The sequence below is a fragment of the uncultured Thioclava sp. genome (assembly GCF_913064665.1).
GTDB classification, from domain to species: Bacteria; Pseudomonadota; Alphaproteobacteria; order Rhodobacterales; family Rhodobacteraceae; genus Thioclava; species Thioclava arctica.
Genome location: NZ_CAJYBT010000019.1, coordinates 1 through 55,549 on the forward strand (window position 1 = coordinate 1; position 55,549 = coordinate 55,549).

The 55,549-nt window shown below is 59.8% G+C and carries 58 protein-coding genes and 3 tRNA genes; 22 read left to right on the forward strand and 39 right to left on the reverse strand.

Going from position 1 to position 55,549, the window contains the following annotated elements; all coding sequences use genetic code 11:
* Positions 1-264 precede the first annotated feature (264 nt).
* A complete protein-coding gene (locus QZ571_RS09745; protein WP_295533923.1) occupies positions 265-1,563 on the forward strand; it encodes a surface lipoprotein assembly modifier in 1,299 nt (432 codons plus the stop codon).
* 121 nt (positions 1,564-1,684) lie between these two features.
* Here QZ571_RS09745 and QZ571_RS09750 read toward each other — a convergent pair whose 3' ends face one another.
* The 4 genes from QZ571_RS09750 to QZ571_RS09765 all read right to left on the reverse strand — a co-directional run bounded on the left by QZ571_RS09750 (position 1,685) and on the right by QZ571_RS09765 (position 5,137).
* Positions 1,685-1,948 carry a hypothetical protein gene (locus QZ571_RS09750; RefSeq protein ID WP_295533925.1) on the reverse strand — a complete coding sequence of 88 codons (264 nt, stop codon included), beginning with the start codon at positions 1,946-1,948 and terminating at the stop codon, positions 1,685-1,687.
* Between the two features lie 1,386 nt (positions 1,949-3,334).
* Positions 3,335-3,411, reverse strand: a tRNA-Arg gene (locus QZ571_RS09755).
* Between the two features lie 41 nt (positions 3,412-3,452).
* On the reverse strand, positions 3,453-3,911 hold the full coding sequence (locus tag QZ571_RS09760) for a GNAT family N-acetyltransferase (RefSeq protein WP_295533928.1): 459 nt from the start codon (positions 3,909-3,911) through the stop codon (positions 3,453-3,455).
* A 26-nt stretch (positions 3,912-3,937) separates the two neighbouring features.
* The gene (locus tag QZ571_RS09765) at positions 3,938-5,137 is read right to left on the reverse strand and encodes an NAD(P)/FAD-dependent oxidoreductase (RefSeq protein WP_295534046.1); all 1,200 of its coding nucleotides are present in this window, start codon (positions 5,135-5,137) and stop codon (positions 3,938-3,940) included.
* A gap of 89 nt (positions 5,138-5,226) precedes the next feature.
* On the opposite strand from QZ571_RS09765, the gene QZ571_RS09770 reads away from it, so the two are divergent.
* Positions 5,227-5,301, forward strand: a tRNA-Gln gene (locus QZ571_RS09770).
* A 152-nt stretch (positions 5,302-5,453) separates the two neighbouring features.
* Entirely contained in the window at positions 5,454-5,705 is a 252-nt protein-coding gene (locus tag QZ571_RS09775) for a hypothetical protein (RefSeq protein WP_295533929.1), read from the forward strand.
* Here the strand turns inward: QZ571_RS09775 and QZ571_RS09780 are convergent.
* Together QZ571_RS09780 and QZ571_RS09785 are read right to left on the reverse strand one after the other, a co-directional pair.
* Positions 5,685-6,410: an NAD(P)-binding domain-containing protein gene (locus tag QZ571_RS09780; RefSeq protein ID WP_295533930.1), complete on the reverse strand. Its 726-nt coding sequence runs from the start codon at positions 6,408-6,410 to the stop codon at positions 5,685-5,687. The genes QZ571_RS09775 and QZ571_RS09780 overlap by 21 nt on opposite strands.
* Positions 6,407-7,342, reverse strand: a complete 936-nt coding sequence (locus QZ571_RS09785; RefSeq protein ID WP_295533932.1) for a LysR substrate-binding domain-containing protein — start codon at positions 7,340-7,342, stop codon at positions 6,407-6,409. Before QZ571_RS09785 ends, QZ571_RS09780 begins: the two co-directional genes overlap by 4 nt.
* A gap of 173 nt (positions 7,343-7,515) precedes the next feature.
* On the opposite strand from QZ571_RS09785, the gene katG reads away from it, so the two are divergent.
* Positions 7,516-9,693, forward strand: coding sequence for a catalase/peroxidase HPI (katG, locus tag QZ571_RS09790; protein WP_295533934.1), 2,178 nt, complete (start codon positions 7,516-7,518; stop codon positions 9,691-9,693).
* A gap of 67 nt (positions 9,694-9,760) precedes the next feature.
* On the opposite strand, the gene QZ571_RS09795 is transcribed toward katG, so the two are convergent.
* The 6 genes from QZ571_RS09795 to QZ571_RS09820 form a co-directional block, all read right to left on the reverse strand.
* Entirely contained in the window at positions 9,761-10,681 is a 921-nt protein-coding gene (locus tag QZ571_RS09795; protein ID WP_295533936.1) for an alpha/beta fold hydrolase, read from the reverse strand.
* A 111-nt stretch (positions 10,682-10,792) separates the two neighbouring features.
* A complete protein-coding gene (locus QZ571_RS09800) occupies positions 10,793-12,145 on the reverse strand; it encodes an FAD-binding oxidoreductase (RefSeq protein WP_295533937.1) in 1,353 nt (450 codons plus the stop codon).
* A complete protein-coding gene (locus QZ571_RS09805) occupies positions 12,142-12,960 on the reverse strand; it encodes an ABC transporter permease (RefSeq protein WP_295533939.1) in 819 nt (272 codons plus the stop codon). Before QZ571_RS09805 ends, QZ571_RS09800 begins: the two co-directional genes overlap by 4 nt.
* Entirely contained in the window at positions 12,957-13,847 is an 891-nt protein-coding gene (locus QZ571_RS09810; RefSeq protein WP_295534047.1) for an ABC transporter permease subunit, read from the reverse strand. Before QZ571_RS09810 ends, QZ571_RS09805 begins: the two co-directional genes overlap by 4 nt.
* A 19-nt stretch (positions 13,848-13,866) precedes the next feature.
* A complete protein-coding gene (locus tag QZ571_RS09815) occupies positions 13,867-15,015 on the reverse strand; it encodes an ABC transporter ATP-binding protein (protein WP_295533941.1) in 1,149 nt (382 codons plus the stop codon).
* Between the two features lie 75 nt (positions 15,016-15,090).
* Complete coding sequence (locus tag QZ571_RS09820; RefSeq protein ID WP_295533943.1) at positions 15,091-16,173, reverse strand: polyamine ABC transporter substrate-binding protein; 1,083 nt, start codon at positions 16,171-16,173, stop codon at positions 15,091-15,093.
* A gap of 160 nt (positions 16,174-16,333) precedes the next feature.
* Here QZ571_RS09820 and QZ571_RS09825 point away from each other — a divergent pair, with 160 nt between their 5' ends.
* Both QZ571_RS09825 and QZ571_RS09830 read left to right on the forward strand, forming a co-directional pair.
* Entirely contained in the window at positions 16,334-17,026 is a 693-nt protein-coding gene (locus tag QZ571_RS09825) for a GntR family transcriptional regulator (RefSeq protein ID WP_295533945.1), read from the forward strand.
* Positions 17,027-17,127: 101 nt separating this feature from the next.
* A complete protein-coding gene (locus QZ571_RS09830) occupies positions 17,128-18,522 on the forward strand; it encodes an aspartate aminotransferase family protein (protein WP_295533946.1) in 1,395 nt (464 codons plus the stop codon).
* Between the two features lie 67 nt (positions 18,523-18,589).
* On the opposite strand, the gene QZ571_RS09835 is transcribed toward QZ571_RS09830, so the two are convergent.
* Positions 18,590-19,669, reverse strand: a complete 1,080-nt coding sequence (locus QZ571_RS09835; protein ID WP_295533949.1) for a putative sulfate exporter family transporter — start codon at positions 19,667-19,669, stop codon at positions 18,590-18,592.
* Positions 19,670-19,792: 123 nt separating this feature from the next.
* On the opposite strand from QZ571_RS09835, the gene QZ571_RS09840 reads away from it, so the two are divergent.
* Entirely contained in the window at positions 19,793-20,671 is an 879-nt protein-coding gene (locus QZ571_RS09840) for a LysR family transcriptional regulator (RefSeq protein WP_295533951.1), read from the forward strand.
* Here QZ571_RS09840 and QZ571_RS09845 read toward each other — a convergent pair.
* On the reverse strand, positions 20,668-21,099 hold the full coding sequence (locus QZ571_RS09845) for a response regulator (RefSeq protein WP_295534049.1): 432 nt from the start codon (positions 21,097-21,099) through the stop codon (positions 20,668-20,670). The genes QZ571_RS09840 and QZ571_RS09845 overlap by 4 nt on opposite strands.
* A gap of 303 nt (positions 21,100-21,402) precedes the next feature.
* Positions 21,403-21,479: transfer RNA gene (locus QZ571_RS09850), tRNA-His, on the reverse strand.
* A 131-nt stretch (positions 21,480-21,610) separates the two neighbouring features.
* Here QZ571_RS09850 and QZ571_RS09855 point away from each other — a divergent pair.
* A complete protein-coding gene (locus tag QZ571_RS09855; RefSeq protein WP_295533953.1) occupies positions 21,611-21,820 on the forward strand; it encodes a DUF6324 family protein in 210 nt (69 codons plus the stop codon).
* On the opposite strand, the gene QZ571_RS09860 is transcribed toward QZ571_RS09855, so the two are convergent.
* The 7 genes from QZ571_RS09860 to QZ571_RS09890 form a co-directional block, all read right to left on the reverse strand.
* Positions 21,817-22,269, reverse strand: coding sequence for an MmcB family DNA repair protein (locus tag QZ571_RS09860; RefSeq protein WP_295533955.1), 453 nt, complete (start codon positions 22,267-22,269; stop codon positions 21,817-21,819). The two genes, QZ571_RS09855 and QZ571_RS09860, sit on opposite strands and share 4 nt — an antisense overlap.
* 59 nt (positions 22,270-22,328) lie before the next feature.
* Positions 22,329-22,679, reverse strand: a complete 351-nt coding sequence (locus tag QZ571_RS09865) for a diacylglycerol kinase (RefSeq protein WP_295533957.1) — start codon at positions 22,677-22,679, stop codon at positions 22,329-22,331.
* 394 nt (positions 22,680-23,073) lie between these two features.
* Entirely contained in the window at positions 23,074-23,430 is a 357-nt protein-coding gene (locus QZ571_RS09870; protein WP_295533959.1) for a hypothetical protein, read from the reverse strand.
* 129 nt (positions 23,431-23,559) lie between these two features.
* The gene (nusB, locus tag QZ571_RS09875; protein ID WP_295533961.1) at positions 23,560-24,066 is read right to left on the reverse strand and encodes a transcription antitermination factor NusB; all 507 of its coding nucleotides are present in this window, start codon (positions 24,064-24,066) and stop codon (positions 23,560-23,562) included.
* Positions 24,063-24,611 (reverse strand): 6,7-dimethyl-8-ribityllumazine synthase, encoded by a 549-nt coding sequence (locus tag QZ571_RS09880; RefSeq protein WP_295533963.1) that lies wholly within the window; start codon positions 24,609-24,611, stop codon positions 24,063-24,065. The genes nusB and QZ571_RS09880 overlap by 4 nt, the downstream gene beginning before the upstream one ends.
* Positions 24,612-24,614: 3 nt before the next feature.
* The gene (ribB, locus tag QZ571_RS09885) at positions 24,615-25,763 is read right to left on the reverse strand and encodes a 3,4-dihydroxy-2-butanone-4-phosphate synthase (protein ID WP_295533965.1); all 1,149 of its coding nucleotides are present in this window, start codon (positions 25,761-25,763) and stop codon (positions 24,615-24,617) included.
* Positions 25,760-26,383 (reverse strand): riboflavin synthase, encoded by a 624-nt coding sequence (locus tag QZ571_RS09890; RefSeq protein ID WP_295533967.1) that lies wholly within the window; start codon positions 26,381-26,383, stop codon positions 25,760-25,762. The genes ribB and QZ571_RS09890 overlap by 4 nt, the downstream gene beginning before the upstream one ends.
* 209 nt (positions 26,384-26,592) lie before the next feature.
* Here QZ571_RS09890 and QZ571_RS09895 point away from each other — a divergent pair, with 209 nt between their 5' ends.
* The 3 genes from QZ571_RS09895 to QZ571_RS09905 all read left to right on the forward strand — a co-directional run bounded on the left by QZ571_RS09895 (position 26,593) and on the right by QZ571_RS09905 (position 31,104).
* Complete coding sequence (locus QZ571_RS09895; protein ID WP_295533969.1) at positions 26,593-27,879, forward strand: capsule biosynthesis protein CapA; 1,287 nt, start codon at positions 26,593-26,595, stop codon at positions 27,877-27,879.
* A gap of 199 nt (positions 27,880-28,078) precedes the next feature.
* Positions 28,079-29,092: a polysaccharide biosynthesis/export family protein gene (locus QZ571_RS09900; protein WP_295533971.1), complete on the forward strand. Its 1,014-nt coding sequence runs from the start codon at positions 28,079-28,081 to the stop codon at positions 29,090-29,092.
* Positions 29,089-31,104, forward strand: a complete 2,016-nt coding sequence (locus QZ571_RS09905; RefSeq protein WP_295533973.1) for a capsular polysaccharide biosynthesis protein — start codon at positions 29,089-29,091, stop codon at positions 31,102-31,104. The genes QZ571_RS09900 and QZ571_RS09905 overlap by 4 nt, the downstream gene beginning before the upstream one ends.
* On the opposite strand, the gene ribD is transcribed toward QZ571_RS09905, so the two are convergent.
* The 7 genes from ribD to dnaG form a co-directional block, all read right to left on the reverse strand.
* Positions 31,074-32,174 carry a bifunctional diaminohydroxyphosphoribosylaminopyrimidine deaminase/5-amino-6-(5-phosphoribosylamino)uracil reductase RibD gene (gene ribD, locus QZ571_RS09910; RefSeq protein ID WP_295533974.1) on the reverse strand — a complete coding sequence of 367 codons (1,101 nt, stop codon included), beginning with the start codon at positions 32,172-32,174 and terminating at the stop codon, positions 31,074-31,076. The genes QZ571_RS09905 and ribD overlap by 31 nt on opposite strands.
* On the reverse strand, positions 32,171-32,641 hold the full coding sequence (gene nrdR / locus QZ571_RS09915; protein ID WP_295533976.1) for a transcriptional regulator NrdR: 471 nt from the start codon (positions 32,639-32,641) through the stop codon (positions 32,171-32,173). Before nrdR ends, ribD begins: the two co-directional genes overlap by 4 nt.
* Before the next feature lie 142 nt (positions 32,642-32,783).
* Entirely contained in the window at positions 32,784-33,200 is a 417-nt protein-coding gene (locus QZ571_RS09920; RefSeq protein ID WP_295533978.1) for a secondary thiamine-phosphate synthase enzyme YjbQ, read from the reverse strand.
* Positions 33,200-33,538 (reverse strand): hypothetical protein, encoded by a 339-nt coding sequence (locus QZ571_RS09925; protein ID WP_295533980.1) that lies wholly within the window; start codon positions 33,536-33,538, stop codon positions 33,200-33,202. The genes QZ571_RS09920 and QZ571_RS09925 overlap by 1 nt, the downstream gene beginning before the upstream one ends.
* Positions 33,539-33,614: 76 nt before the next feature.
* Positions 33,615-33,986, reverse strand: a complete 372-nt coding sequence (locus tag QZ571_RS09930) for a hypothetical protein (RefSeq protein ID WP_295533982.1) — start codon at positions 33,984-33,986, stop codon at positions 33,615-33,617.
* Positions 33,987-34,031: 45 nt separating this feature from the next.
* A complete protein-coding gene (rpoD, locus tag QZ571_RS09935) occupies positions 34,032-36,029 on the reverse strand; it encodes an RNA polymerase sigma factor RpoD (RefSeq protein ID WP_295533983.1) in 1,998 nt (665 codons plus the stop codon).
* 182 nt (positions 36,030-36,211) lie between these two features.
* Positions 36,212-38,164 carry a DNA primase gene (gene dnaG / locus QZ571_RS09940; protein ID WP_295533985.1) on the reverse strand — a complete coding sequence of 651 codons (1,953 nt, stop codon included), beginning with the start codon at positions 38,162-38,164 and terminating at the stop codon, positions 36,212-36,214.
* A gap of 345 nt (positions 38,165-38,509) precedes the next feature.
* Between dnaG and QZ571_RS09945 the strand changes: the two genes are divergently transcribed.
* The 4 genes from QZ571_RS09945 (at position 38,510) to QZ571_RS09960 (ending at position 42,680) form a co-directional block, all read left to right on the forward strand.
* Positions 38,510-40,264, forward strand: a complete 1,755-nt coding sequence (locus QZ571_RS09945; protein ID WP_295533987.1) for a TadE/TadG family type IV pilus assembly protein — start codon at positions 38,510-38,512, stop codon at positions 40,262-40,264.
* A 63-nt stretch (positions 40,265-40,327) separates the two neighbouring features.
* Positions 40,328-40,912 (forward strand): hypothetical protein, encoded by a 585-nt coding sequence (locus QZ571_RS09950; protein WP_295533989.1) that lies wholly within the window; start codon positions 40,328-40,330, stop codon positions 40,910-40,912.
* A gap of 2 nt (positions 40,913-40,914) precedes the next feature.
* A complete protein-coding gene (locus QZ571_RS09955; protein WP_295533991.1) occupies positions 40,915-41,625 on the forward strand; it encodes a hypothetical protein in 711 nt (236 codons plus the stop codon).
* Positions 41,626-41,768: 143 nt separating this feature from the next.
* The gene (locus QZ571_RS09960) at positions 41,769-42,680 is read left to right on the forward strand and encodes a pirin family protein (protein ID WP_295533992.1); all 912 of its coding nucleotides are present in this window, start codon (positions 41,769-41,771) and stop codon (positions 42,678-42,680) included.
* Positions 42,681-42,703: 23 nt separating this feature from the next.
* Here the strand turns inward: QZ571_RS09960 and QZ571_RS09965 are convergent, their stop codons facing one another.
* The 5 genes from QZ571_RS09965 to QZ571_RS09985 form a co-directional block, all read right to left on the reverse strand.
* Positions 42,704-43,888: an aminotransferase class I/II-fold pyridoxal phosphate-dependent enzyme gene (locus tag QZ571_RS09965; protein ID WP_295533994.1), complete on the reverse strand. Its 1,185-nt coding sequence runs from the start codon at positions 43,886-43,888 to the stop codon at positions 42,704-42,706.
* A gap of 131 nt (positions 43,889-44,019) precedes the next feature.
* Positions 44,020-44,280: a DUF6455 family protein gene (locus tag QZ571_RS09970; protein WP_295533996.1), complete on the reverse strand. Its 261-nt coding sequence runs from the start codon at positions 44,278-44,280 to the stop codon at positions 44,020-44,022.
* Positions 44,280-44,594 (reverse strand): DUF6455 family protein, encoded by a 315-nt coding sequence (locus QZ571_RS09975; RefSeq protein ID WP_295533998.1) that lies wholly within the window; start codon positions 44,592-44,594, stop codon positions 44,280-44,282. Before QZ571_RS09975 ends, QZ571_RS09970 begins: the two co-directional genes overlap by 1 nt.
* Before the next feature lie 93 nt (positions 44,595-44,687).
* Positions 44,688-45,980 carry a DUF2254 domain-containing protein gene (locus QZ571_RS09980; RefSeq protein ID WP_295534000.1) on the reverse strand — a complete coding sequence of 431 codons (1,293 nt, stop codon included), beginning with the start codon at positions 45,978-45,980 and terminating at the stop codon, positions 44,688-44,690.
* 37 nt (positions 45,981-46,017) lie between these two features.
* Positions 46,018-46,779 (reverse strand): M48 family metallopeptidase, encoded by a 762-nt coding sequence (locus QZ571_RS09985; protein WP_295534002.1) that lies wholly within the window; start codon positions 46,777-46,779, stop codon positions 46,018-46,020.
* Between the two features lie 130 nt (positions 46,780-46,909).
* Between QZ571_RS09985 and QZ571_RS09990 the strand changes: the two genes are divergently transcribed.
* Positions 46,910-47,182, forward strand: coding sequence for a hypothetical protein (locus tag QZ571_RS09990; protein ID WP_295534004.1), 273 nt, complete (start codon positions 46,910-46,912; stop codon positions 47,180-47,182).
* Positions 47,183-47,185: 3 nt separating this feature from the next.
* Here QZ571_RS09990 and QZ571_RS09995 read toward each other — a convergent pair whose 3' ends face one another.
* Complete coding sequence (locus QZ571_RS09995; RefSeq protein ID WP_295534006.1) at positions 47,186-47,434, reverse strand: DUF167 domain-containing protein; 249 nt, start codon at positions 47,432-47,434, stop codon at positions 47,186-47,188.
* A 129-nt stretch (positions 47,435-47,563) separates the two neighbouring features.
* On the opposite strand from QZ571_RS09995, the gene QZ571_RS10000 reads away from it, so the two are divergent.
* Complete coding sequence (locus QZ571_RS10000) at positions 47,564-48,166, forward strand: nitroreductase (protein WP_295534008.1); 603 nt, start codon at positions 47,564-47,566, stop codon at positions 48,164-48,166.
* The gene (locus QZ571_RS10005; RefSeq protein WP_295534010.1) at positions 48,163-48,858 is read left to right on the forward strand and encodes an EI24 domain-containing protein; all 696 of its coding nucleotides are present in this window, start codon (positions 48,163-48,165) and stop codon (positions 48,856-48,858) included. The genes QZ571_RS10000 and QZ571_RS10005 overlap by 4 nt, the downstream gene beginning before the upstream one ends.
* Before the next feature lie 82 nt (positions 48,859-48,940).
* Here QZ571_RS10005 and QZ571_RS10010 read toward each other — a convergent pair whose 3' ends face one another.
* Both QZ571_RS10010 and mce read right to left on the reverse strand, forming a co-directional pair.
* The gene (locus tag QZ571_RS10010; RefSeq protein WP_295534012.1) at positions 48,941-49,210 is read right to left on the reverse strand and encodes a DUF1467 family protein; all 270 of its coding nucleotides are present in this window, start codon (positions 49,208-49,210) and stop codon (positions 48,941-48,943) included.
* The gene (gene mce / locus QZ571_RS10015) at positions 49,210-49,614 is read right to left on the reverse strand and encodes a methylmalonyl-CoA epimerase (RefSeq protein ID WP_295534014.1); all 405 of its coding nucleotides are present in this window, start codon (positions 49,612-49,614) and stop codon (positions 49,210-49,212) included. The genes QZ571_RS10010 and mce overlap by 1 nt, the downstream gene beginning before the upstream one ends.
* Before the next feature lie 142 nt (positions 49,615-49,756).
* On the opposite strand from mce, the gene QZ571_RS10020 reads away from it, so the two are divergent.
* Positions 49,757-50,467: a response regulator gene (locus tag QZ571_RS10020; protein ID WP_295534016.1), complete on the forward strand. Its 711-nt coding sequence runs from the start codon at positions 49,757-49,759 to the stop codon at positions 50,465-50,467.
* 27 nt (positions 50,468-50,494) lie between these two features.
* Here the strand turns inward: QZ571_RS10020 and QZ571_RS10025 are convergent, their stop codons facing one another.
* Complete coding sequence (locus QZ571_RS10025) at positions 50,495-51,238, reverse strand: GNAT family protein (RefSeq protein WP_366929948.1); 744 nt, start codon at positions 51,236-51,238, stop codon at positions 50,495-50,497.
* Positions 51,239-51,360: 122 nt separating this feature from the next.
* Between QZ571_RS10025 and QZ571_RS10030 the strand changes: the two genes are divergently transcribed.
* Together QZ571_RS10030 and QZ571_RS10035 are read left to right on the forward strand one after the other, a co-directional pair.
* A complete protein-coding gene (locus tag QZ571_RS10030; RefSeq protein ID WP_295534018.1) occupies positions 51,361-51,495 on the forward strand; it encodes a hypothetical protein in 135 nt (44 codons plus the stop codon).
* Between the two features lie 101 nt (positions 51,496-51,596).
* Complete coding sequence (locus QZ571_RS10035; RefSeq protein ID WP_295534020.1) at positions 51,597-52,073, forward strand: hemerythrin domain-containing protein; 477 nt, start codon at positions 51,597-51,599, stop codon at positions 52,071-52,073.
* A gap of 144 nt (positions 52,074-52,217) precedes the next feature.
* Here the strand turns inward: QZ571_RS10035 and aspS are convergent, their stop codons facing one another.
* On the reverse strand, positions 52,218-53,996 hold the full coding sequence (gene aspS, locus QZ571_RS10040) for an aspartate--tRNA ligase (protein WP_295534022.1): 1,779 nt from the start codon (positions 53,994-53,996) through the stop codon (positions 52,218-52,220).
* A gap of 242 nt (positions 53,997-54,238) precedes the next feature.
* On the opposite strand from aspS, the gene QZ571_RS10045 reads away from it, so the two are divergent.
* Positions 54,239-55,477: a cyclopropane-fatty-acyl-phospholipid synthase family protein gene (locus QZ571_RS10045; protein WP_295534023.1), complete on the forward strand. Its 1,239-nt coding sequence runs from the start codon at positions 54,239-54,241 to the stop codon at positions 55,475-55,477.
* Positions 55,478-55,549: the final 72 nt, after the last annotated feature.

Genomic DNA, 55,549 nt, shown 5'->3' on the forward strand with positions numbered 1-55,549 from the left:
GGCCGAAACGTCAGGGAATGGTTTGCAGCCCGTAACCAGTTCGCCATAATGTTCGGCGAGCGCTTCGACGCTTGAGTATCCCAAACCGCATGGGCCGGGACAGATACACAGAGTTCAGGACACTCCCAGAAGATGATTTTCCGTAGATGTCTCCTGCATGGTGCGACCATTGCCTCTCTGTGTCTGTGCCAGACGGCAGTTGCAGCAGAGAGTAACGAAGACAGCGCGGGAGCCGCGCCTGAAGTTAGGTCTGTGACTCGATCCATGACCTTAGCCGAGGCAAGTGAGCTTGCTCTTCAGACTCTACAGCATGGAGATGTCGAAACGGCGGTCGGTCTGGGGCGACAAGTGCTTCAATTTAACCCCAACGACACGGATGCGTTGTTCGTAGTGGCCACAGCCGAACTCCAGCTTGGCAACTATCATGCCTCGCGTATTGCAGCAGCACGGGCCTATCGCACCAGCGATGATCCCCGCGAGCGTTTAAGGGCGGCCCAGCTTGCTGCAACCGCTGCAATTCAAAACAACCACCCAACCTTGTCGCAGCTTTGGCTGCGCCGTGCGGCAACCAACACCTCCAATGCAGGTGACATCCAACGGATCGCCGCCGACTATGCACGGCTGCGTAAAATGAACCCCCTCAGCTTTCGCCTAACTGGCAGCGTGACGCCCTCAAACAACGTCAACAACGGTGCAAACAGCTCGGAATTGCATATAGACGGCGTGCCAACTGTCGGTGATTTGAGCAGCAGCGCCCAAGCACTGCCTGGCACCCTCGCCACCACGGACGTCGAAATTGGATATCGTATCGCAGAGTCCGAAACCGGCATCACCACAATCGGCGCTCGGATGTATGTCAAACGGGTTTCACTATCATCCAGATCCAAAGAGATCGCCAAAGACCTGAGTGACGCAGATTTGGACACGACCTATTTAAACCTCTCGATGGATAGGAAATTTCTTTGGGGAAGACCGGGTAACACCGCTTCGGTGGGGGCCTCTTTGGGCCGAGTATGGGCTGGTAATGACCATTATTATGATTTGCTAAATGTGCGCGGGACACGGTCTTTCAAACTTGGCGATCGCGCGCGTCTGAACTTCGGTGCTTCTCTAGAGGGACGCCAATTAAACCGCAGCTTCGGTCATAACCAGACACTTGCATCGCTGACCATGCAATTGAACCGCGAATTGTCGTGGGGAGATTCTCTGGGACTGTCGTTTTCTTTTGCCGATGTGCGGACACAAGACGTCAACCAGCGGCGATTGTCGTCAGGTGTATATGCATCATATCAGTTTGCTAAGGCTTGGGGGCCGGCTCAAGTCACTGCGTCACTTGCCGTCGAAAAAACCGCTTATCGCGATTATCAGATCGGATGGATCGCGGTACCTGGCGGACGCCAAGACCTATTGCTCTCTGGTGATCTCTCTTTCTTCTTCAAGGACTACACTTATGCGGGCTTCGCCCCTGCAGTACGACTACACGCGGGGCGACGCCAAAGTAATGTCAGCCGCTTCGATAGTGACGAAATTTCTGTGAGCTTCGAAATCAGATCAATTTTTTAGGGGGTGTCTGCAAAAGGTGTTGGTCTGCGGTGTGGCACATTGCTCCCATCTCGACGAACCGGTTGGAACGGTCGCTTCCCAGCAAATCTGATCTGGACAGGTGCTGCGATAGCACCCGCAGTCATGCCCAGATCGACGTAACGACTATGATCCAGCCCAAAAACACTCCGATTTTCAGGGCATAGACCTTCCAAGGATCATCGGTGGCTGTTTTTCCGGTGACGTATCGGAAAAAGTACCCAGAAACGGTGCTGTCAGCGCCATAGTGACGCTTCCACTTCTGGAAGCCAAGAACTCCAAACCCCATCAGAGGCAGTAGGAGTACAGCAATCCATCCAATAAAAACAATGACTTTCAACTCAAGCCCCCACTCTTTCAAATCCATTCAAACGCCTGCTTCAAACGTAGCAGGCAATTGCTTAGCAGTTCTTCATGATACGTGCAGCATCAGTCCAAATGGGCCCCAAGCCGACCAACACGATTTGCGGACACTCCCATTTTTTAACCTCTAAGACCAATCCATATTGACGACCGGATCCAGCTCTTTCCATACGGGACGCGCCAAGGTGCACGGCAGGTTGCTGAAGGGCAATTGTTCGAGTTGTTATGCTCTGACACAAGACGAAATTATGGCGTGTCTGTTTCCTTTGGATCAAGAACGCGCAGCAACTCAAACTTCCAAAAATGGGAAATAAAATGAAAATCCTTCAATTGACTCTTTTTTTTGATCGCAATGATTAGCCCCGCCACCGCCTTTAGTTATGTGTCATCCGAGGGGCACGAATACAGCCGTTCGTGCAACGCTGATGGCTATGTCTTGGCGTCTCGCTATCCGGTAACGTGGATGGTCGGCAGTGGTGCAAACGCCTTGCCAAAGTCGGGTATTGAGACGCTATATTTGGGCAAAAGCTGTGACGCCTACAGCAAGCTGTTTGGGGCAGGAAAATGGTGCTGGGCCAATGGCGGCTTTCTGGTGGAATTTGGTACTGCGAGCCTCGGATTTCCCCGCCAAGAGCTTTACTGCGCATCAAACGAAACTCTTGGGCAGCAATGCGTTTGCCAATAATATTCAGCACTGCTTGTGGTGGTGCCGCCGTGACCGCCGCGCCTTGCACATCGCCCTGACGCGGCCCGCAAGTTGATCAGACTCGTATGGCCCTCATACTGCTGACGTGGCGCTTAATGTCGCGCCCGTCAAATTCAAACGCGCAGTACAAATCCGTTTTCGTGATTACAGCGGAATTCATCGCGCGAAGCGTCCGATTCGCTTGGTGCGGAATCGCAACAAAAGGTTCGGCTCTCTTGTGCTCCCAAAGTGCTTTCACAGGGTTTATGCGAGCAAAATGCGCCAATCAAGAAGCTTGATCGTGCCTTTAATTTTTAAGGGATTTCATTGGTTGCGGGGGTAGGATTGGAACCTACGACCTTCAGGTTATGAGATTTAGTCAACGCACATTCGTTGCATCCCTTGCGATGGTATTGATCGAACTCAAGAAAAGCTATCGCATAGATAAGGCCACACCGATTGAGCCTTCTGGTTGCATGTTCGCTCCCGCGACTTGGCGCGGCAAAAAAGGCCATGCGGCTCTGGCTCTTTATGAGGAGAGATTGCCGCCCACTTAATTCATATCAACAGGCAGCTCTTGCGACCGTTGCGGCTTGGCAACAAATGATTCCATGCATGTTGCTTCCGCCATGCTTCCGGCGAGCAGAAGCAGCAATAGATTTCGAAGGGGCACGGTCTTTAATTTATTGTTTTAAAACAATAAAATGGCGATCCCTGAAGGACTCGAACCCTCAACCTGCTGATTAGAAGTCAGCTGCTCTATCCAGTTGAGCTAAGGGACCGCAGAGTGCCTAGATGCGACAGATTGCGCGGGCGTGCAAGTTTAGATCGCGCGGGTCAGGTAGACTGAATTCGGATCTTCGCGATAGCTGCCAAACGGCGGGCAGTCCTGAAAGCCTGCGCGCAGATACAGGATGCGGGCGGCCTCAAACGAAGGTTGCGTGCCGGTTTCTAGGCTGAGGCGGGTGATCCCGTCAGCACGGGCCTGCGCGATCAGATGGTCAAGCATCTGCCGCGCAAGACCGCGCCCGCGCGTCTCGGCCAGAACATGCATCGACTTGATCTCGCCGTGATCGGGAGCAAAGCGTTTATAGGCGCCCATCCCGATCACCGCCGATCCTTCGCGCATCACGAAAAACGCAATGTCGGGGGCGGCCAGCGCCTCGGGTGGCATCATATGGATCGATTCAGGGGGCGTATCGGCATGCATCGCTGCGTGGTGGCGCGCATGTAGCGTGGCCAAATCCGGGTGCAGCGGCGACTCGCGGGTGATCGTGATCATGACGTCTCTTTCCTTCCAACGCGCCGTTAGGCCCCCTGCCCCGCCGCCCAACCCGAGGCCCAAGCCCATTGGAAATTATACCCGCCAAGCCAGCCCGTAACATCCACAACTTCGCCGATGAAATACAGCCCCGGAACGCTGCGCGATTGCAGGGTTTTTGCATCCAGATCGGTGGTATCAACGCCGCCCAGCGTGACTTCGGCGGTGCGGTAGCCTTCCGACCCCACAGGGCGCACCTGCCAGCGATGCACCCGCTCGGCGATCTTGGCCAGCGCGGTGTTGGGCTGATCGGCAAGACGCCCCGTCAGCCCGGTATCGGCGACGATATACTGCGCCAGCTTGTCTGGCATGTGACGCGCCAGCGCGTTGTGCAGCGCTTGTTTCCCGGTGCTGGCGCGCTGCTCGGCCAGATCGGCGGCAATATCGCGCCCCGGCATCAGGTCGACTTCGATCGCATCGCCTTCGCGCCAATAGCTGGAGATTTGCAGGATCGCAGGCCCAGACAGCCCGCGATGGGTGAACAAAAGCGCCTCGTCAAAGCCGATCTTGCCATGCCCGACGCGCGCCTCCAGCGCGATGCCCGACAGCGGCGCTGAACGTGCCAAATCCTGTTCGGCAAAGGTCAGGGGCACCAGCGCGGGGCGGGTCTCGATCAGGCCCAGTCCGAAATCGCGCGCGATCTGATAGCCGATGCCGGTCGCGCCCATTTTGGGAATCGACTTGCCGCCCGTCGCGACGATCACCGATTGCGCCGCAATCGGCCCCGCGCTGGTAGCGACGCTGAACCCATCGGCAGTGCGACTCACGCCCTCGACGCTCACTTGCAAGCGCAACTCTGCGCCCGCCGCGCGCAGATCGCGCACCAGCAGATCGACCACCTGCGTCGCCTTACCATCACAAAACAGCTGACCAAGATGCTTTTCATGCCAAGCGATTCCCGCCGCGTCGATCCGGGCAATAAAATCATCGGGCGTGTAGCGCGACAGCGCCGAGAGCGCGAAGCGCGGATTGGCCGACAAAAACCGCTGCATAGCATTTTGCCGCGTCAAAGCGCGATTGGTGAAATTGCACCGCCCGCCCCCCGAGATGCGAATCTTCTCGCCCGGCGCGCGCGCATGATCGAGCACGATAACACGGCGCCCACGCCGCCCCGCCTCGATCGCTGCCATAAGGCCTGCGGCCCCTGCACCCAGAATGACAACATCAGTGGTTTCCATGCCAGCCACTTGCCCGAGCCCGCGATCACACGCAATCGAAATTTGCACGATTTTTCCCTTGCAGCGCCGCAACTCCTTAGCTAGAAACCGCGCCAAGTTGGGATGTAGCCAAGTGGTAAGGCAACTGTTTTTGGTACAGTGTACCGTAGGTTCGAATCCTACCATCCCAGCCAACTTCCTTCAGAACGGCCAGACCTTTTCCTGACTTCGCGATCTCGGGACGCGTAGCTAGGGGCGCTGACTACGGATTTTGAATCGCCGGACGCTGGAGCGTTTCTAGGGGCAGAGCACGCTCCCAGCGGGCTTGAATTTGCAGCCCGAGCCGATGAAACCGACCGTCGCAACCCCCAAGACACCACCGATCCACGCGAAAAACCACCACCATCCTCAGCAGAAAATGGCGCGTGAACGCCTGATTGCGCTGCGCTTCGGCTTTAGGTGCACGCGGGACAAAAGTGCTGATGTCGTTAGGGCCGGGGATTTCGATAGAAAAGCGATCGATTTGCATATCGGCCTGAGACAACGGATTTGGGCCGAGGAGCGGACGCGGCCCTTCCTATTTGCGCAGCGCGTCTAAGCCTTGGCGCAGCGATTCCTCTAGCCCGGCCTGTTCCAAGGATTGGCGCAGCCGCAGATTATACCCTCCTGGAGTGGAAAGCGCTTCAAGCGTCTCGCGGCAGGGGCCCGCCTGCAAGTTCGCGCCAATCAGCGCGCGCAAAAAGGATTCGCCCTGCGCGCGTTCAACCCCCTGACGTTCCAGCCAATCTGCAGTCGATGCGATCATCAAGAGCGCGGGGGACAGCACGGCTTGGGCGCAAAGATAGGCATTCAGTTCACCGACGCTTTGCAGCGCAAAGACGTGGTTGGCGGGGCTGAATATCTCGCGCACGAGGGCGACATCGCCCAAGGTCAAAATCGGCGATCCTCCCTGTGCGATGGCTGGAAAGGGCAGCATGATCGCTGCGGCCTTTGCCGGGGCAACCCGCGTGGCGATCTCGTCCAAAGGCATCTCGGCAATGAACGAAATCACCCGCTGGCCTTTGCGAAACCGCAGACTCGCCAGAACGGCGGGGGCGTGGGCGGCAAGAAGGCCCAGAAACACGATATCGCTGCGATCTATGACGTCTTGATTGGCCGCAACGCTAACGCAATCGAACGCCTGCGACAGGCGGGCCGCATGCGTTCGGCTGCGTTCGGACACGGTGATTTGATGGCGCTCTGGGGCGAGGCCGGTGACGATCGCCGCTGCAATCGTTCCAGTGCCGATAAAACCGAGTTTCATGTCAGATCGTCCTCCAATGAGCGCGCCGCCCATGCCCGGTCAGGCACGGGGAGGTCTTGGCGCAGGTGATGCGCGATTTGGGCGTATTGCGAGGCCATCGGGCTCGATTTGCGCCAAACAAGGCCAATCGTGCGCTTTGGACGGGGCGCGGGCAGACGCGCGACGGAAACCTCTGCCGCGCGCATCTCGTTGCGCACCGCCATCTCGGGGATCAAGGTAATCCCGATTCCCGCACCGACCATCTGCACCAGCGTGCTGAGCGAGCTGCCCTCCATCAAGTCCTGCGGACCCAGCCGCGAGGGTTTGCAAAAGGACAGGGCCTGATCGCGAAAACAATGGCCCTCTTCAAGCAAAAGCAACCGCATCTCCAGCAGGCCCTCGCGGCTGGGCACCGGTTTGTCGGCATCTGCGCGCGCGCGCACCAGCGCGAATTCCTCGTCAAACAAGGGTTCTTCGTGCAAGGTGATCTCGGAGACCGGCAAGGCGACGATAGCAATATCCATGCGCCCCTCGCTGAGGTCGCGGATCAAGGTCTGCGTGATCGCCTCGCGCGGGTGGATATCAAGATCGCGATAGCGCGCGCCCAAGGCGCGGATCACATCGGGCAACAGATAGGGCGCGATGGTGGGAATCACGCCGATGCGCAGCCGCCCGCTGAGCGGGCCATGCGCCACGCGCGCCAATTCGGCCAATTCATCGACCGAGCGCAAAATCGCGCGGGCCCGATCCGCCAGCGCCGCGCCAAGGCTCGTCAGCCGGATCTGGCGCGCCCCACGTTCCACAAGGGGGGCTCCAAGAATCTCCTCCAACTCCTTGATCTGCACCGAAAGCGCGGGCTGCGAGATGGCGCAGGACTCTGCCGCGCGACCGAAATGGCCATGGCACGCGAGCGCCTCGAAATAGCGCAAATGCTTCATCGTCAGGGGCGCCATAAGCTCACGTTATCTCAACAATTAGTAAATCTAAATTTTCTTAATGACAAACACTGCTACATTCCAAGCAGAATCTTGGCACGCCCCAGCGGTTTTGGCCGCCCCCGTCAGAGTTTCAGAGGGGGCAAAAGGACCGCCAGCATGCCCGGCATCTTTGCAAATGGAGCGCGATTATGGACGGAAATGATGTGAACACGGCGGGCAAATGTCCTGTGATGCATGGCTCGAACACCGAAACGGGCACGGGCGTGATGGATTGGTGGCCCAAGTCGCTCAACCTCGACATTTTGCACCAGCATGACACCAAGACCGACCCGCTGGGGCGCGAATTCAACTATGCCGAGTCGGTGGAAACGCTTGATTACGACGCGCTCAAGAAAGACATGCACGCGCTTTTCACCGACAGTCAGGAGTGGTGGCCCGCGGATTGGGGCCATTACGGCGGGTTGATGATCCGTCTGGCGTGGCACGCGGCGGGGTCGTATCGACTGGCCGACGGGCGTGGTGGCGCGGGTACTGGCAACCAGCGATTTGCGCCGCTCAATTCGTGGCCCGATAACGCAAGCCTTGATAAGGCGCGCCGCTTGCTCTGGCCGCTCAAAAAGAAATACGGTCACAAGATCAGCTGGGCCGATCTGATCATCTTCGCGGGCAATGAGGCCTATGAAAGCCTCGGGCTCAAGACCTTTGGCTTTGGCTTTGGTCGCCAAGACATCTGGCATCCCGAGACCGACACCTATTGGGGTGCCGAAAAGGAATGGCTCGCGCCCTCAGACGAACGCTATGAGGATGTGGATGCGCCTGCGACGATGGAAAACCCCTTGGCCGCGGTGCAGATGGGTCTGATCTATGTGAACCCCGAAGGCGTGAACGGCGTGCCCGACCCGATGAAGACGGCCGCGCAAGTGCGCGAGACCTTCTTGCGCATGGCGATGAATGATGAGGAAACCGTGGCGCTGACAGCGGGCGGGCATACGGTCGGCAAATGCCACGGCAATGGCGATGCGAGCAAGCTGGGGCCAGAACCCGAGGCGGCGGATGTCGCCCAGCAAGGTCTGGGCTGGTTCAACCCCGAGATGGGGGGCAAAGCGAGCAACGCCATCACCGGCGGCCCGGAAGGGGCGTGGACCACCAACCCGCTGGAATTCGACATGGGCTATTTCGACATGCTGTTCGGGCATGACTGGGAACTCACGCAAAGCCCCGCAGGTGCCAAGCAGTGGAAGCCCGTCAACATCGCCGAAGCCGACATGCCGGTCGACGCCACGGACCCGACTCAGCGCCGGATGCCGATGATGTCCGATGCCGATATGGCGATGAAAGTGGACCCGATCTACAACGCGATTTGCCAAAAATTCATGGCCGATCCCGCGTATTTCAAGGACACGTTCGCGCGCGCTTGGTTCAAGCTCACACACCGCGACATGGGCCCGAAGGCGCGCTACATCGGGCCATGGGTGCCCTCGGAAGATCTGATCTGGCAAGATCCGGTCCCGGCAGGTGCGACCGATTGGGACGTCGCCGCGGTCAAGGCAAAGATCGCGGCCAGCGGTTTGGGCGGGGCCGATCTGATCGCGACCGCATGGGATAGCGCACGCACCTATCGCGGCTCGGATATGCGGGGCGGTGCCAATGGCGCGCGCATCCGCCTGGCACCGCAAAAGGACTGGGAGGGCAATGAGCCCGCGCGTCTGGCCAAGGTTCTGGCCGTACTGGAGCCGATTGCGGTGCAGGCCGGGGCCTCGCTGGCGGATGTGATCGTACTGGCAGGCAATGTCGGGCTGGAGCAAGCGATCAAGGCCGCAGGCTTTGACATCGCCGTGCCCTTCACGCCCGGTCGCGGTGACGCCAGCGATGAGATGACCGACGCTGACAGCTTCGACGCGCTCGAACCGCTGGCCGATGGGTTCCGCAACTGGCTCAAGAAGGACTACATCGTCAGCCCCGAAGAGATGATGCTGGATCGCGCGCAACTCATGGGCCTCACCGCGCCGGAAATGACGGTGCTGGTGGGCGGCATGCGGGTGCTGGGCACCAATCACGGCAGCAGCGATCACGGCGTGTTTACGGATCGCAAAGGCCAACTGACGACCGATTTCTTCGTCAACCTGACCGATATGGACAATAGCTGGCATCCGGTTTCGGACGGCAGCTATGAGATCCGCGATCGCAAGACCGACGCGGTGAAGTGGACCGCAAGCCGCATTGATCTGGTCTTCGGGTCGAACGCGATCCTGCGCGCCTATGCCGAGGTCTATGCCCAAGACGACAGCGCCGAGAAATTCGTGCGCGACTTTGTGGCGGCGTGGAACAAGGTGATGATGGCGGATCGTTTCGATCTGGCGGCCTAAGCCCCCTCACCCGCACAGGTGAGTGAAACTCAAAGCGGCGCGCGGCACCCCTGCCCCGCGCCGTTTCTTATCGCGAGCGACCTAAGCCCAAGCGTTTGTTCCGCGCGGCTTTGCAGGCGCGGTCGAGAAACGCCACCAACTCGCCCGAATAGGGACGCAGAGTTTCGCGCAGATCATGATCGCCCGGAATGGCCAAAAGCTGCGCGGCAGGCTGGGCCGCTTGCAGGCGTAGTGCGTCGGCAAACGCCACGGTGGTGTCGTCACGCCCATGCACCAAAAGCAACGGGCAGCGGACTTGGGTCACGGTGTTGATCGGCGCGATCTCATCAAAGCGCGCGCCGATCACGCGCTCAACATGGCGCAGGACGTATTGGCCGATCACCGCAAACGGGATGTGATATTGCGCCATCCAAGCGCGCATCACCTCGCGCGGATGGGCAAAGGCGGACAGGCTGATCACCGCGCAGACATCATCCTTGCGCGCGGCATGCAGCAACACCGCCCCCGCCCCCACCGAATGCCCCAGCAAGGCGATGGCATCGGGGGCAATCTCGGGGCGGGTGCGCAGATAGGCCAGCCCTGCGGCGATATCCTCGGCAAAGCGCGGCATCGAGGTAAAGCGATCATCATCGCTTTGCCCATGACAGCGCGCATCGACAAACAGCACCGCATAGCCCGCCGCGTGCAGCGGCGGCGCGATCTGCAGCATCATCGACGCATTCGCCCCCCAGCCATGCATCACCAGCACCGCCGGATGAGGCCCGGGCGTGGCGGGCATCACCAGCCACGCGAACAGGGATTTCCCTCTCGGTCCGGGCAGACGAATCTCTTGCACAGTCTCGCGCGGCAAATCCAGATCGGCGGGGGTGATATCATGGGCAAGCCGGGGCGCTTCCAACCCGCGCAGAAGCGCCAGATGCACCAGCCAACGCGCGCCCAAAGCGACGACAAGCGCAAGCGCCAGATAGGTCAGGATCGCTACTGTCACGGGTATCACCAATCGCGAAGGGGGGACGGTGGCCTTGATCTATGGGGCGTGCGTGTGCCGAGCAAGGCAGCAAGGCGCATGGGTGACAACAGGACGCGGGCAGGCGCTATGTCAGCTGAGCGCATCCTTGATGCGATAATGCAGCAGCGCCAGTGGCAGCGACAGGCGGCGCAAGGGGCCAAGTTCAAACCGCTGCGGGCTGCGCTGAAAGAAGTTCGGCAGATCGGTCGGCTGACCCAGCGCAAGCCGCGCCATCTGATCGCCGCTCCACGAGCCCATCGCCACGCCATTGCCGTGATAGGCGAAGGCGCCGTAAACGCGTTCGCCCTGCCCCAGCGCCCCCACAAACGGCACCAGATCGCGCGCCAGACAAACAAGGCCCGACCAGAAATGCGACGTCTCAACGCCCTGCCATGCGGGAAACATCGCATCAAAATGGGCGCGCGTGGCGGTGCGATGGGCACGCTGGCTGGCATCGCTCCAGCGCACCGCACCGCGCATCCCGAACAGCATTCGCCGATCTGGCATCAAGCGGAAATAATGCAGCAGGTTGCGGGAATCATAAGCCATCAGATCGCTCGACCAGCCCTGCGCGGCGATCTCATTCTCGCTGAGCGGGCGCGTCACGATCACCGAGGATTGCAGCGGCAGGTACCGCGACCGCATCCAGCGCGGCAACGTATCCGAGGAATAGCCGTTGGTCGCCATCAGCAGATGACGCGCGCGCAAGCGGCCATGCGCGGTGTGCAGCACATGAAACTCACCCTCGCGCGTGATCGAGTGCACCGCACTGTCAGCATGGATGCGCCCGCCGCGATCTTGCACCGCCCGCGCCAGCCCCAACGCATATTTGCGCGGGTTGAGCGCGAAACCCAGATCAAGACGCAAGCCGCCATGCATTCCTTGCGCGTTCAGCCCCATACTCGCCAGATCGCCGGGCCCGATCAGATCGGCTTGAACGCCGTAAGTCGCGCTGATTTGCGCGGCCTCGGCGCGCATCTGCGCAAACACCTTCGGGCTATGGGCGAGTTGCAATTCGCCTTCGGAATGGCGATCCACCGATAGGCCAAGCGTCGCGATGCGATCTGAGACCTGCTCAATCGCGGCGCGTTCGGCGGCATGAAACTTGGCGGCCTCAGCCGCGCCGTAGCGGGTTCGGATCTGCGCGCTGCTGGCCTTGGCCCCGCCGATACAGCAAAACCCGCCATTGCGCCCCGACGCGCCCCAGCCCGGCGGGTGGGCATCGAGAACGGCGACCTCTGCGCCCGCCTCAGACAGCCGCAGCGCCGCGGACAGCCCGGTAAAGCCTGCGCCGATCACGGCGAACTCGACGCTGCTTTCCCCTTCAAAACGCGGATATTGCGCGGGGTCTGGCGCGGTCTGCACCCAAAAGCAGCCCTCAAGCGACTTGGCCGCATAGGCTGCGGGTTCATAGATCCGCCCCGCGATTGACGGCTCGCTCACACCCGTTCGCCCTCTTGCTCTTCGCGTTGCTGCTTGAGAATCGCGCGTTTGGACACCAGCGACGCCCCGACCACACCGACCGCCACCACCGTGATCATCAGCGTCGAAAGCGCGTTGATCTCGGGCGAGACGCCAAGGCGCACCGCTGAGAATATCTTGATTGGCAAGGTGGTCGAGGACGGGCCGGTGGTGAAGGACGCGATCACCAGATCATCAAGCGACAGCGTGAAGGCCAGCAACCAACCCGACACCACGGCGGGCAGAATGATGGGCAGCGTCACCAGCCGGAACGTGGTGAAGGACGAAGCCCCCAGATCCATCGAGGCCTCTTCAAGCGAGCGATCAAAGGTTAGCAGCCGCGACGACACCACGACAGAAACATAGCACATCGAGAACGTAGTATGCGCCAGCATGATCGTGAAAATACCGCGATCCAACCCGATAGCGATAAACAGCAACAGCAGCGACAGACCGGTGATCACATCGGGCATCACGAGGGGCGCATAGATCATGCCCGAAAACAGCGTGCGCCCCGGAAACCGCCCCGCGCGCACCAGCGTGATCGCCGCCATCGTGCCCAGCACCGTGGCCAGCGTCGAGGAACTGACCGCCACCTTGAGCGTCACCCAAGCCGCATCAAGGAAGGGCTGATCATGCATCAGCGCGACATACCATTTCGTCGAAAATCCGGCCCAGACCGTCACCAGTTTCGAGGCGTTGAAACTGTAGAAAATCAAGATCAGCATCGGCAAATAGAGGAACGCAAAGCCAAGCGATAGCGAGGTGACGTTGAACCAACTCAGGCGTTTGTTCATGACTCTGCCTCCTGCTGCTTTTGCTGATTGCGCTGGAACAGGACGATGGGCACGATCAAGATCACCAGCAGCACCACCGCCACCGCCGAGGCCACGGGCCAGTCGCGGTTCGAGAAGAACTCATCCCACAGCACCTTGCCGATCATCAGCGTTTTCGACCCGCCCAGAAGCTGTGGGATCACATATTCGCCAAGCGCCGGGATGAAGACGAGAAAGCAGCCCGCAATCACGCCGGGGCGCGACATCGGAAGCGTCACCAGCCAAAAGGCCGACAGCCGCGAGGCCCCCAGATCGATCGCCGCCTCATTGAGCGATTCATCCATTTTATCCAGCGCGGCATAGATCGGCAGGATCATGAAGGGCAGATAAGTATAAACGATGCCGATATAGACCGCCTTGGGCGTGTTCATGATGTGCAGGGGTTTGGAAATCACCCCGAGCCACATCAGAAACTGGTTGAGCAGCCCCTCATCGGCCAAAATTCCCATCCACGCATAAACGCGGATCAAGAACGAGGTCCAGAACGGCAGAATGATCAGCATCAGCAGCGTCGGGCGCCATTCATCGGGCACGCGCGCCATGCCATAGGCGATTGGATAGGCGACGATCAGGGTGAACAGCGTCGAAAGCGCCGCGATTTGCAGGCTCGACAGATAGGCTTTCCAATACAGATCGTCCTGCGTGAGGAACGTGAAATTATCAAAGCTGAGCTGGCTGAGGAAATCTTTGAACCCCGCCCAGCCCTGCGCCAGATCAAATGTCGGCGAGTAAGGCGGGATCGCGATCGCCGTGGTCGAAAGCGAGATTTTCACCACGATCAGGAAGGGCACCAGAAACAGCGCCACCAGCCACAGATAGGGCACGGCGATCAGCATGATGCGACGCAGATTCATCCCGTTCCCTCCCTTAATTCGTCAACACGATGCCAGCGGTGCGCGTCCAGCTTAGCCAGACCTCGTCCTCCCAGGTGAAGGCGCGCCGCTCAAGTCTGCGCGCATTGGTCATCGTCGCCGAGATCACCTTGCCGCTGGCCAGTTCCACCCGATAGGTCGAGATATTGCCCAGATAGGCGATGTCGATGATCTTGCCGAAGGCGTGGTTGGCGCGGTCGGGATCTGGCTTATGACTGACGGTGATCTTCTCGGGGCGGATTGCGTAAAACACTCGCGCGCCCTCGGTCACCGGGGTGGTGGCAACCGCATGCACCGGGTCTTGGCCCTCGGCATAGGCGATACTCACCGCGCCTTCGGGACCGCTTTTATCGACCGAGGCATTGCCCTCGATAATATTCACATCGCCAATGAAATCAGCGACATAGACCGAATTTGGCTGTTCATAAATATCGGCAGGGGTCGCGATTTGCATGATCACGCCCGCATTCATCACCGCGACGCGCGAGGCGACGGTCATCGCCTCTTCCTGATCATGGGTGACAATCACAAAGGTCGTGCCGGTGCGTTCCTGAATATCCATCAGTTCAAACTGAGTGTCCTGACGCAGCTTTTTGTCCAGCGCGCCCAGCGGCTCATCCAGAAGCAACAGCTTGGGGGCCTTGGCCAAGGATCGCGCCAGCGCCACGCGCTGACGTTGCCCGCCCGAAATCTGGTGCGGCTTGCGGCGCGCGAATTTCTCGAGCCGGGTGAGGCGCAGCATCTCGGCGACACGTTCCTCGATACGCTCTTTGGAGGCCCCTTCGCGTTTCAGACCGAAGGCGATATTTTCCCAGACCGAGAGATGGGGAAACAGCGCGTAGCTTTGGAACATCATGTTCACGGCGCGCTTGTTGGGCGGCACTTGCGCCACATCCTGCCCGTCGATGGTGATCTTGCCCTCGGTAGGCGTTTCGAACCCGGCCAGCATGCGCATCAGGGTCGTCTTGCCACAGCCTGAAGGGCCAAGCAGCGCGAAGAATTCTTTCTCGTAGATATTGAGATCGATATTATCGATGGCGGTGAAATCGCCGAACCGTTTGGTGATCGAGCGACATTGGATCAGCGGCTTGGCCTTTGGGTCGTTCCAAGGGTCAAAAACGATTTGCGGCTTTGCCTGCGCCATGCGTGCCTCGAAGTCTTAAAGGGAAACGAAAACCGCGCCGGGAGTTGCCCCGGCGCGGATGGTCATCACATCAAATCAGGTGCCCGATTTGATCTTGGTCCACAGGCGCGTCACGATCCGCTGCACTTTCGGCGGATAGGCCGTGACCGTGTAGAGATTGTCCATTGTCGCCGCGTCCGGGTAGATCGCCTGATCGTCCAGAACGGATTTATCCAGATATTTCTGCGATTCCAGATTGCCGTTGGCGTAGTTCACGTAGTTCGACGCGGCGGCAACGTTTTTCGGGTCCATGATGAAGTTGAGGAACTTCAGCGCGCCTTCCGGATTGGGCGCATCGGCCGGGATCGCCATCTGGTCAAACCACATCAGCGCCCCCTCTTTGGGGATGTGATAGGCGATGTGAACACCGTTATCAGCCTCATCAGCGCGATCACGCGCCTGTAGAATGTCACCCGACCAGCCGAAGGCCACGCAGATATCGCCATTGGCGAGCGAGTTGATATATTCCGAGCTGTTGAATTTCTGCACATAGGGGCGGACAGCCTCTAGCACGGGCTCGGCCTTGGCGATCACCGCCGGATCTTTGGAGTTCGGATCTTCGCCCAGATAACGCAGCGCGGCCGGGATCATCTCGGTCGGAGCATCCAGCATCATCACACCGCATTTCTGCAGCTTTTCGATGTTCTTGGGATCGAAAATCAATGCAAGGCTGTCAACCGGCGCATCGTCGCCCAGCGCGGCTTTGACCTTGTCGACATTGATGCCAAGCCCGGTCGTGCCCCACATATAGTTGATCGAATAGGCGTTGCCGGGGTCATATTGTGCGGTGCGATCTTTGATCTTGTCCCAAAGGTATTTCGCATTGGGCAGCTTGGAATAGTCGAGCTTTTGGAACACGCCCGCCTGAATCTGGCGCTCGATAAACGAGCCGGTGGGCACAACCACATCATAGCCCGAATTGCCCGACAGCAGTTTGGTTTCCAGCACCTCGTTGGAATCAAACACGTCATAGATCAGCTTGATGCCGGTCTCGTCTTCGAACTTCTTCAGCAGCGACTCGTCGATATAGTCGGACCAGTTGTAAACGTGCACTTCTTCAGCGCTGACAGCAGTGGCGCAAACTGCAAGAAGAGCGGCCGGTAGGAGCGATTTGAACATTTTCATTCCCTGTTGGTTGTTCTTTACATGACAGCCTTGCGGTATTATTTGATCAAATCAAGTATCTTTCTACGTCATGTTCCATTCTTGCCCGGTGGTGTCCCGTTTTTTCAAGGAACATGATGCGAATTCGGGCAATCGGAAAAGGCGAGGATGACAGGTGACCAGTATCGAGGTGGAAAAGCGTCCTGCTCATCTGAACATCTACAGCGCATTGCGCAATATGATTCTGTGCGGCGATCTTGCGCCCGGTCAGCCAGTCACCATTCAAGGTCTCGCGGAAGTTCTGGGCGGTTCCACCACCCCGGTGCGTGAGGCGATCCGGCGGCTGACTTCGGAAGGGGCGTTGCACTTTCAGGGCAATCGACGGGTCTCGGTGCCCGTGCTGACCCTGCCCCAGATCGACGAGCTACGCTTTGCGCGCGTCGCGCTGGAGCCGGAATTGGTCCGAATGGCATCGAAAAACGTAACAGCTTCGTTGATTTCCGAGCTTTGCACGATCGACACGACGTTGGATGTCGCGATCGAGCGGGGCGATGTGAAAAGCTATCTGCAAATGAACTACCGCTTTCACATGACCCTCTATCGCGCCGCGCAATCGGATATCTTGCTATCGGCGGTGAACAGTTTCTGGCTGCGCTCTTCGCCCTCGCTGCGCGTGATTTGCGGCCGCTTTGGCACCCAGCATCTACCCGACAAGCATCAGGAAACGATCGCCGCGCTGCGTGCAGGCGATAGCGATGCAGCGGCACAAGCGATCGCGCAGGATATCGCGCAGGGCATGGATAATATCCGCGCCGTTTTACTCAATCCCAATGGCACTATCGCACCCGGCGCGCTCAAGGTTTCTTGACCTCGCAAATTTGATCATATTATGTGAAAGCAGATTGCAGGCAAGCGCGGTGGCGAGTCGCCCGCGCCCGCCTGCCCCCACCCCTATCAAAGGATGCCCTCATGTCGGAAAATCATCTGCCCACCGCCGAACTGCAAGCGCTAGACGCCGCCCACCACATGCATCCTTTCACCGATGGCGATGAGTTGAACGCCAAGGGCGCGCGCATCATCACGCGTGCGCAAGGGGTCTATCTGACCGATAGCGACGGCATCGAAATCCTCGACGGGATGGCCGGGCTGTGGTGCGTCAATATCGGCTACGGACGCGAAGAAATGGCCGAGGTGGCCGCGCGCCAGATGCGCCAACTGTCGTTCTACAATACATTCTTCCAAACCAGCCACCCGCCCGCGATTCATCTGGCCGCCAAGCTGGCCGAAATCGTGCCGGGCGATCTGAACCATGTGTTCTTCAACGGTTCGGGGTCCGATTCCAACGACACCAACCTGCGCATGGTGCGGGTCTATTGGGCGCTCAAGGGCAAGCCGGAAAAGACCGTCGTGATTTCGCGCTGGAACGGCTATCACGGCTCGACGATGGGGGCGGCCAGCCTTGGTGGCATGAAGGGGATGCACAAGCAGGGTGGCCTGCCGATTCCGGGCATCGTGCATATCAACCAGCCCGACTGGTGGTCTGAGGGCGGCGATATGACTCCCGAAGAGTTCGGTCTGATGCGCGCCCGCGAGCTTGAGGAAAAGATTCTCGAAATCGGCGAAGATAAGGTCGCCGCCTTTATCGCCGAACCCGTGCAGGGCGCGGGCGGCGTGATCATTCCCCCCGACAGCTACTGGCCCGAAATCCGCCGCATCCTTGATAAATATGGCATCCTGTTCATCGCCGACGAGGTGATCTGCGGCTTTGGGCGCACCGGGAATTGGTTTGGCAGCCAGACCTTTGATCTGCGCCCTGACATAATGACCATCGCCAAGGGCCTCTCCTCGGGCTATCTCCCGATTGGCGGCTCGATGGTCTCTGATGAGGTCGCCAGCGTGATCAATAGCGACGAGTTCGCCCATGGCTACACCTATTCCGCCCATCCGGTTGCCGCAGCCGTTGCGCTGGAAAACCTGCGCATTCTGGAAGACGAGAAGATCATCGACACGGTGCGCGCCGATACCGGCCCTTATTTGAAGGCGAAATGGGAGGCGCTGACCAATCATCCGATGGTGGGCGAGGCCAAGATCGTGGGCATGATGGCCTCTATCGCGCTGACGCCAGACAAGGCGAGCCGCGCGAAATTTGCCGCCAAAGAGGGCACCGTCGGGTTGATCTGCCGCGAGCGCTGTTTTGCCAATAACCTGGTGATGCGCCATGTCGGGGATCGCATGATCATCTCGCCGCCGCTGGTGATCTCGCGCGGCGAAATCGACCTTCTGATCGAGCGCGCGCGCAAGGCGCTGGATGAGACCTATGAGAAGGTGAAAGCGCAAGGCATGTGGGAGGTCGCGCAGGCCTGAGCTTTGGAGCTCTCTTGAAACAGGAACCGCGCGCCCGTCATTTTCGGCGCGCGGTTTTCATTTGGCCTCAGCCACCGATCAGCAGCAGCAGACCCAGCCCGAGCACCACCAACAGCACCAGCGACAGCGTCACCGTCGCAATCACCCGCGGCCCCGCCGCTGCCACCGCACGCGCATCCACCCCCAGCCCCAGCGCCGCCATCGCAATCACCGTAAAGACCGAGGCGGCGTGATCCATCGGCGCGAGTGCAGCCTGCGGGATCGCCCCGAACGAGCGCAGCGCAATCATCGCCAGAAAGCCCAAGATAAAGAGCGGCGGCATAAAGCCTTTGCGCGCAGGCGCTTGCTCCACATCCGAGGCATCACGCACCCGGCGTCCTTCAGCCGGCAGGCCCGCCGCAAGCAGCGACAGCACCACCGTGATCGGCCCCAGCATCAGCACGCGCACCAGCTTTACCAGCGTGCCGATCTGAATGGCCGCAGTTCCCATCGGCGCGGCTGCCGCCAGCACCTGAGGCACGGCATAGACCGTCAGACCCGAAAGAATCCCGTAGTGAAAAGCGGGCATGTGCAGCGCCGCCCCCAAAAACGGCAGGCCCAGCACGACCGCTACCCCCAACACTGCGGTAAACGCGATGGAGGCGCTGACATCATCGCTATCGGCCTCAATCACCGGGGCGACAGCGGCAATCGCGGAATTGCCGCAAATCCCGTTGCCACAGGCAATCAGCAGCGCCATCCGCGCAGGCAACCCAAAGGCGCGCCCCAGCAGGTAAGACCCCGGCACCACAAGCGCCACCACCGCGACAATCCCAATCAGCAATTCGGGCCCGACCGCCAGCAACGTCTGCGCGCTCACCGAGGCCCCGAGCAGCACGATCGCGATTTCCAGCACCGTCTTGGCGGAAAAGCGGATGCCGGCGCTGAACTGCGTACCCGGCGCCCAAAGCGTGCGCAGCACTGCACCAAACAGGATCGCCAGCACCAGCGGCTCCAGCCACTGCGCGCGAAAGAGCACGCTCTCAACCTGCCCCCCGAGCACCGCCAAGGCCCCAACGCCCGCGCTCAGCACAACACCGGGCGCCAGCTTGCGCATCTGCGCATTGGGGTGGCGCAGGGCTTGGGGCATGCAAAGTTCGAGAGCCATCGGAGCGGTCCTTTGTCAAAACAGGTGTCTTGCTTGGTGAGACCTTAATTGCGCCGCGCCAATCATTGTTCAAACAAAATGTTTTTGTTATTATGATCGTATTTCTCGATCAATGAGGTCGCGATGACCCCCGAACAGCTCCGAGTCTTTGTCACCGTCGCCGAGATGGAGCACATGACCCGCGCCGCGCAGGTCTTAAACATGACGCAATCGACAGCGTCGGCAGCGATTGCCGCGCTTGAAAATCGCCATGAGGTCAAGCTGTTTGACCGGGTCGGGCGTGGGATTGCCTTGACCCAAGAGGGGCGCGCCTTCCTGCCCGAAGCGCGCGCGGTGTTGGCTCAGATTGCCGAGGCCGAGGCCGCGTTGGCCGAAACACGGGGGCTGGCACGCGGCCATATCCGGATGATCGCAAGCCAGACGATTGCTGGCTATTGGCTGCCCCCCCATCTTGCGGCGTTTCGCGTGCGCTTTCCCGGCATCACCTTTACGCTTGATATCGGCAATAGCGAGGAGGCGGGCGCGCAGCTGCGCGCGGGCGGCTATGATCTGGCCTTCGTCGAGGGGCATATCGACGAGGCGCAATTGGTGCGCCGTCAGGTCGGGGCGGATCGGATGCGGCTTGTGAGCGCGCACCCGCCGCCCGAACAGCCGGTGCGCCAAACGAGCCTTGCCGCGCAGCCTTGGGTGCTGCGCGAAGCGGGCTCGGGCACGCGCTCAAACGCACAGGCCGCGATGACGGGGTTGGGGGTGCCGCCCGACGTGGTCGAGGCGGCGCTGGTCCTGCCCTCAAACGAGGCGGTGATGAGTGCGGTGGAGGCTGGTGCGGGGCTCACGATTCTATCGGCCCATGTCATCGCGCGCTCACTCGCGACGGGGGCGCTGCATGACTGGGGTGTGACGTTGCCGCCGCGCGCCTTTTACGCGCTGCGCCATCGCGATCACCATGTCAGCCGGGCGATGCGCGCCTTTATCGATCACCTTGAGGCGAATCCCCCCTAGGCCTGCAGGCGCGACCCATCGACGTGAGACTGAGAGAGCGCAGGTGCCTGCATCAGAGCTTTCAGCTTGGCCTCGATCTCGGCGGGATGTGCGGGTTTGGGGCAAATCACAGCCCCCGGGTAGCGTTCGAGCAATTCGTCCGGATTGGCATGACCGGAATGAAACACCAGCCTCACCCCCGCATCGCGCAGCCGATCGGCCAAAGCATAAACCTCCCCATCTGCGAGCATCACATCAAGCACCGCCGCGTCGGGCAGCTCTTGGGCGATCTGGGACATAGCCGCGCGCAAGGTGGCACAGGGGCCAAGAACGAGCGCTCCAAAATCTTCAAACATCAATTGCAGATCAAGGGCCACGACCGCCTCATCCTCGGCGATCAGCACTTTGCAGCGCCCGCAGTCATTCGCGGTATCTTTTTGGCACGTCACTGTCAAAGCCTGTCCTGTTTTTACCACCCCGGAAGCCTATTGTTGAACTTTTGCGCCCTCAATGTGCACGCAAATCGTTAACAAACGGTGTCCCAGACAAGTATCTATTCTGAATGCTCTGTTCGTCGAACGCCGATGTATAGAACGCGTTCCCTCAAATCGTCACTTTTTTGTCATCTGTGACATTAGGTCCCACATAGCCCGGCCTGTTTGGCGTGCGCATCCCGGCTTGGCGCAGACGCAAACCAGCCAGCCGCCGCCCGATTACAAGCGCGCGGGGGAACATATCAGGTAAGAGAGAGATGGTACCGCCTCCCCGGCTTGAACGGGGGACCTCTGGATCCACAATCCAGCGCTCTAACCAACTGAGCTAAGGCGGCACTGGCGGCGGGGATAGACCGGGCGCGCGCGGAATGCAAGCCCGCTTTGACAGGAAATTGGACGCAGGGCTTGCGGGACGGCGCACACAGCGTTACCTGAGCTTTCCGTTCCGCAGACGAGGAGAATCCGCATGGGCATCGACAAAGAAAGCGACATCGCCGCCAATATTCAGATCGGGCCGACCTCATTGGGGATGGTACGGCTGTATGTTGAGGCGGATGGCATTGAATTGCCACTGGATTTCGACCCCGACGAGGCCGATGAAATCGCCGAAGAACTGCAAGCCGCCGCGCAAGCCGCGCGCGAGATGAACAGCAAGGGCAAACCCGGCAAGCGCTAAAGCATGCCGATCCCCGGATCGCACAAACGCTGCAATCGCCTTGCGCTGGCACGGGCAAAATCCAGCGTGATGACGCGACGCCGAGCGGGGGCGAGTTTGTGAAACGGCGCCTCGCGGATCATCTCGCCGCCATAGCCATCGGCGATGAACAGCCCTGTGCCCTCGGGCAACAGATCGGTCGGGAAATCGCCATCGACCGCCCAGAAATAGCGATCACACCACTCAAGATAGCCCTGCCATTTCTTGTCGGCGCGAAAATCTGCGCGGCTTGATTTGCACTCGACGATCCAGATTTCGCCCTTATGGCCCAGCGCCATCAGATCGGCGCGCAGGCGGGGGCGCAGCTTCATCTCGGGCAGGCTGTCATAGCGCAGATCGGCCAAAGCGCGCGCCATCCCCCGGGCCAGAACCTGACCCGGCGCAAGATCGGAAAGGGGTGTCTGCAGCATCATCCCACCAAGATGAACGAAACGCGAACATCTGTCTAGCCCCCGCTACGCTGGCGCTTTCAGCCAAGCAACACCCAGCCCAAAAGCACAACGATACAGGCGCGCAAAATCGTTGTGCCAAGGCTTGCGCCGCGCGCAATCAGGGCGGCCTGTGCCAGACCCTCTGGCGGAATCAAACGCAGCAAATCCTCGGCAAGCGTGCGAAACATCTCGGCGACAAAAAGCGCCGCAACCAGCAGGAAATACAGGACATAATCAATCGCGCGCGCATGGCCTGCGACCAGAACCGGCAGCAACAAGAACGCCGCCAAGACCTCGTATCGCAGCGCCTCGACGCGCCAGATCCGCTCCAATACCGGGCCAATTCCGGCGCGCGCAGGAGGGGCCTGCGCTGTCTCTGTCTCGCTCATGGCATCATCCTGTTCGCGCGTCTTGATCGCGCTAGGATACGGGACGCGCGCGCCGTGCCTAAGTGCCAAGATGTCGCAGTGGCGACGCTTTGCTGAAGCTGCTTGCGTCCCCCTTGTCGGCGCGTGTTTGTGCGCCTATCTGTGGGGCGACGGTTACTGCTCGATGCGTGTGAGGCCCTTTTCCAGTGGCCTATACCTTTCCTGAGGGGGCTGGCTCTGTCGTGGCCCTGGCCTTGTTATCTGGCGCCCACCTGATCTTTCAGGTCTCCCGGGAACTCTCGCCTTCCACGGTTGCTGCGGTTTCCGTCACCCAAGCGCGTTCTGCGCAGCACAAAGCCCCGCCGGATCGGACGGGGCTTTTGCAATATCACGATAACGTCGGCAGTCGCGGGTATCAGCGACGGCGTTTGAGTTGCTGATCAATCTGGCGCCGCGTGCGCCCCTCTTCCACGGGGATGCGAATCGCCAAGCGTTCAGCGGCGTGCATCGTGGGAATCGCGTCGCGCTTGCCCCCCGAAGCCCCGTCATCTTCCGAGGCCATGCGCATCACCGCGATGGCAAATTGCACGCCGGAAAACACCACCGTGTTGAACACAACCAGCAGCGCGACCGCGATATAGCCGATGTCGGAGGTCGAGATCAGGTGCCACAGATTGCCAATATTGAACCACAGCAGCAGGCCGACAAAGGCCAGTGCAATGAAAAAGCCAAAGATAACGTTCTTGATATAGAGGTGGACGAGTTCAGGCATGATGAAACCCCTTTGCTTACCCTGAGAGTAACGCAGATTTGCCCGAATTCTAGTGGGGATTCGTTGAAACACCCTTAATCGGCGGCAATTGGCCCGTGGCAAGTGGTCGCAAACGCGCAAAAGGGCGGTTCAGAACGCGTCGGGGCGCAATGCATGCGCCATATGATCCAGCACGGCATTCACGAATTTCGGCTCTTTTCCCTCGGGAAAGAAGGCGCGCGCCACATCAACGAATTCGGTAATCACAACCTTGGGCGGGGTCGCGGGGGTCGACAGTTCTGCGCCAGCCGCACGAAACAGCGCGCGCAGCACCGGGTCGATCCGGTCGATCGGCCATTTCGCCACCAAGGCTTGATCCGTCGCTTGGTCAATCCTGGCCTGCCAGGTTACCGCATCATCAATCAGACGGCGAAACAGGTTGGTATCGCCCTCGGCCATCTCGCCCTGATCTTCGTAGCTTGCGCCAAAGCGATGGGTCTCAAATTCAGCGCGCACGCGATCTGCGCCCTGCCCTGCGGCCTCCATCTGAAACAGCGCCTGCACGGCATAAAGCCGCGAGGCAGATTTCATCTGGCGCTTTTCTTCCAGCGTGGGTTTGGGGCGCTTGGGCGCGTCTTCGGCGCTGTGCTCAGTCATGCGTTGCTCGATCCGTCTGGCTCGCCGGCGATGCGAAAGGACTCGGTAGGTTTGAACCCGATACCCTTCGTCCGGCGAGCCCATTTGCGCGACAATGAGATCAGATGCAAGGCCGCAGCCGCCGCACCGCCACCTTTGTTTTGATCTGCAGGGTCGGCGCGCACCGCCGCCTGATCATAGGTCTCGACCGTCAGGATGCCATTGCCGATGCAAATTCCCTCAAGTCCGAGCAGCGTCAAGCCGCGCGAACTATCGTTGCAAACGGTGTCGTAATGCGTGGTCTCCCCCCGGATCACGCAGCCCAGCGCGACGAAGCCATCGTAATCGGCCATGCGCGCGGCCATTGCGATCGCCGTGGGAATTTCCAGCGCGCCGGGCACCTCGATCAGATCGACATGCGCACCTGCCTGCTTGGCCGTGGCGCGCGCGCCCGCAACCAGATTGTCGGCGATGTCCTTGTAATAGGGCGCGACGACGATCAGCAGGCGGGGCGCACCGTCGAAGCTGGGCAGATCAAGGATGTGATGGGTCTCGTTTGACGCCATGGGTCAGCCCTCCGTAATCGGTTGTGTGCCGACGATGCGCAGCCCGTAAGCCTCAAGGCCGACATATTTCGTCTGCGGGTTATCGGTCAGCAAAATCAGGTCATGCAGCCCCATCGAGGACAGGATCTGCGAACCAAGCCCGATCTGTTTGATCGTGCGCGGGCCTTGCTCTTCCTCGCGCAGCAGCTTGGCGGAGGGGTCACGGAACAGGCAGACCGCACCGCGCCCCTCGCGCGCGACGATCTCCATCGCGCGACGCACCTCGTCCGAAGGGCCCGGACCGATGCCCAGCACATCATCCAGCACATTGAGCGAATGAGTGCGCACCAGCACCGGGTCAGGCGTGGTGATATCGCCCTTCACCAGCACGATATGATCCACACCCTCGGCCTGATCGGTAAAGACGCGCATTTCCCAATCCCCGCCATGGCTGGAGGTGACGGGCTGACGCGCGACCTCGCGCACGAGATTGTCGTGACGGCGCCGATAAGCGATCAGGTCGGAAATCGTGCCAATTTTGAGGCCGTGTTTCTGGCCGAATGCGATCAGCTCGGGCAGGCGCGACATGTGGCCGTCATCGCCCATGATCTCGCAGATCACTCCGGCCGGTTTCAGCCCAGCCAGACGCGCGACATCGACTGCCGCCTCGGTATGACCGGCACGCACCAGCACGCCGCCGTCGCGCGCGCGCAGCGGGAATACATGCCCCGGTGTTGCGAGATCTTGCGCACCCTTTGCAGGGTTGATCGCCACGGCCACTGTCTGCGCACGATCATGCGCCGAGATTCCAGTCGTGATGCCTTCGCGCGCCTCGATAGTGACGGTAAATGCGGTCTCGTGGCGCATCGAATTGGCGCGCACCATCGGGGGCAGCCCCAGTTGCTCGACCCGCTCGGCGGTCAGCGGCAAGCAGATCAGACCGCGCCCAAAGGTGGCCATGAAATTCACCGCCTCGGGAGTGCATTTCTCAGCCGGAATATACAGATCGCCCTCATTCTCGCGATCCTCGTGATCGACCAAAATGACCATGCGACCCGCGCGGGCCTCTTCGATGATCTCTTCGGTGGGCGAGATCGCATCGCGCAGGCTTTTCTCAACCGCACCGGGAACGTCGTGGGTGCCGGATTTATCCACTGGTTTGGGCGTGTTCATACCTGCCACTCCTGCAGCCGCGCGACATAGCGCGCGAGCGTGTCGATTTCGAGATTGATGCGATCACCGGCCTTGGCCTGACCCCAGTTCGTGACCTGTTTGGTATGGGGAATGATGTTGACGCCGAAACAGTCGCCATCGACCTCATTCACCGTCAGCGAGGTGCCATTAAGCGCAACCGAGCCCTTGGGCGCGATGAATTTCGCCAAACCCTCGGGCACGCGAAAGGTAAACCGCGTGCTGTCGCCCTCATCCACCATCGCCTCGATCTGCGCCACGCCATCGACATGGCCCGACACGATATGCCCGCCGAGCTCGTCGCCGACTTTCAGCGCGCGCTCAAGGTTGATCTGCTTGCCGACCTGCCAGCCACCGCTGCTATCGTTGCCGCGCCCGCCGATATTGGTCTTGGCCAGACTCTCGGCCGAGATTTCAACGTCAAACCAGTTTTGCGGCGTGCTGCCCGTGGCGATCACGGTCAGACAGCAGCCATCGCAAGCGATCGACGCGCCAATCTCGATCCCGGCCACGTCATATTGCGTGCCGATGCGCGCGCGCAGATCGCCGCGTTGCTCTAGCTCCAGCACCACTCCGATATCGGTCACGATCCCGGTAAACATCGGTCTCTCCCCTCAGATTGCGGCTTTCAACTAGCCCGCGCGCGGCCCCGCTGCAAGGTTGCGCGCGCACAGACACCCTGCAGCAATTAACCACATCTTCGCGTTTGCGCCCTAAATTTGCCGCAACAGGCGTTAAAAATAGCGAAATACCAGTGACTTCATGTCGCAAATGCGCGATTGCCAAGCGCAACCTAAGGATCTGACTTGCGATGACTGCCGCAACCGACCGCCACTTCCTGCTGTTACAAGGGCCTCATGGGCCCTTCTTTCACCAGTTGGGCAAGATGTTGCGCGCCGCAGGTGCCACGGTCTGGCGAGTCAGCTTTAACAAGGGCGACGAGAATTTCTGGTTCGATCGCGCCTCTCTGATCCGCTATCAGGGCGCGCCTGATGACTGGCCTGCCCATTTCGCGCAACTCATTGCAGACAAGGGCATCACCGATCTGGTTCTCTATGGCGACACCCGCCCGATCCACGCCCAAGCGGTCGCGGCGGCGCGCGCAGCAGGGCTGACCGTGCACGTCTTTGAAGAGGGCTATTTGCGCCCCTACTGGGTGAGCTACGAACGCGGCGGATCAAATGGGCATTCGCGCCTGATGGAGATGAGCGTGGCGCAGATGCGCGCCGCGTTGGCACGGATGGAGATCGAGTTTCCCGATGCCCCGCCGCGCTGGGGCGACACGCGCCACCATATTTTCTACGGCGCACTCTACCATTTCTTCGTGATGGTGCGAAACGGACCCTATCGCAAATTCCGCCCCCATCGCAGCCTGTCCGTCATTGCTGAATTCCGCCTTTGGCTGAACCGGCTGATGCTTTTGCCGTTGCATATGATGGAGCGCCAGATCGCGACCGCGCGGATCAAATATGGCGGATTTCCCTATCATTTGGTGCTGTTGCAGCTAGAACATGATGCCAGCTTTCAGATGCATTCGCAGTTCACCAGCCAGACCGAGTTTATCGACACCGTGATGGCAGGCTTTACCAACGGCGCGCCGCGCCACCACCACCTCGTGTTCAAGGCGCATCCGCTCGAAGATGGACGCGCCCCGATCCGCGACGCCATTTTGAGCGCTGCCGACCGGCTGGGGCTGCGCGAACGGGTGCATTTCGTGCGCGGTGGCAAGCTGGCGGGGCTGCTCTCGCAGGCGCGCTCGGCGGTTACGGTGAATTCGACCGCAGCCCAGCAAGCGCTGTGGCGCGGCTTGCCCGTGAAATGCTTTGGCCGGGCGGTGTTCGACAAGCCGGAATTTACCTCGGCTCAACCGATCGAGGCGTTTTTTCACGCCCCCACCCGGCCCGATGCGCGCGCCTATCGCGACTATCGTCACTACCTTCTGGAAACCAGCCAAGTGCCCGGCGGCTTCTACTCGGCCCGTGCCAGACGCGCGCTTTTGCGCCAAGTGGTGGATATGATCTTGGCCCTCGAAGACCCCTATGATGCGCTCTCGCAAGGCAAAGCGGCACCTCGGCAACAGTTGCGGGTTGTAAAATAGTAGAACTGGTTTTTTGTCAGCTTTTTGAGTAGCGTGGCTGCAAAACAACAAGCAGCATCCCGAAAAAGGAGCTCGAGCAGTGACAGCAAATACGACCAGGAGGGCCGTTTTGACGGGCCTTTCCGCAACGCTTTTGACGGCGTCTTGTGCCCTTCCGCGGCCCGGACCCAATAAACGTGAAATTTTCTCAGGCTCCGTAATGCGCAAAGGCGATGCCTTTGTCGTCAAGGTGAATGATTTCGTCACGCGCGAAACGGCCGTGCAACCCTCGCTCGGGTTTTCGTCGAATTTCATCAATGCCGGGCCGATCGGGTCGGATACGATCCGTCCTGGCGACACGCTGAGCCTGACGATCTGGGAAAACGTCGATGACGGGCTGCTCGCTGGCAAGGGCACCAACGCCACCCAACTGCAACAGGTGCAGGTCGATGGCGCGGGCTATATTTTCGTTCCCTATGCGGGGCGTATCAAAGCTGCGGGCAACACACCCGATGGGTTGCGCCGCGTCATCACCTCCAAACTTGACGCCCAAACGCCCGATCCACAGGTGTTGGTCACCCGCACGGCGGGCGATGGTGCGACCGTGTCGGTGATGGGCGCAATCAATGGCCAAGGCGTGTATCCGATCGAGCGCCCAACCCGCACGCTGTCGGCAATGCTGGCGCATGCGGGCGGCGTGTCGATCCCCGCCGAAGTGGCCCGGATCACCGTCAAACGCGGCAATCTTGCAGAGTCGGTTTGGCTCAAAGATCTGTACGACAATCCGAAAATGGACATCGCGCTGCGCGCCAATGACGTGATTTTGGTCGAGAAAGACCAGCGCGCCTTCACCGCGCTCGGGGCAACGGGCAGCCAAGCGCGCGTGCCGTTCGAAACGCAGACGCTCTCGGCGCTTGAGGCGATCGCGACCGTGGGCGGACTGCAATCCAACCTCGCCGATCCAACCGGTGTTTTCGTGCTGCGCAACGAGTCGGCCGATATCGCAATGAAAGTACTTGGACGCAGCGATTTGGTGGGCGATCAGCGCATGATCTATGTGCTCGATCTGACCGAACCGAATGGCATGTTCATGGCCCGCGACTTCGCGATCCGTGATGGTGACACGGTCTATGTGACCGAAGCGCCCTTCGTGCAATGGCAGAAAACGCTGTCCGCACTGACGGCTCCGATTGGCACGGTAAATACGCTCAACACGCTCGCTGGGAAACTATGAGCGCATTCCAGGAACGAAGAGCCGCCGGGAGCCACTCCCGGCGGCTTTTCTTTTATAACGGCGGGTTGCTACGCCAGAAACGCCTACGCACCATCTTGCGCGCGTCGGGCTATCAGTTGCGCGTCGGCCTGCCCAAACCCGACGATCAGGTGATGGTATGGGGCCGCTCGCCCTTTGCTGCACGCGGCGAGGCGGTTGCGGCGAAATACGGGGCTGGTTTGATCCGTCTTGAGGATGCGTTCTTGCGCTCGATCCATCCGGGGCGCGCGGGCGAGGCACCGCTTGGCGTGCTCATCGACCCGGACGGCGTACATTTCGACAGCACGACACCGTCCCGCATGGAACGCCTTCTGGCAAGCGAGCCGCTTGACGATACTGCCATTTTACAACGTGCACGCGATGGAATGGCGCGGATCAAGGCCCTGAACTTGTCGAAATACAACAATTTCGATCCTGACCTGCCTGCGCCCGAACCCGGCTATGTCTTGGTCATAGATCAGACCCGTGGCGATGCCTCGATCACTCATGGGCGTGGGAATGCCGCGATGTTTCGCGAGATGTTGGCGGTGGCGCGGATCGAAAATCCGACAGTGCCGATCATCATCAAGACCCATCCCGAAAGCCGTGACGGGCATCGCCCGGGGCATTTCGATGCCCAAAGCGGAGATGCTAACACGCGGATTTGCGACGCCCCCATATCGCCTTGGGCGCTGCTTGAGGGCGCGATTGCGGTCTATACCGTGTCGTCATTGATGGGCTATGAGGCGATCTTGGCCGGGCATAAACCGCGGGTCTTTGGCCAGCCTTTCTATGCGGGATGGGGGCTTACGCTGGATGAAAATCCCGTCGCGCGCCGCGAACGCAAAGTGACGCGCGCGCAAATCTTCGCAGTGTCCCATATCCTCGCACCAACATGGTTTGATCCGTGTCGCGGCCAGATTTGCAGTTTCGAAGCGGCTGTGGATCATCTTGAGGCCGAAGTGCGGGCATGGCGCGAAGATCGCAACGGCTATGTCATGGGGTCCATGTCGCTTTGGAAACGCGCCCATCTGCGGCAGTTTTTCGGACGCTACGGGCGGGTGCGCTTTGGTCGCCATCGTGATCCTGTCCGCCCCTATCTGTGCTGGGCCTCGCGCCAGAGCGACGCGCAGGCAGACAATGTGATCAATCTGGAAGATGGGTTCTTGCGCTCACGCGGCTTGGGTGCCGATCTGATTGCTCCGATTTCGCTGATCCGGGATCGTACGGGTATCTATTATGATCCGAGCAAGCCAAGCGACCTAGAAGCTCTTATCGCGCAAGAGCCGCCCCCCGGGGAACGGATGCGCACAGAGCGGTTGATCGCATATCTGCGCGACATGAAATTGTCGAAATACAACCTTGGCGGCGATATGCCAGACTTGCCTGAAGGCCACCGTATTCTGGTGCCAGGGCAAGTCGAAGACGACGCCTCCATTCGTCTCGGCGCGGGCGAAGTTTGCACAAATGCGATGTTATTGGCAAAAGTGCGGGCGGAAAACCCCGATGCGATTGTTCTTTTTAAACCTCACCCGGATGTTGAGGCAGGGCTGCGCCTTGGCCATTTGAGCGATGAAGAAGCGCTTAAATATGCCGATCTAGTCTTGCACAAATCCGACCCTATCGCGTTGATCGATGCGGTTGACGAGGTCTGGACCATGACCTCGCTTTTGGGTTTTGAGGCGCTGTTGCGGGGCAAGAGGGTGACCACGACTGGTGCGCCGTTTTACGCAGGCTGGGGGCTTACGCGCGATCTGGGTGTGGTACCGGATCGGCGCAAAGCGCGGCCCGATCTGGTGCAGCTGGTGCATGCCGCGCTGATTGCATACCCGCGCTATCGCGACCCGATCAGCGGGTTGCCCTGCCCGGTCGAGGTCGCAGTTGAACGCTTGGCCTCGGGTCGCCTGCCCCGGCCAGGCCCTTTCAACCGAAGCATCGCGAAACTACAGGGGGTTTTTGCCTCTTATGCGTGGGTCTGGCGACGCCAGCGGTGATAGAGATCGCCACCGATCGCCCGGCTTTCCACCAATTCGAAACGCGCCGCATCGCCAAGCCGAGCAAGACCAAGCGCCCCCAAGCCGGGCCGCCCCTCTGACCCCAAAGCAAGGCCCGCAGTGTAGCCAATCAATTCATCCACAAGGCTCGCGCGCAACAAAGCCGCACCAAACGCGCCCCCGCCTTCACAAAATACCCGCGTCAGACCGAGCGTTCCAAGAGCCTGCAGCGCAGCTTCAAGATCAAGCTGTTGATCGGAAACTGAAATCTCATGCAACTCGGCCCCCGCGCTGCGCCAGAAGGCGCGCGCCTCCGCAGGCGCATCGGGACCATGCAGCAGCCATAGCGGCGCCTGTTCCAGCGACCCCGCCAAGACGTTGCGCGGCAAGTCGAGCCCCTTGCTTGCCACCACGCGCACTGGCGCAAGTTTAGGCTGAAAGCGGCGCACGGTGAGCAGCGGGTCATCGGCGCGCGCCGTGCCGCCCCCCACTATCACCGCATCAAATTGCGCCCGCAGCGCATGCACATGGGCGCGCGCTTGCGGGCCGGTAATCCATTGGCTTTCACCGCTTGCGGTCGCTATGCGCCCGTCAAAGCTCGTGGCTAGTTTCAGGGCCAGCCATGGCCGCGCCTTGGTGATGCGGGTCAAAAATCCGGCTTGTGCGGCGCGCGCCTGAGCCTCAAGAACGCCCTCGCTGACCGCGATCCCCGCCGCGCGCAGCTTGGCGTGGCCTGCCCCTTTCACGCGCGGATCGGGATCTTGCAGCGCCGTGACGACCCGAGCCACCTTGGCCGCGATCAGCGCTTCGGCGCAAGGTGGGGTTTTTCCGTGATGGGCGCAGGGCTCAAGCGTGACATAGACGGTCGCGCCTTGCGCAGCCGCGCCCGCTTGCGCCAACGCGCGCACCTCGGCATGCGGGCGACCGCCGGGCTGCGTCCATCCGCGCCCCACGATCCGCCCCTCTTTGACGATCACGCAGCCGACAGCCGGGTTGGGCCACACATTGCCCAAACCCCGCGCCGCAAGCCCAAGCGCAAGCCGCATGAACCGACGGTCGGCCTCGCTCACTCGCCGTCGCCACCAATCGGCGGGCGCAGTTCGGAGACGAATTTGTCGAAATCGTCTGCTTCTTGGAAGTTCTTGTAAACGCTTGCAAAACGCACATAGCCAACGGTATCGATCCGCGCCAATGTCTCCATCACGATCTCACCGATGATCTTGGAAGAAATATCAGTCTCCCCCATGCTTTCCAGTCGGCGCACGATACCCGAGATCATCTGATCAATGCGTTCCGGATCAACGGGGCGTTTTTGCATCGCGATCCGGATCGAGCGTTCAAGCTTGTCACGATCAAAATCTTCGCGCTTGCCAGAGGTCTTGATGACCACCAGGTCGCGCAGTTGCACCCGTTCATAGGTCGTGAAACGACCACCACATGCCGGGCAAAACCGCCGACGCCGGATCGCAACATGATCCTCGGCCGGGCGGCTATCTTTCACCTGAGTATCGACATTTCCACAAAATGGGCAGCGCATGGCATCCCCCTTTTTCCTTGTCCCGCCGCTATCTAGGGTCTTTACGCCCCGCTTACCCACAAGACCTTAGCCCACCCCCAAAGATTTGGGTAGAAAAAATGTGAACGCGCTAGATATGGCGGCAGGATGTGGCCGGACGGACTCAACGCAACAGGGCGATCACCTCACGGAGGTGCGGGGCGGTGCGATGTTCGAAAAGGTAAATTCCTTGCCATGTTCCAAGCATCATCCGGCCAGAAATGATGGGAATCTGCAAGCTCACCGGCAAAAGAGACGCCTTGATATGGGCTGGCATATCATCGGGCCCTTCATAGGTGTGGGTGATATAGGCCATCGATGGGTCGGTTGTAGGCGGCACGAGGCGATGGAAAAATTCGGTCAGATCGCTGCGTACCTCGGGGTCTGCATTTTCCTGAATGAGCAGGCTGGCCGAGGTGTGGCGCACCATCAAACTCAGCAGCGCCTCGTCACGGTCGCATCCCGCAACCCAAGCGGCAACGTCGCGGGTGAACTCATACAGGCCCGGGCCGCGTGTTGCGATCTCAAAGGCGCGGTGCATCAGGATTTGGGCTTGGCATCAACCTTGGGTGCAGGACGGGCCTGCGTGCGATCGGTCGCCACGATTGCCAGACATTCGGGATTGATATCCATTGTCTTGCGCTCGCGAGCAAAGGCTGCGTCCAGCGCGCCGGCTGTCAGCCCCTTTTTCACAATCGCCTTGGGTGTGGGCGTGCCATCGCCGACGCCAGACACCAACGTGTAGCGCTCATTGCCCTCCTCTACTACATAGAGAAAGCAGGTGCCCTGTTGATCCATGCGCGGCGCGCCCGCAGGGGACATTCCATCCATCTGACAAGCCGCGAGGGCGAAAGGGGCGAGGAGTAGAAGGCGGGTCATGTGCAGGCTCCGTCTGGGTTTTGGCAAGGGTAGCAGCCGTATAGGCGTTGCGAAAGACGGATCATGCTACGCGCGCTTAGGGCATGTGCATCAGCCCGTCCATTTGGCAGCCAAACCGCGCCAGATCAGCGTCAAGATCGTGTTTATGGGCCTTGAAGCGCTTGTCGTGGGCGGCCATCTCGTCTTGGCTTGGCAGCTTGCCCGTGGCGCGCTGCGCCTTGGTCTCAAGCTCAAGCTTGGCGGCGGTGTCGCGATATTTGCTCTCAAAAACCACGCGAGCCTGCGCCCATTTTGCAGCTGCCTCATCTTTCGAGGCAGCCTTGCAGGTGAAGAGGTAGATCAAACCTGCCGGCTTATCGGGGATGTAAAACTGCTTTTTGGCATCAGCTTGCGCGATGCCCGCGAGCGATGCGCAAGCCAGCGAAATGGCAACCATCAAAGCTTTCATTTTGCCCCCGAGGATTGAAAACGCCCCCTCGCGGGGGCGCAATTCTTACTGATCCAAGAAACTCCGCAGCTTGCGGCTCCGGCTGGGATGCTTCAGCTTGCGCAACGCCTTCGCCTCGATCTGGCGGATCCGTTCGCGGGTCACGCTGAACTGCTGGCCGACCTCTTCCAGCGTGTGATCAGTGTTCATCCCGATCCCAAAGCGCATCCGCAGCACACGTTCTTCGCGCGGAGTAAGGCTAGCCAGAACGCGGGTCGTGGTTTCCTTCAGGTTCTCCTGAATGGCGGAATCCAGCGGCAGAACTGCGTTCTTGTCTTCGATGAAATCGCCAAGCTGGCTGTCTTCCTCGTCGCCGATCGGCGTTTCAAGACTGATCGGCTCCTTGGCGATTTTCATCACCTTGCGCACCTTCTCAAGCGGCATTTGCAGCTTTTCGGCCAATTCTTCGGGCGTGGGTTCGCGACCGATTTCATGCAGCATCTGACGCCCGGTGCGCACCAGCTTGTTGATCGTCTCGATCATATGGACCGGTATGCGGATCGTGCGGGCCTGATCCGCGATAGACCGCGTGATCGCCTGACGGATCCACCAGGTCGCATAGGTCGAGAATTTATAGCCGCGGCGATATTCGAACTTATCGACGGCCTTCATCAGGCCGATATTGCCTTCCTGAATGAGATCAAGGAATTGCAGGCCGCGGTTGGTGTATTTCTTGGCGATCGAAATCACGAGGCGCAGGTTGGCCTCGACCATTTCTTTCTTGGCCTGTCGGGCCTCTTTTTCGCCCTTCTGCACCTGATTCACGATGCGGCGGAATTCGGAAATGTCGACGCCGACATATTGGCCGACCTGCGCCATCTCGGCGCGCAGCTCCTCAACTTTGTCGGGAGAGCGTTCGAACAGCATCTGCCAACCACGGCCGGATTTCGCCATCATCCGCTCCACCCAAGTCGGGTCGAGTTCGTAGCCGCGATATTCCTCGATGAATTCGCGACGGTTGATGCGTGCCTGATCGGCGATTTTCACCATACCGGAATCGATCGACATGATCTTGCGGTTGATGCCGTAAAGCTGGTCGATCAGCGCCTCGATCCGGTTGTTGTGCAGGTGCATCGAATTCACCAGTTCAACAATTTCCGAGCGCAGTTTTTGATAGGCGGCTTCGGCGTTCACCGAGAAGGAGTCATCCTCATTGAGCGTCGCCGACATCCGCAGATCCTGCATTTCGGCCAGCTCGCCATAGTGACGCGCTATGATCTCAAGCGTTTCCAGAACACGCGGCTTGAGCGCGGCTTCCATCGCGGCCAGCGACAGGTTCGCCCCCTCATCCTCATCATCGTCGTCAGACTGAATCGGGTTGCCATCGGCATCGAGTTCCTGCTCAGAGGATTTTTCCTCTTGCGCGGACGCTACACCATCGACCACCGGAGCGGTGACGACATCTTCGCCCTCTTCGTCCAGCGAATTGCCGAAAGTGGTTTCAAGATCGATCACATCGCGAAGCAAAATCTCTTCGTTGAGAAGTTCGTCGCGCCAGATCGTGATGGCCTGAAAGGTCAGCGGGCTTTCGCACAGGCCCGCGATCATCGTATTGCGGCCAGCCTCGATGCGCTTGGCGATCGCGATCTCGCCCTCGCGCGACAGCAGCTCGACCGAGCCCATCTCGCGCAGATACATCCGCACCGGGTCGTCGGTGCGATCCAGCGTTTCCGTGGTCGAACTGGACACCGCAACCTCGCGAGAGCCCGCGCCCGTCGTCGCCACGGCGCCACCGCTGCTCGCGTTTTGGCTTTCTTCTTCATCGGCCTCATCGGCCTCGATCACGTTGATGCCCATCTCGGAGAGCATCGACATCACATCTTCAATCTGGTCGCCCGAAACATGTTCGGGCGGCATCACCTTGTTGAGCTGGTCGTAAGTGATGAAGCCACGTTCGCGCGCCTCGGCGATCATCCGTTTCACGGCGGCTTGGCTCATGTCGAAAGAGGTGGCGTCGTCGCTTTGAGCGTCGGATTTGGTGTCGTCGGTATCTTTGGCGGCCATGTGGGCTCCTCGGTCAGGCTTGCGTGCACTCAAGCTATGACGAAAGCGAATCATATTTCATCTATGTAGCGAATCGTTGCGGCGAATCACAGGGGCGCGAGGCATCTGGACGGAAAGTTGATGTGCCCTGTGACAGCAATGATTCGGTTTTAATCGACCGGAGCGTGCAAACCCCCGGCCTGTCAGTGTTTCTTGCGCCAGATTTGCCCGTCGATCATGGCTTGTAACTGCGCCGAAAGGGCGGCGCGATCCTCACCAGTATCCGAGTTATCCTCTAGCTTCGATCTTTCAGCCTGATGACGTAGCGTTGCGGCTTGTGCAAGTCGCCACGTCACACCCTCATCTGCCAATCCCTCCAAATCCTCCATCGCATCGGCAATCTCATCGCGCATCGCTCGCGCTGCTTCAAGCTTGGCCAACTCCTCGGCCAGACACATCCGCGCCAATTCGATATCGTCGACTTTAACAATCGGGGGTGCTGATCGCAGGTGGGGCAGCGCGAGCAGCTTTTCAAGGTCTGCACCGACCTGCGCGCGCAGTTTTTCTATGATCTCCTCGGGCGGGGTTGCGGCTTGGGCCAGCATCAGGTGGCGCAAACGGTCATGGGTCTGATCGCGCAGATCGACCGCTTCTAGCTGGGCTTCGAACGGGGCGATCAGCGCGGGATGGATCGTGCAAATGCCCAGAATCATCGCCCCGCGCAGATGTTCGGACAAATCATCCACCGCGGCGCCCAGCAGTGAGGCGCGGGTTTCAGGCAGCGCGTTGGGCGGCGGGGTAAAGCGACCCTTGCCGCGTGCGCCCGGCTTGAAATCAGCGCGCCGCTGCGGGGGTTTGGTTCCACGCTGGCCTGCGCCAAACAGATCCCAGCGCAGGCGTTTGATTTCCTCACCGTAATGGGCACGGATCGAGGGATCTGCGATGCGCTTGATCGCGGCGCGCAAGGATTTATCCAGCATGGCGCGCCGCTCGGGGCTGTCAAACACCTTGCCCTCGATTTCGCGCTGCCACAGCAGGCTGACCATCGGCTTGGCCTCGGCCAGCACCTTGGCCATCGCCTCTTTGCCCTGCGCTTTGATCAGATCGTCCGGGTCAAGCCCCGCAGGCATCACCGCAAAGCGCAGCGCCTTGCCCGCCTCCAGCAGTGGCAGCGCCAAATCAACCACCCGCAGTGCCGCGCGCATGCCCGCCGTGTCGCCATCCAGCGCGATAATCGGCTCGTCATGGATGCGCCACATCAGGCGCAGTTGATCTTCGGTCACGGCAGTGCCAAGCGGGGCCACCGCACCGCCAAAGCCTGCCTCGACCATCGCGATCACGTCCATATAGCCTTCGCAGACCACCAGCGGCGCATCCTTGCCGCAGGCCTCACGCGCGGGCCCGTGGTTATAGAGCGAGCGTCCCTTATCGAACAAAGTCGTTTCAGGACCGTTAAGATATTTCGCCCGCGCATTGGGGTCCATTGCGCGCCCGCCAAGGCTGATCGCGCGGCCCCGCCCGTCGCGGATCGGAAAGATGATGCGGCCGCGAAAGCGATCATAGGGCGCACCGCCATCGTCGGGTCGGGCGCAAAGCCCCGCCTCGACGATCAGATCGGGCGCAAAGCCCTTGGCCGTGAGCGCCTGAAACAGCCCCTGTCGCTGATCGGGCGCGAAACCGATCTCAAAGCGCTTTTGCGCCTCGCCATCCAGTCGGCGCCCTGCCAGATAGTCGCGCGCGCCCTGTCCAACGGCAGTGGACAGCATCAGCCGGTAGTGCTGAACGCCTGCCTCCATCACCTCGGCCAACTGGGCACGGCGATCGGATTTTTCCTGCGCCTTGGGGTCGCGCGCGGGCATCGTCATCCCGGCTTCACGCGCCAGAATCTCGACCGCCTCCATGAAGCCCACATTTTCGGTTTCGCGAATGAAAGACAGCGCATCGCCTTTGGCATGACAGCCAAAACAATAGTAATAGCCCTTGCGATCATCGACGTGGAAGCTGGCGGATTTTTCCTGATGGAACGGGCATGGCGCCCACATATCGCCCTTGCCCTGATTGGACTTGCGCATATCCCAAATGACCTTGCGCCCCACGACCTGAGAGATCGAGGTGCGGGTGCGCAATTCGTCAAGAAATCCGGGCGGCAGGCTCATGGCCCCTATATTGGGCGGCGCGCGCGCGGAGTCGAGAGGGGGATTGTGCGAAGCTGCGCCTGATTCGCCTTTTGAGGCTGCGCGTGGCGCCATCCCCGCCTTATTTCCTGCGTTTTCGCCGCAATTCCTTGTGTGGGAGTTAACAAATTAATGTCGATTGTCTGCATTTCAGAAACCAAACTTGTCAGGATAACCGGCTTCCCCCCTCAACCAGCGACAATCGCTTCATCTTTGCCCCACCCCCGCCTTATTTCCGCCTAAAGCATTAGTCACTTTAGATCCTTGAAGACGTCCGTCTCACGCGGTTGAGGCTTGGGGCCTGCCTGTGGGCAAGGAGTATGACTGATGAAAAAGCGTATTTGCGAGATTTTTGCGAACAACACCAGCAGCCGGCTGTCTCGGCTGCGCCAATTCGCAAGAGACGAAGATGGTGCGCTCATCATTCTGAGTTTGCAGCTGTTCATCATCATGCTTGTGGTGACCGGGGTCGCGATCGATCTCGTACGTCAAGAAGAGCGACGCACCGTGATTCAAGCCACGCTTGACCGCGCCACGTTGGCAGCCGCCGATCTTGACCAAAGCTTGTCACCCGAAGCTGTGGTTAACGATTACATCAACAAAGCGGGCCTCTCCTATCTGGATATGACTCCCGTGGTCGAAGAGGGTGCGCATGGCGAATACCGCCGCGTGACCGCTGCGGTGACAGACAATATGCCAACGATTTTTGGTGAACTTTCAGGCATCAAATCTTTAAGATCGAATGCCAAATCACAGGCTGAAGAATCGATTGGCAATGTCGAAGTGTCGATGGTGCTCGATATCTCGGGCTCAATGAATGATTACGTTTCGGGATACAAAACCCGGATGGATTTGCTCAAGCCGGCGGCGAAAAACTTTGTCACCAAGGTGTTTGATCAGGTCCAACCCGTGGGCGCGCCCGCTGGCCGTCTTGCGATCTCGATCGTGCCCTACAACCAACAGGTGACTTTGGGCTCGACGCTGGGCGGAATCTATCACCTCAGCACGGATCACACGCAAAACACCTGTGTGGATGTGCAGACGCTTGGCTTTGGGTCGCTGCCGATCTCGCCCACTGCAACGCTGCAACGCACGATGTATGGCGACAGCTTTGACTACTGGGGCAATAACTTTGGCCTTTCAACCTACAAGAACATTAATAACTGCCAAGAGAACTCTGACGCCTCTGTCATGGCATTCGAGGATAACGAAGATCAGGTGACGTCCAAGATCGACAAATTGACGCCTGGCGGTGACACCGCGATCGACATCGGGGCACGCTGGGGTCTGGCTCTTTTGGACCCATCTGCGCGCCCGGTCTCAGCGGCGCTCGTGAACAAAGGCGCCATCGGCGCAACGATGAACAAGCACCCGATGGATTATACCAGCGCGACCTCGACCGCAGACGACACTGCGCTCAAAATTCTGGTGCTGTTGACCGATGGTCAGAACACGCGGTCTTTCTCGACCAAAATGGAATATCGCACTGGTCCGTCGGACTTCTTCTCGACCTCAAGCAGCACAGCTTTCTCAACGAACAAAATGAGCAGTCTGTATTGGTTCTCCCAAAGCCGCGCGACAGATGGAGAGGATCCGTATTACAGTTTCGCCACGGGCAAATGGATGGCCGAAAAGGATATCGGGACCAGTCAGACAACCTGCACCGGATATGGGTGGAACAGAACCTGTACCACCAGCTTTCAGAAATTAGATCTGCATTCGATCTCTTGGGAGACCATCTGGGCTCAAAATTACACGCTGCAATACTTTATCTCGAAGTTCCAATACCCGCCGCGCAAGGCAGAAAACTGGAACACCTCTTCGACAGGCATCTACGACGAGATGGCGATCCAGTCGCAATTTGCAACGAAGGACGCGAATTTGAGCGCGCTCTGCACTTTGGCCAAATCGAAAGAAATCCGTATCTTTACCCTTGCGGTGGATGCCCCGCCAGAAGGCGCTGCGGTTCTTAGCAAATGTGCGACCGGTCCAAGCTATGCCTATGAGGTTTCCTCCGACGATATGACCGATGCGTTCAGCTCGATTGCCTCTGCGATCAATGCCCTGCGCCTCACCAACTAAACCTAAGCTGGGCCACGAAATCGGCCCAGCCATCCCCTTCCCGACCCAATGCGGACAAAGACAATGAGCAGCACCGTCCCAAATAAGAAACACAGCAAACGCCTTGGCGCGCTCGCACGGTTTCGCCATGACGAAAGCGGTGCGGTCACCATTCCCACTTTGCCTTGGATCGTCTTTTATCTGTTCCTGACATTTGGCGCGATCGAGATGTCCATCATGATCATGAAGCAAACGCTGTTTGATCGTGGCGTCGCGTTGACGGCGCGCATTATGCAGCTTGGTCTTGATTCCAAACCCGATGAAGAAACGCTGAAAAAGACGATCTGCTCCAATCTCGTCTTCATTTCGAATTGTATGGACAAGCTCTCGGTTGAAACCTTCTCGGTCAATCAATCCGATTGGAGTTCGACCCTGACGGGCAAGGCGCTGAACTGCGAGACCAGTTCAGACAACACCACGCCGCCGCCTTCGAATGTCGAATACGGGACGGATGACCAGATGATGTTGATGCGTGCCTGTGTGCGCGTCCGCCCGATGATGGAAGCTTCGCCCTTTGCCAAGGCGCTGACTGCCGCTTGGCCTTGGGGCGATGAATATGCGCTGGTGGCAACCACCGCCTTCGTGAACGAACCGCGTGTGAAGGATTGAGCATGAGCAGCTTTCACAAAATCCGGCAGCCAAAGAAGCGCGGGGGCCTCAAGGCTTTTCGCAAAGATGAGTCGGGGTCGGCCGCGATTGAGGGCGTGATGGGCGCGCTTTTGTTGATCGCCTGGACGCTGATCGCCTTTCAGATTTATGATGCCTTTCGCCTGCGCTCCGAAGCAACGCGCGCCACTTACACGATCGCGGATATGATCTCGCGTCAGCGCACCCCAATCGGACCCAAATATGTGCAAGGCCTGCAAAAGGTCTTCAACTTCCTCACGCGCACGAATGCGACAAACCAGTCTTGGCTGCGTGTCACCTTGTTCAAATGCAAGGCCGCAGCCGATGACAAGCCTGATGTCGTTTGCGATGGCGTGAACAAAAAATTCACGCTGGTCGATTCCTATGCGACCCCCGGCACCAATAATATCATACTCGCGCAGCCCTATACCCAAGCGGGGCTCGACGGGGTGGCAAACCGTATTCCGATGATGGCCGTGGGCGATATGGCCGTCATCACCGAGTCGGTTTATCGCTTTAACCCGTTCATCGGGCTCGGCAATCGCAGCCTCGTGACCACAAGAACCACGCGCGATGGCACCAAGGTGACAGATACGCTGTGGCACAAGGCTGGTCTTGCCACCGGCCTAGCGTTTCCGTCCTTCGTTGTGACCCGCCCGCGCGAGCCGCGCCTGATGTGGGATCCCAACAGCTAAGCTCACCCGTGCTATCTGTGCGCGCATCCAGAGGGTCTGTGCCAGAACGCGGAGTTGCGCCGTCATCGCATCCGCCTATTTGATATGGCAACAGCAGGCTGCATCTTGCGGCCTGCCCCCATCTCAGAAAACGGAGCGCTCCAATGTCGATCAGACCCGTCCTAGAGACCCGCCAATCCCAACATTTCATCGAAGGTGCCGGGGTGCATTTGCACCGCGCCTTTGGCTTTGGCGATCCGTCCGAGGCCGACCCCTTTCTGCTGTTTGACGATTTCCGGGGCGATCATCCCTCGGACTACACAGCGGGATTTCCCTGGCATCCCCATCGCGGGATCGAAACGATCACCTATGTTCTGGCCGGCGAGGTCGATCATGGCGACAGCCTTGGCAATCGCGGCACGCTAGGCGCAGGTTCGGTGCAATGGATGACCGCTGGCTCGGGGATTTTGCATCAGGAAATGCCGCGCGGGAATGCCGCCGGGCAGATGCACGGGTTTCAGCTATGGGCCAACCTGCCCTCGGATCTGAAAATGACCGCGCCGCGCTATCAAGACATCCAAGGTAGCGATATTCCCGACGTGACCGATGATGACGGCACCGTCGCGCGCATTATTACAGGTGAGTTTTGGGGGCAGCGCGGCCCGGTCGATGGCATTGCCGCCGATCCGCAATATCTCGACATCTCGATCCCGCCGGGGGTGAAAAAGCGCCTCAAGGTCGACACCTATCGCCAGACCTTCGCCTATGTGTTCCAAGGCGCTGCCGCCTTTGCCGAGGCGTCAGACCCACAAGGCGTGTTGCTAGAAAAAGAAGTGCGCGGACAAGAAGTCAACATCCGCGACCTGTCGGGCAACCGCACCTTGGTGCGCTTTGGCACCGGCGATGAGATCGTCGTGCAGGCCGGCGAAGAGGGCGTGCGGTTCCTGTTAATCTCGGGCGCGCCAATCCGCGAACCCGTCGCGTGGCACGGGCCGATCGTGATGAACACACGTGAAGAGCTGATGACCGCGATGGCGGAGTTGCGCAACAACACCTTCATCAAGCCCGCGCACTAGGCCGGGCGGTGGCGGTCGGGGGACTAGCCCTTGACCGCCGCGACCGCCTCAAGGATTGCCGTGGCGATATAGTCCAGATCCGGGCGGGCAAGGCGCGCAGGCAGCCGCGTGTCGCAAGCCCGCATCAGCATCGCACGGGTCAGCGGCAGATCGCGCTGTTCGCCCAAAAATTCCCAATTCCAGAAAGCACGCGCGTTATCCTCGCTTAGCCCGAACACCGACACGCCCACGCCGCGCGCCTTGGTTTCAGCCTGTAGCTTACGCGCCTCGTCATCCGACCAATCGCCCACAAGATTGAATTGCAAGGAATCCGGCGCGCGGATTTCAGGGGCCAAGGGCGGAGGCACATCCAGCCACGCGCTGCTGTTGAGCCGCTCGGCCACATAGTCATGATTGGCGCGCCCGTCATTAACGCGCCGCTCGACCTCGGGCAGTTGCGGGCGGATCACAGCCGCCGACAGGTTCTGCATCCGGCAATTATACAGCGGCAGCTTGTTTTGCCACTGAACGTAAGAGTTCTGCAGGCCGGGATGCTTTTTCCAGTTATGCTCGTAAGCGCCCGACATGATCACCGCACGCGCGGCCAGTTCAGGATCATCGGTCAGCAAGATGCCACCCTCGCCCGCATTGACCAGCTTGTAGGATTGAAACGACAGGCAGCCGATTTTGCCAATCGTGCCGATCTTGCGACCATTCCAGAGCGTGCCAAGCGAGTGCGCCGCATCCTCGATCACCGGCACACCGCGCGCCTCGGCCAGCGCCATGATTGCGTCCATATCCGAGGTGTGGCCGCGCATATGACTGATCATCACCGCGGCGATGCTATCGTCGAACTTGGCCTCGAAATCGGCGATGTCGATGCGGTAATTTTTCCCCACCTCGACCAGAACCGGCACGCAATCGGCATGCACGATGGCCGAGGGCACGGCGGCGAATGTAAAGGCGGGGACCAGCACACGCGCGCCGCGCGGCAGATCCAGCGCCTTGAGCGACAAGAACAAGGCCTGACTGCACGACGACACCGCGAGCGCGTATTTCACCCCCATGAGGGCCGCAAATTCCGCTTCGAGCCGGGCCACTGGCGCATCTTGTGAAGTGTAGCGAAACAGATCCCCGCTGCTTAGAAGGCGTTCAATCTCGGCGCGCGCCTCCTCCGGGATCGGCTCGGCGTCATAGCAGTTGGGGGCAGTCTGACCGTCACGGGGCATGGCAAGAAATCCTGAAACTGACTTTCAGCATTTCTTTACACCCGCCGCGCTCATATGAAAAATGAAACTTTCATGATTGCAGGCGCATGCGCGAGGCCCCGCCCAAGCCGCTAACTCTCACCCAACCCGGATCAGTGCAACGAACGCAGCGAATCGAGGGCGCTTTTGTTGGGGCAGTCATTGGGCAAAACATTGGGCTCTTCGCCCCGCTCTGACAGCAGCGCCAAACAGAACTCGCTACGCCCGCAGGTCCGGCAGGCAGTGATCATTTCCGCGAAATCGGCTTGCGTCAGACGACCGTCTCGCATCGCATCGGACAGGTTCACACCCATCCGTTTGCCCATACTGCGCGTGATCCAGTAATGCAGATCGAAATTGTCTTGAACTCCCATCACATCCCTCCTTCGGATTGGACTTCCAATATCCGCCTGGCAGCTTTCTCAGCGTGCAACCGCTTCATCATCAAACGATTTTCGCAATAGTGCGGGCTTTCGGTGGCCGGGGTTTCGCGCTCAGGGCCATGCGCGGATAGCCACAGCGTGCACTGCTCGGGCGCGGCACATCCGGTGCAGCGGATCAGCGCGTCTTTCCAGTCACTCCCAGACATCCGACCCTGCGCCATCTCGGCAGTCAGATCAATGCCAAGCACCTGCGCCATACGGTTCATCATCGCGGCATGGCGATTGAGGTTTCGGGCGTCAGACATGGCACATCTCCCCAGTTTATTGGGACGAGTGTGGCGCGCGCGGCCCCTGCCAACTATGATTCAGATCAAGACGACATGCCTCACCCGCAGGCGCTAGCCGCGTGGCTCGAACGTTTGCGACGGCTCTTCCCCCTTGGCCAGCGCCTTGGCGGCGGCGGTGATGCGCGCGCGATTTTCGCCAAGCGGCAACGCCGCCTCCGATTGCAGCGCCGCTTGATGCGCCTGTCGGGCTGCAGGGCGCGCGAACTGTTCGGGCGTGATCTGCGCCAAAGCCGCCAGCACCTTTTGCAAACGCAGCGCCACCTCGAACAGCCCCGCGCCATCGCGTGCAATCGCGGAAAACGCATCGTCAATCAACTGATCGGAGGAAATGCTGCGCACATAAAGCCGGTCGTTGCGTAGATCGGGCTGCTCAACCGGGTTCCAGTCCGCCAGAACGCGCATCAGTCGACCTAAAATATCAATCCCCGTGCCCGGGTCGTTGATGCCAGGCGAGAGCGCGCGCGAGGCGATCTCGGCCAGTGCGATCAGGCCAAATTGCGGATCTTGCTCAAAATCGCGGGCGTGATCGACGGCGAAACTGTCGATGATCACCTCTTCCAGCGCTTCGCGCGCGCCCGCATCGGTGGGCAGCGCATCACACAGCACCAAATCGGCGGCGGGATGCACGAAACACCCCGGTTCCGCACTTAGCCAGATCCGGCACTCATGCCTCTGTGCGATGGCTTGCAACTGATGAACATCGACATGCTGCACATGGCCCGTGCGCGGCGATTTCACACGAAACACTCCTGTCGGCGGGTCCTGCCACGGGTGCGCCCCCATAAACGGGTCCGCACAGCGTTGCTTCAACGCGCTAGCCGCTGCATCTTCAACCCGCGAAATCACATCGCCCAGCCGCCCGAACTCGCTCAGATGCTGCACCCAACGCAACAGCGAGATCACCACGACCGCCACCACTCCAATCGTCACCACAAGCAGCAAGAACCGCCCCGAAGAATCATAGATCGGCGTTTGCAGCGCGATGATCCCGACCAGCGAAAATACGAAGGAGCCGATAAAGCTGGCCAGAACGTTTTGCGTGATCTGATCGGTCTGCATCAGTTTGATCGCGCGCGGGGTTGCTCCGGTTTGGGCCGCGCCAAAGGCGGTGATCATGATTTGCAGCGAAAAAGTGGTCACGGTGAGCATCGCCGTCGCCATGATCTTGAGGATCGGCTCAACCGAATCCGCGCCCATCTTGAGACCTAAATCCCCGGGCAGCAGATGGCCAAACCCGGCCGAGCCCAGCGCCGTTATGATGCCCAGCACTCCGAATGCGGTCACGCGCACCCAGATTTCGCGCAAGATCACGCGCAGCCGCCAGTGCAGACTGGATAAGCTCATCATGCGTCCCCCTGTTACGACGCGTCTGTCGCGCGTCTCACTTCAGCAATCCCCCAGAGCCGGTTATGGTTCCCGCGCGCAGCTCGGCGACGGTCTTGGCGACCACATCCAGACGCAGCGCATTGGCCGGATGCGTACCCAGAACGGTTTCTTCCGGGTCCGGCAAACGGCGGAAAAACGCAGCCCCCTTGAGCGGATCATACCCCGCATCCCATGTGATGATCGTGCCCAGCCTGTCGGCCTCCAACTCATAATCCTTGGCAAAAAGTCGGCTGCCCATTTCCGCACCCGCCTTGCGCGCCTCGGCCACGGTGCGCGGATCCGCCCCCTGCGCACGCACCATCTTGGCCAAGATCTGCGCCCCTTCTTGGGCGTCGCGCTCACGCGATGAAATATGGCCCGCAATATGATGCGCCGCCTCATGGCCCAGCACAAAGGCCAGCTCATCGGCGCTATGCACCTCGGCAATCATCGCCAGCGTCACGCCGATCACCGGGCGACCACGGAGATCCTCGGTCTGAAAGGCGTTGGGGGGCAGATCGACGCGGTCATCAACCACCAGACGATAGTTGCAATTGCGCCCCCGCGAGCGCGCCCGGCATTCGGTTTCGATCACCGGCTCCATCCGGCGCGCCACGCTGACCAACTGATCCACCGCGCGCTCGGCTTTGGCCTGCACCTCGGGGGAGATCGGGGGCAAGGGGGCGGGCTCGGTCGGCGGCACAGGCAGCGCACAGCCCGCCAAAACCGCCATCAGCAGCACGGGGATCAAACGGGCAGCAAGGCGCGGCAAGGTCATGGGACACTCATGGGGCAAAAACGACGATCGCAAGCGCACTCTATCGCCTCTGGCAGGGCGCGCCATCCCCAAGCCCACGCGCTGGTGTTTTTCGCTTCCGGCGCGGCGCGTGGCACGCTAGCATGGTGGTATGTTTACCATTGAACACGAATTCGACGCGACCGTAATCACCCTTGTCGATGAGGGCACAGATCCACGCGACTATCTGCAAGAGGATGTGACAATCACCTCCTTTGAGGATTGCGTGGTGGTTGAGCAGCTTGATGAGCAGACCGATCAGGTGCAATCCATTACCTTCTCGCATGCGCAATTGCGCGAGTTGGCAGCGGCATTGAACCTGCCCGAGGGTGTGTATCGATTGCGCCAAGCCAACGAGACAACCGAGCCTGACGCAAAAAGCTGACGCTCAATCTAGGCGAAACACCTTGTCGCGCGCGGTTTCGCCCCGAATCAGGGTCAGGCGCGTCTTGGCCACGCCCAGCGCCTTGGCCAGCATCTTTTGCACTGCAGCATTGGCTTTGCCAGCTTCGGGCACCACCGTCACATAAGCCCGCAATCCGTCTTCACCCACGCGAATCTCATTGCGCGAGGCTTTCGGTGTGACCCGCAGCGCAATTTCAGCGCCCGAGATCGCAAGATGGGACAAATCCGTCATGACCCCAACAGCATAGCCCCAACACCTGCGCACACAAGCTAACGCCTGCTCACATAAGAAAGCGCGCCCTGCGCGGTTGCAATTTGTCCCGCCCCGTCCGATATCGAAGCCAAATCAGTGGAGAGTTCGATGCCCGAGACCCAAACCGTGAACCCTGCCACGCGCAATCAAACCGCGCTGGATTTCCTGCTGTCGCGCCGCTCACGCCCGGCCAAAACCTTGGTGGCCCCTGCCCCCGATGCCACGCAGTTGCATGAGATTTTGCAGGCAGGCGCACGCACGCCCGATCATGGCAAGCTGGAGCCGTGGCGGTTCATCGTGATTACGCGCGCGGCCGCGCAACGTTTGGGCGCCGAGGCCGAAACGCGTGCGCGCGCGCAAGGTCTACCCGAAGAGAAAGTCGCCAAGGCCGGCAAGCAATTCTTGGACAGTCAACTTTGTGTCGCGGTGATCTTCTCGCCCAAAGCCAGCGAGAAAGTCCCGGAAATCGAACAGGTTTTGTCCGCCGGTGCGGTATGTCTATCGCTTTTGAATGGCGCGCTGGCTGCGGGTTGGGGTGCCAACTGGCTGACCGGCTGGGCCGCACATGATGTCGCTTTTGGCGAAGATCTATTGGGATTAGCGCCGGGCGAACTGGTCGCGGGCTTCGTTCATCTGGGTACCGAGGGCGTAACGCCGCCCGACCGCCCGCGCCCCGATCTCAACGCCATCACTAGCTGGATTTCGGAATGATCATCACCAGTTACGTTAAGGCTTGGGGTGATTTACTGCGCCCCGGTGCGATGAAAATCGTTGGCATCGGCGTGGCCCTGTCGTTGGGTCTGCTGATCGCGATCTATCTCGCGATGGTGTGGCTGATCGGCTGGCTGGTCCCGGACAGTTTCTCGCTGCCTTTCATCGGCGAGATCGGCCATATCGACACCGCACTTTCGATTGTGTCGGCCGGGATCATGCTGTTCGCCTCGATGTTCTTGATGGTGCCCGTCGCCTCGGCATTCACCGGGTTTTTCCTCGAGGATGTGGCGGAATTGGTCGAGAACGAACACTATCCAACGCTCCCCCCAGTGCGCAAACTCAGCCTAACCGAGAGCTTTGCCGACACGCTGCGCTTCTTTGGGGTGATCGTCGTGGCGAACCTGATCGCGCTGATGATTTATCCCTTCGTCATCCCGCTTGCGCCCTTTCTGTTTTTTGGCCTCAACGGCTATTTGCTGGGACGGGAATATTTCCAAATGGCCGCACAGCGCCGGATGGAGCGCGACGCAGCGCGCGCCTTGTATCAGCGTCACAAATTGACCGTCTGGATGGCCGGGGCGCTGATGGCGGTGCCGCTGTCGATTCCGATCCTGAATCTCTTCGTGCCAGTGCTGGGCGCTGCTGGGTTTACGCATTTGTTTCACGCGGTCACTGGGCGGCGCGGTTGACGTTTTTCAACCTTTAAAGCCAGGAAACGCGGTCGAAAACGGGGCAGAGCTTAAATTTTTCAACCTTTTCGCCACGCGCCCCTTAATGGCGCAACTGGCCGAAAAAGTCGATATCCTCAAGCGTGATGATCCCCGACAGCAACACCGTCGCGATCACCGCCCACAGCACGACCGTCACCACAGTAGTGATTTTCACCTTGGCCCCGAGATGCGCCTCATGAGGGGCGCCCGCCTGCGTGCCCGGCACGATCTGATCCACATCGCCCTGCGTCTTGAGCCGAAGCGGCAGCACCACGAAAAACACCAAGAACCAGATCACTGCGAACAGAATGATACCGCCGGTAAGGTTCATCAGACCTGCTCCAATTCAACGAGGCAGCCGTTGAAATCCTTGGGGTGCAAAAACAGCACCGGCTTGCCATGCGCGCCGATCTTAGGCTCGCCCGTGCCCAGCACCCGCGCGCCCTGATCGCGCAGCTTGTCGCGCGCCGCCAGAATATCCTCGACCTCGTAGCAGATGTGGTGGATGCCCCCGGCGGGGTTCTTGTCAAGAAACCCTTGGATAGGAGAGTTCTCTCCAAGTGGATAGAGCAGTTCGATCTTGGTGTTGGGCAGTTCGATGAAGACCACGGTCACGCCGTGATCGGGTTCATCTTGCGCAGGCCCCACCTGAGCGCCCAGCGTGTCGCGATATTGCGCCGAGGCGGCCTCGAGGTCGGGCACGGCAATGGCGACATGGTTCAAGCGTCCGATCATCTGGGCCTCCCTTACATGCGGATCGCACCTAGGGGTAAAGGCGTGTGCGCAACAGCGCAAGTGTGGCGAAGTGGCGTTAACCCGCTGTTAGGCAGTTTACCCCCTACTGTAACGGAATTGGCGAATCTGACTGGGTGACAAAATGGCAGATGATCTCACGACCTTTCTTGTACCGCGCAGCGCAACGGCTGAACGCCCGCTGATGGGCCTCACCGTTTTGCTTGTGGAAGACAGCCGCTTTGCGTCTGAAGCAGTGCGCTTGTTGTGTTTGCGATCAGGCGCGCGCATCCGCAGGGCGGATTGTCTGGCCTCGGCATATCGCCATTTGCAGGTCTATCGCCCCAGCGTGGTAATCGTCGATATGGGCCTGCCCGATGGCTCGGGCGGTGATCTGATTGCGGCAATCCGCCAGATGGTGCCGGCTGTGCCCGTGGTTTTGGGCATTTCGGGCGATAGCGGGTTGCGCGGTGATGCGATGGCGGCGGGGGCAGATGGGTTTTTGGAAAAACCCGTCGAAAGCCTCGCCGAATTCCAGCAAGCCATTCTGAATGCGCTGCCTGCGGAGTTGCGCCCTCAAGGTCTGCGCGCCCTCAGCGATACGGTTGTGGAACCCGACCCGATCGCCTTGCGCGATGATTTGCAACATATGGCAGAGGTATTGCGCGAAGGTCCAAACAGCCATGTAATGCCCTATGCGGCGCATTTTTTGGCAGGGGTCGCGCTATCGGCTCATGATCTGGCCTTGGGCGAGGCCGCGCAACGGCTCGCACGCAAAGGGGGCCCGTCGCGCGAGGACTTTCGCCATGTCAGCGGGCTGGTGGCCGATCGCCTCGCCGCTGGCGCTACGTTCTAGGGCAAATTGCGGCGCGCCGTTGCGATGTTACTCGGGCGGATCTGCAAGGATCGGATCGACGTGCACCAAACGCGGTTTGGTGAGATCAGACAAGCGCTTGCGCTGCCTTCCCGTGGCATCAAAATTCGAGGGGTCCAGCCAAGTCTGATAGGCCACGCTCAGGGCAGGCCAGTCGGCATCAATCGCGGCAAACCAAGCCGTATCGCGGTTGCGCCCTTTGTAGATCGTCGCCTGACGGAAGGTGCCCTCATAACTCAGCCCCAACCGCTGAGCTGCGCGGCGCGACGCAAGATTAAGCGCATCGCATTTCCACTCAAACCGGCGATAGCCCGCCTTGAAAGCCCATCGGATCGCGGCAAGGAACGCCTCGGAGGCCGCACACTTGCCTTGCAGCGCAGGCGCAAGCGTGATCCAGCCGAGTTCGATCGAGCCAATCTCGGGGCTGATACGCAGGAAGCTGAGAACGCCCAAAGGACGGCCGCTTTGAGCCTCGATCACCGCGTAAAACCACGGATCGCGCAATGTGGAGGCCTGTGTGATCCATCGCGCCAAGTCATCCAGATGCGGAAAAGGGCCATGCGGCATGTAATCCCACACGGCGTCTGCCCCCTCGAACGCGGCGAACAACCCCGCAGCGTGATCAGGGCGCAACCGCTCAAGGCGCATGAAACGGCCCGCGATCAGGACGGCATCAGGTGCATCCGCGGGATGGGGCGGTGCGTGCCAATCGCCCAATGCCGCGCCAAATTCATGATCCCATTCCAAGCCCATAGCCGCCTCCTGCAACCCCATTTCTCCGTGCATTTGCCCCGCAATCGCACCACTTCTTTCCAAGTTCTGCCTTAGTTCAGCGCGAGATTAAGCGCCATACCCACTGCCAAGGGAGTACGGAAATGAGCAAACGAATGATTCAATTGATCGAAAATCAGCGCCTCGTGCAAGCGGCGCATTGGACGGCGTTTTCGCTTGGCGTTCTGGCACTGGCTGCCTCGATTACGGCCACTGCGGTGCACGCGCTCTTCTCCTGATAGGCTTATGACAACTCGATTTGCGCATGGCGGGAACTGTCCTGCGCACCATGACGTTACCTCCGTAATCGACACATACTCGATGGAACGGAGGAATTTCCATGACCTCGATCTACGATGCAATCAAGGCAGATCACGACAATCATCGCGATCTGATGGCCCAGATCGCCAAGACCGAAGGCGCCAGCGATGAGCGCAAGAAAACGTGGAATACGTTTTATTACGACATCAAATCGCATGCGGCTGCCGAAGAAGAGACGTTCTACTCCAAGCTGATGAGCAAGATTTGGGGCCAAGATGCCGCACGCCATTCGGTTGAGGAACATGCCGAGTTGGATGAATTGCTTGAAGAGCTGAACGAGATGGACATGTCGAGCCCCGGCTGGCTCAACAAATTCCATAAGTTACAGCACGATTACAATCATCACATGGACGAAGAAGAAGATGAAATCTTTGCTCAGGCGAAGAAGGTCATCGACGAGTCCGAGATTGCAGGTTACGGCGAAAAATTCCACGCTCGCAAAAAGAAAGAGCGCGAGATCGTGGACAAGAAGCGCGAAGAACAGCTTGAGGATTGACCCGGGAGGCGGATCAAATGCGTTGAGGGGGCGCTGCCCCCGCTGGCTTTGCCAGCCCCCCGGAGTATTTTCGGCCAGATGAAAGCATATAAAAAGGGCCCCGCCAGATTTTGGGCGGGGCCTTTTTGTCTAAAAATGCTTGGATCAGTCCTCTTTGGGCAGAACCCGCAGGCGCAATTCGCGCAACTGTTCGTTCATCGGCTCGCTCGGCGCGCCCATCATCAGGTCTTCCGCGCGCTGGTTCATCGGGAACATGATGACTTCGCGAATGTTGGCGGTGTCGGCAAGGATCATCACGATCCGGTCGATGCCGGCCGCACAGCCTCCGTGGGGCGGAGCGCCGTATTTGAACGCCTTGACCATGCCGCCAAAGCGTTTCTCGACTTCGGAGGCCGGATAGCCCGCAATCGCGAACGCCTTATACATCGTCTCAAGCTTGTGGTTGCGGATCGCGCCCGACAGGATTTCATAACCGTTGCAGGCCAGGTCATATTGATAGCCAAGCACGTCGAGCGGATTGCCCTCAAGTGCCTCGATCCCGCCTTGGGGCATCGAGAACGGGTTATGGCTGAAGTCGATCTTGCCCTCGTCATCGGCCTCATACATCGGGAAATCGACGATCCAGGCGAATTTATGTACCGATTTATCGGTCAGCCCGAGTTCCTCGCCGATCACGTTGCGCGCACGCCCCGCGACGCCTTCAAAGCTGGACGGGTTGCCGCCCAAGAAGAAGGCCGCGTCGCCCTCGCCCAGACCCAGTTGCTGACGGATCGCTTCGGTGCGCTCGGGGCCGATGTTTTTGGCCAAGGGACCTGCCCCTTCAAGCGCGCCATCCTCGGCCTTGCGCCAGAAGATATAGCCCATGCCCGGCAGGCCCTGTTCCTGCGCGAATTTGTTCATCCGATCGCAGAACTTGCGCGAACCGCCGGTGGGCGCAGGAATGGCGCGAATCTGCGTGCCCTCTTGTTCCAAAAGCTTGGCGAAAATCGCGAATCCTGAGCCTGCGAAATGCTCGGATACGATCTGCATCTCGATCGGGTTACGCAGATCGGGTTTGTCGGAGCCATATTTCAGCAGCGATTCCGCGTAAGGAATACGCGGCCAGTTCGGATCGACCTGACGCTCGGGATCGAATTCCTCGAACACGCCCTGCAACACCGGCTGGACCACGGCGAAAATATCTTCCTGTTCGACAAAGCTCATCTCGACATCAAGCTGGTAGAAATCGGTGGGCGAGCGGTCGGCGCGCGGGTCTTCATCGCGGAAACACGGCGCGATCTGGAAGTATTTATCGAAACCGCCGACCATGATCAGCTGTTTGAACTGCTGCGGGGCTTGCGGAAGCGCGTAGAATTTGCCCGGATGCAGGCGCGAGGGCACGAGGAAGTCGCGCGCGCCTTCAGGGCTGGAGGCCGTGATGATCGGCGTCTGGAATTCATTGAACCCCTGATCCCACATCCGCTGGCGCATGGATTTCACCACGTTCGAGCGCAAAATCATCGAGTTATGCAGGTTCTCGCGCCGCAGATCGAGGAAGCGATAGGCCAGACGGGTTTCTTCCGGGTAGTCTTGCTCGCCAAAGACCGGCAGCGGCAATTCCTCGGCCTCGCCCAGCACTTCGAGGTCGCGCACGTAAACCTCGATCTCACCGGTCGGGATTTTGGAATTGATCAGGCTTGCATCGCGCAGCTTGACGGTGCCGTCGATGCGGATCACCCATTCCGAGCGGACTTTTTCCAGCGCTTTGAAGGCCGGGCTGTCGCCATCGCACAGCACCTGCGTCATGCCGTAATGGTCGCGCAGATCGATGAACAGCACGCCGCCGTGGTCGCGCACCCGGTGGACCCACCCGGCAAGGCGCACGGTCTCGCCGGCATTGGCGGCGCTCAGATCGGCACAGGTATGGCTGCGAAAGGCGTTCATCGGTGGCTCCCGGATCGTGTATGGCGTTAAGGCGCCGATACACAGGCTGGGCGGGCAAAAGTCAAGCTGTGCGCAGATTCACAGAGGGGTTCGCGCTTGGGAAACTTGGCGTAACGCAAAAAGATGTTAATTTTTAGGGGCTGACGACCGCGTCAGGGAACCCGCACGCGAAATTCGCGTTCGGAAAAGATAGGATGATTGCACAGAGTACTCGTAAAGCATTTGCCACTTCGGAGACTGCCATGAGAGCCTGGGATGCCCTTTTAGATCGTATGCTACGCCACTTGATCCGCGTAGGCACCTTGCAACTGACCTATCATAATGGCGATTTGCGCCGCTATGGCGATGGCACCGGCATCCCCATAAAGCTCACGATCACCTCTCCCGATATCGTCAAGAAAATCGTGCTCAAGCCCGATCTCGGGGTGGGCGAAGGCTATATGGATGGCGATTATACGATCGAACAGGACGATCTGCGCGGCTTTCTTGCCCTTGTTATCCGCAATCAGACCGGATCGGGGATGCCGTGGTTTGAAAAGCCGCGCGAAGCCTCGCGGTTCTTTGGACGCAGGCTTGCGCAGTTCAATCCGGTCAACAAAGCGCGCACGAATGTGGCGCATCATTATGACTTGTCGGGCGACCTGTATGACCTGTTTCTAGACGCTGACCGGCAGTATAGCTGCGCCTATTTCGAGCACGCCGATATGTCCCTTGACCAGGCGCAAGAGGCCAAAAAGCGTCACATTGCCAAGAAGTTGCTGATTGAGCCGGGCATGCGCGTGCTCGACATTGGCTGTGGCTGGGGTGGCATGGCGATCACGCTGGCGCGCGATTTTGGTGCGCATGTGGTGGGGGTGACCCTGTCGAGCGAGCAGCACGCGCTGGCCACTCAACGGGTGCGCGATGCCGGCTTGCAGGATCAGATCGACATTCGCCTGTGTGATTATCGCGACGTGCGTGAGACCTTTGACCGGATCGTATCGGTGGGGATGTTCGAACATGTCGGCGTGCCCCATTACCGTCAGTATTTTGGCAAGGTCCGTGAGTTGCTCAAGCCGGGGGGCGTGTCGCTTATTCACTTCATCGGCCGCGCAGGTACTGCTGGGGCGACCGCTGATTTCATTACCAAATACATCTTTCCCGGCGGCTATTGTCCGGCCATGTCCGAGGCGTCGAATGCCATAGAACATGAGGGGCTTGTGGTGACCGACCTCGAGGTCTGGCGTCTGCATTACGCCGAGACCCTGCGCCATTGGTGTGATCGGTTTGACGCCAATATCGACAAGGCGGTTGCCCTTTATGATGAGAAATTCACCCGGATGTGGCGTTTCTATCTGATCGCGTCCGAGATGGCGTTTCGTCATGGTGGTCAAGTGGTCTTCCAATACCAACTGGCCCATGAGGTCGGCGATGTACCCCTGACGCGCGATTATCTGTATCGCGCGGATACTGACCAAGACCTGCGGCTGGCTGCGGAATAAAGCGACAGGCGCGCTTTGCACAGTCCCGCACAGAATTGGCGCGCAGCCTTAGGCCTGCGCGCCTAATTTTAT

Bases quoted from the DNA above. Each gene is read 5' to 3' on its own strand.
- QZ571_RS09745 (WP_295533923.1), top strand. From the start codon at position 265: ATGACCTTAGCCGAGGCAAGTGAGCTTGCTCTTCAGACTCTACAGCAT.
- QZ571_RS09750 (WP_295533925.1), bottom strand. From the start codon at position 1,948: ATGGATTTGAAAGAGTGGGGGCTTGAGTTGAAAGTCATTGTTTTTATT.
- QZ571_RS09760 (WP_295533928.1), bottom strand. From the start codon at position 3,911: ATGATCACGATCACCCGCGAGTCGCCGCTGCACCCGGATTTGGCCACG.
- QZ571_RS09775 (WP_295533929.1), top strand. From the start codon at position 5,454: ATGAAACCGACCGTCGCAACCCCCAAGACACCACCGATCCACGCGAAA.
- QZ571_RS09780 (WP_295533930.1), bottom strand. From the start codon at position 6,410: ATGAAACTCGGTTTTATCGGCACTGGAACGATTGCAGCGGCGATCGTC.
- QZ571_RS09785 (WP_295533932.1), bottom strand. From the start codon at position 7,342: ATGGCGCCCCTGACGATGAAGCATTTGCGCTATTTCGAGGCGCTCGCG.
- katG (WP_295533934.1), top strand. From the start codon at position 7,516: ATGGACGGAAATGATGTGAACACGGCGGGCAAATGTCCTGTGATGCAT.
- QZ571_RS09805 (WP_295533939.1), bottom strand. From the start codon at position 12,960: ATGAACAAACGCCTGAGTTGGTTCAACGTCACCTCGCTATCGCTTGGC.
- QZ571_RS09815 (WP_295533941.1), bottom strand. From the start codon at position 15,015: ATGGCGCAGGCAAAGCCGCAAATCGTTTTTGACCCTTGGAACGACCCA.
- QZ571_RS09820 (WP_295533943.1), bottom strand. From the start codon at position 16,173: ATGTTCAAATCGCTCCTACCGGCCGCTCTTCTTGCAGTTTGCGCCACT.
- QZ571_RS09830 (WP_295533946.1), top strand. From the start codon at position 17,128: ATGTCGGAAAATCATCTGCCCACCGCCGAACTGCAAGCGCTAGACGCC.
- QZ571_RS09835 (WP_295533949.1), bottom strand. From the start codon at position 19,669: ATGGCTCTCGAACTTTGCATGCCCCAAGCCCTGCGCCACCCCAATGCG.
- QZ571_RS09840 (WP_295533951.1), top strand. From the start codon at position 19,793: ATGACCCCCGAACAGCTCCGAGTCTTTGTCACCGTCGCCGAGATGGAG.
- QZ571_RS09855 (WP_295533953.1), top strand. From the start codon at position 21,611: ATGGGCATCGACAAAGAAAGCGACATCGCCGCCAATATTCAGATCGGG.
- QZ571_RS09860 (WP_295533955.1), bottom strand. From the start codon at position 22,269: ATGCTGCAGACACCCCTTTCCGATCTTGCGCCGGGTCAGGTTCTGGCC.
- QZ571_RS09865 (WP_295533957.1), bottom strand. From the start codon at position 22,679: ATGAGCGAGACAGAGACAGCGCAGGCCCCTCCTGCGCGCGCCGGAATT.
- QZ571_RS09870 (WP_295533959.1), bottom strand. From the start codon at position 23,430: ATGCCTGAACTCGTCCACCTCTATATCAAGAACGTTATCTTTGGCTTT.
- nusB (WP_295533961.1), bottom strand. From the start codon at position 24,066: ATGACTGAGCACAGCGCCGAAGACGCGCCCAAGCGCCCCAAACCCACG.
- QZ571_RS09880 (WP_295533963.1), bottom strand. From the start codon at position 24,611: ATGGCGTCAAACGAGACCCATCACATCCTTGATCTGCCCAGCTTCGAC.
- ribB (WP_295533965.1), bottom strand. From the start codon at position 25,763: ATGAACACGCCCAAACCAGTGGATAAATCCGGCACCCACGACGTTCCC.
- QZ571_RS09890 (WP_295533967.1), bottom strand. From the start codon at position 26,383: ATGTTTACCGGGATCGTGACCGATATCGGAGTGGTGCTGGAGCTAGAG.
- QZ571_RS09895 (WP_295533969.1), top strand. From the start codon at position 26,593: ATGACTGCCGCAACCGACCGCCACTTCCTGCTGTTACAAGGGCCTCAT.
- QZ571_RS09900 (WP_295533971.1), top strand. From the start codon at position 28,079: ATGCGCAAAGGCGATGCCTTTGTCGTCAAGGTGAATGATTTCGTCACG.
- QZ571_RS09905 (WP_295533973.1), top strand. From the start codon at position 29,089: ATGAGCGCATTCCAGGAACGAAGAGCCGCCGGGAGCCACTCCCGGCGG.
- nrdR (WP_295533976.1), bottom strand. From the start codon at position 32,641: ATGCGCTGCCCATTTTGTGGAAATGTCGATACTCAGGTGAAAGATAGC.
- QZ571_RS09920 (WP_295533978.1), bottom strand. From the start codon at position 33,200: ATGCACCGCGCCTTTGAGATCGCAACACGCGGCCCGGGCCTGTATGAG.
- QZ571_RS09925 (WP_295533980.1), bottom strand. From the start codon at position 33,538: ATGACCCGCCTTCTACTCCTCGCCCCTTTCGCCCTCGCGGCTTGTCAG.
- QZ571_RS09930 (WP_295533982.1), bottom strand. From the start codon at position 33,986: ATGAAAGCTTTGATGGTTGCCATTTCGCTGGCTTGCGCATCGCTCGCG.
- rpoD (WP_295533983.1), bottom strand. From the start codon at position 36,029: ATGGCCGCCAAAGATACCGACGACACCAAATCCGACGCTCAAAGCGAC.
- dnaG (WP_295533985.1), bottom strand. From the start codon at position 38,164: ATGAGCCTGCCGCCCGGATTTCTTGACGAATTGCGCACCCGCACCTCG.
- QZ571_RS09945 (WP_295533987.1), top strand. From the start codon at position 38,510: ATGAAAAAGCGTATTTGCGAGATTTTTGCGAACAACACCAGCAGCCGG.
- QZ571_RS09950 (WP_295533989.1), top strand. From the start codon at position 40,328: ATGAGCAGCACCGTCCCAAATAAGAAACACAGCAAACGCCTTGGCGCG.
- QZ571_RS09955 (WP_295533991.1), top strand. From the start codon at position 40,915: ATGAGCAGCTTTCACAAAATCCGGCAGCCAAAGAAGCGCGGGGGCCTC.
- QZ571_RS09960 (WP_295533992.1), top strand. From the start codon at position 41,769: ATGTCGATCAGACCCGTCCTAGAGACCCGCCAATCCCAACATTTCATC.
- QZ571_RS09965 (WP_295533994.1), bottom strand. From the start codon at position 43,888: ATGCCCCGTGACGGTCAGACTGCCCCCAACTGCTATGACGCCGAGCCG.
- QZ571_RS09970 (WP_295533996.1), bottom strand. From the start codon at position 44,280: ATGGGAGTTCAAGACAATTTCGATCTGCATTACTGGATCACGCGCAGT.
- QZ571_RS09975 (WP_295533998.1), bottom strand. From the start codon at position 44,594: ATGTCTGACGCCCGAAACCTCAATCGCCATGCCGCGATGATGAACCGT.
- QZ571_RS09980 (WP_295534000.1), bottom strand. From the start codon at position 45,980: ATGAGCTTATCCAGTCTGCACTGGCGGCTGCGCGTGATCTTGCGCGAA.
- QZ571_RS09985 (WP_295534002.1), bottom strand. From the start codon at position 46,779: ATGACCTTGCCGCGCCTTGCTGCCCGTTTGATCCCCGTGCTGCTGATG.
- QZ571_RS09990 (WP_295534004.1), top strand. From the start codon at position 46,910: ATGTTTACCATTGAACACGAATTCGACGCGACCGTAATCACCCTTGTC.
- QZ571_RS09995 (WP_295534006.1), bottom strand. From the start codon at position 47,434: ATGACGGATTTGTCCCATCTTGCGATCTCGGGCGCTGAAATTGCGCTG.
- QZ571_RS10000 (WP_295534008.1), top strand. From the start codon at position 47,564: ATGCCCGAGACCCAAACCGTGAACCCTGCCACGCGCAATCAAACCGCG.
- QZ571_RS10005 (WP_295534010.1), top strand. From the start codon at position 48,163: ATGATCATCACCAGTTACGTTAAGGCTTGGGGTGATTTACTGCGCCCC.
- QZ571_RS10010 (WP_295534012.1), bottom strand. From the start codon at position 49,210: ATGAACCTTACCGGCGGTATCATTCTGTTCGCAGTGATCTGGTTCTTG.
- mce (WP_295534014.1), bottom strand. From the start codon at position 49,614: ATGATCGGACGCTTGAACCATGTCGCCATTGCCGTGCCCGACCTCGAG.
- QZ571_RS10020 (WP_295534016.1), top strand. From the start codon at position 49,757: ATGGCAGATGATCTCACGACCTTTCTTGTACCGCGCAGCGCAACGGCT.
- QZ571_RS10025 (WP_366929948.1), bottom strand. From the start codon at position 51,238: ATGGGCTTGGAATGGGATCATGAATTTGGCGCGGCATTGGGCGATTGG.
- QZ571_RS10030 (WP_295534018.1), top strand. From the start codon at position 51,361: ATGAGCAAACGAATGATTCAATTGATCGAAAATCAGCGCCTCGTGCAA.
- QZ571_RS10035 (WP_295534020.1), top strand. From the start codon at position 51,597: ATGACCTCGATCTACGATGCAATCAAGGCAGATCACGACAATCATCGC.
- aspS (WP_295534022.1), bottom strand. From the start codon at position 53,996: ATGAACGCCTTTCGCAGCCATACCTGTGCCGATCTGAGCGCCGCCAAT.
- QZ571_RS10045 (WP_295534023.1), top strand. From the start codon at position 54,239: ATGAGAGCCTGGGATGCCCTTTTAGATCGTATGCTACGCCACTTGATC.